General features: G+C 28.8%; 35 protein-coding genes. 11 read left to right on the plus strand and 24 right to left on the minus strand.

Going from position 1 to position 41,271, the window contains the following annotated elements; genetic code table 11:
* Together ACRC28_RS02675 and ACRC28_RS02680 are read right to left on the minus strand one after the other, a co-directional pair.
* Positions 1-1,115 (minus strand): aminotransferase class I/II-fold pyridoxal phosphate-dependent enzyme (locus ACRC28_RS02675; protein ID WP_438541911.1); only part of this gene is annotated, 1,115 nt, incomplete at its 3' end.
* Positions 1,112-1,594, minus strand: a complete 483-nt coding sequence (locus ACRC28_RS02680; protein ID WP_438541912.1) for an Lrp/AsnC family transcriptional regulator — start codon at positions 1,592-1,594, stop codon at positions 1,112-1,114. The genes ACRC28_RS02675 and ACRC28_RS02680, both read right to left, overlap by 4 nt.
* A 137-nt stretch (positions 1,595-1,731) precedes the next feature.
* Between ACRC28_RS02680 and ACRC28_RS02685 the strand changes: the two genes are divergently transcribed.
* Entirely contained in the window at positions 1,732-2,505 is a 774-nt protein-coding gene (locus tag ACRC28_RS02685) for a histidinol-phosphatase (protein ID WP_438541913.1), read from the plus strand.
* Positions 2,506-2,692: 187 nt separating this feature from the next.
* On the opposite strand, the gene ACRC28_RS02690 is transcribed toward ACRC28_RS02685, so the two are convergent.
* From ACRC28_RS02690 to scfA, 11 genes are all read right to left on the minus strand, one after another.
* A complete protein-coding gene (locus ACRC28_RS02690; protein ID WP_438541914.1) occupies positions 2,693-3,145 on the minus strand; it encodes a hypothetical protein in 453 nt (150 codons plus the stop codon).
* Positions 3,138-3,350, minus strand: coding sequence for a hypothetical protein (locus tag ACRC28_RS02695; RefSeq protein ID WP_438541915.1), 213 nt, complete (start codon positions 3,348-3,350; stop codon positions 3,138-3,140). The genes ACRC28_RS02690 and ACRC28_RS02695 overlap by 8 nt, the downstream gene beginning before the upstream one ends.
* Positions 3,325-3,573, minus strand: coding sequence for a hypothetical protein (locus ACRC28_RS02700; RefSeq protein WP_438541916.1), 249 nt, complete (start codon positions 3,571-3,573; stop codon positions 3,325-3,327). Before ACRC28_RS02700 ends, ACRC28_RS02695 begins: the two co-directional genes overlap by 26 nt.
* A gap of 140 nt (positions 3,574-3,713) precedes the next feature.
* Positions 3,714-4,460 (minus strand): GNAT family N-acetyltransferase, encoded by a 747-nt coding sequence (locus ACRC28_RS02705; protein ID WP_438541917.1) that lies wholly within the window; start codon positions 4,458-4,460, stop codon positions 3,714-3,716.
* Positions 4,461-4,707: 247 nt separating this feature from the next.
* Positions 4,708-6,792 carry a hypothetical protein gene (locus tag ACRC28_RS02710; RefSeq protein WP_438541918.1) on the minus strand — a complete coding sequence of 695 codons (2,085 nt, stop codon included), beginning with the start codon at positions 6,790-6,792 and terminating at the stop codon, positions 4,708-4,710.
* A gap of 228 nt (positions 6,793-7,020) precedes the next feature.
* Complete coding sequence (gene hcp / locus ACRC28_RS02715; protein WP_438541919.1) at positions 7,021-8,670, minus strand: hydroxylamine reductase; 1,650 nt, start codon at positions 8,668-8,670, stop codon at positions 7,021-7,023.
* A gap of 126 nt (positions 8,671-8,796) precedes the next feature.
* The gene (locus tag ACRC28_RS02720) at positions 8,797-9,390 is read right to left on the minus strand and encodes a hypothetical protein (RefSeq protein ID WP_438541920.1); all 594 of its coding nucleotides are present in this window, start codon (positions 9,388-9,390) and stop codon (positions 8,797-8,799) included.
* 79 nt (positions 9,391-9,469) lie between these two features.
* Complete coding sequence (locus ACRC28_RS02725; protein ID WP_438541921.1) at positions 9,470-10,891, minus strand: aminotransferase class I/II-fold pyridoxal phosphate-dependent enzyme; 1,422 nt, start codon at positions 10,889-10,891, stop codon at positions 9,470-9,472.
* 15 nt (positions 10,892-10,906) lie between these two features.
* The gene (locus ACRC28_RS02730; protein WP_438541922.1) at positions 10,907-12,127 is read right to left on the minus strand and encodes a M16 family metallopeptidase; all 1,221 of its coding nucleotides are present in this window, start codon (positions 12,125-12,127) and stop codon (positions 10,907-10,909) included.
* Between the two features lie 75 nt (positions 12,128-12,202).
* The gene (gene scfB / locus ACRC28_RS02735) at positions 12,203-13,558 is read right to left on the minus strand and encodes a thioether cross-link-forming SCIFF peptide maturase (RefSeq protein ID WP_438541923.1); all 1,356 of its coding nucleotides are present in this window, start codon (positions 13,556-13,558) and stop codon (positions 12,203-12,205) included.
* 111 nt (positions 13,559-13,669) lie between these two features.
* Complete coding sequence (gene scfA, locus ACRC28_RS02740) at positions 13,670-13,807, minus strand: six-cysteine ranthipeptide SCIFF (RefSeq protein WP_002598118.1); 138 nt, start codon at positions 13,805-13,807, stop codon at positions 13,670-13,672.
* 387 nt (positions 13,808-14,194) lie between these two features.
* On the opposite strand from scfA, the gene ACRC28_RS02745 reads away from it, so the two are divergent.
* Positions 14,195-15,817, plus strand: coding sequence for a tetratricopeptide repeat protein (locus ACRC28_RS02745; RefSeq protein WP_438541924.1), 1,623 nt, complete (start codon positions 14,195-14,197; stop codon positions 15,815-15,817).
* A gap of 285 nt (positions 15,818-16,102) precedes the next feature.
* On the plus strand, positions 16,103-17,725 hold the full coding sequence (gene aspD, locus ACRC28_RS02750) for an aspartate 4-decarboxylase (protein ID WP_438541925.1): 1,623 nt from the start codon (positions 16,103-16,105) through the stop codon (positions 17,723-17,725).
* A gap of 251 nt (positions 17,726-17,976) precedes the next feature.
* Here aspD and ACRC28_RS02755 read toward each other — a convergent pair whose 3' ends face one another.
* On the minus strand, positions 17,977-18,972 hold the full coding sequence (locus ACRC28_RS02755; protein ID WP_438541926.1) for a polysaccharide deacetylase family protein: 996 nt from the start codon (positions 18,970-18,972) through the stop codon (positions 17,977-17,979).
* A 1,038-nt stretch (positions 18,973-20,010) separates the two neighbouring features.
* On the opposite strand from ACRC28_RS02755, the gene ACRC28_RS02760 reads away from it, so the two are divergent.
* The 4 genes from ACRC28_RS02760 (at position 20,011) to ACRC28_RS02775 (ending at position 24,422) form a co-directional block, all read left to right on the plus strand.
* Positions 20,011-21,192 carry a class I SAM-dependent methyltransferase gene (locus ACRC28_RS02760; RefSeq protein WP_438541927.1) on the plus strand — a complete coding sequence of 394 codons (1,182 nt, stop codon included), beginning with the start codon at positions 20,011-20,013 and terminating at the stop codon, positions 21,190-21,192.
* Between the two features lie 179 nt (positions 21,193-21,371).
* Positions 21,372-21,695, plus strand: a complete 324-nt coding sequence (locus tag ACRC28_RS02765; protein WP_438541928.1) for an SdpI family protein — start codon at positions 21,372-21,374, stop codon at positions 21,693-21,695.
* A 450-nt stretch (positions 21,696-22,145) separates the two neighbouring features.
* The gene (gene fba / locus ACRC28_RS02770; RefSeq protein ID WP_438541929.1) at positions 22,146-23,009 is read left to right on the plus strand and encodes a class II fructose-1,6-bisphosphate aldolase; all 864 of its coding nucleotides are present in this window, start codon (positions 22,146-22,148) and stop codon (positions 23,007-23,009) included.
* Positions 23,010-23,276: 267 nt separating this feature from the next.
* Complete coding sequence (locus ACRC28_RS02775; protein ID WP_438541930.1) at positions 23,277-24,422, plus strand: lysozyme inhibitor LprI family protein; 1,146 nt, start codon at positions 23,277-23,279, stop codon at positions 24,420-24,422.
* Positions 24,423-24,487: 65 nt separating this feature from the next.
* On the opposite strand, the gene ACRC28_RS02780 is transcribed toward ACRC28_RS02775, so the two are convergent.
* The 7 genes from ACRC28_RS02780 to ACRC28_RS02810 form a co-directional block, all read right to left on the minus strand.
* Positions 24,488-24,808, minus strand: a complete 321-nt coding sequence (locus tag ACRC28_RS02780; protein WP_438541931.1) for a hypothetical protein — start codon at positions 24,806-24,808, stop codon at positions 24,488-24,490.
* A gap of 61 nt (positions 24,809-24,869) precedes the next feature.
* Positions 24,870-25,265: a hypothetical protein gene (locus ACRC28_RS02785; protein WP_438541932.1), complete on the minus strand. Its 396-nt coding sequence runs from the start codon at positions 25,263-25,265 to the stop codon at positions 24,870-24,872.
* Positions 25,266-25,612: 347 nt separating this feature from the next.
* Positions 25,613-26,368 carry a hypothetical protein gene (locus ACRC28_RS02790; RefSeq protein ID WP_438541933.1) on the minus strand — a complete coding sequence of 252 codons (756 nt, stop codon included), beginning with the start codon at positions 26,366-26,368 and terminating at the stop codon, positions 25,613-25,615.
* A 3-nt stretch (positions 26,369-26,371) separates the two neighbouring features.
* Positions 26,372-28,675, minus strand: coding sequence for a DEAD/DEAH box helicase (locus ACRC28_RS02795; protein ID WP_438541934.1), 2,304 nt, complete (start codon positions 28,673-28,675; stop codon positions 26,372-26,374).
* Between the two features lie 65 nt (positions 28,676-28,740).
* Entirely contained in the window at positions 28,741-30,465 is a 1,725-nt protein-coding gene (locus ACRC28_RS02800) for a UvrD-helicase domain-containing protein (protein ID WP_438541935.1), read from the minus strand.
* Positions 30,466-30,951: 486 nt separating this feature from the next.
* Positions 30,952-31,581: a hypothetical protein gene (locus ACRC28_RS02805; RefSeq protein ID WP_438541936.1), complete on the minus strand. Its 630-nt coding sequence runs from the start codon at positions 31,579-31,581 to the stop codon at positions 30,952-30,954.
* Positions 31,578-34,106: a UvrD-helicase domain-containing protein gene (locus ACRC28_RS02810; RefSeq protein WP_438541937.1), complete on the minus strand. Its 2,529-nt coding sequence runs from the start codon at positions 34,104-34,106 to the stop codon at positions 31,578-31,580. Before ACRC28_RS02810 ends, ACRC28_RS02805 begins: the two co-directional genes overlap by 4 nt.
* Positions 34,107-34,298: 192 nt before the next feature.
* On the opposite strand from ACRC28_RS02810, the gene ACRC28_RS02815 reads away from it, so the two are divergent.
* The 3 genes from ACRC28_RS02815 to ACRC28_RS02825 all read left to right on the plus strand — a co-directional run bounded on the left by ACRC28_RS02815 (position 34,299) and on the right by ACRC28_RS02825 (position 35,982).
* Positions 34,299-34,460 carry a hypothetical protein gene (locus tag ACRC28_RS02815; protein WP_438541938.1) on the plus strand — a complete coding sequence of 54 codons (162 nt, stop codon included), beginning with the start codon at positions 34,299-34,301 and terminating at the stop codon, positions 34,458-34,460.
* A gap of 120 nt (positions 34,461-34,580) precedes the next feature.
* Complete coding sequence (locus ACRC28_RS02820) at positions 34,581-35,351, plus strand: nucleoside phosphorylase (protein ID WP_438541939.1); 771 nt, start codon at positions 34,581-34,583, stop codon at positions 35,349-35,351.
* 127 nt (positions 35,352-35,478) lie between these two features.
* Complete coding sequence (locus ACRC28_RS02825; RefSeq protein ID WP_438541940.1) at positions 35,479-35,982, plus strand: hypothetical protein; 504 nt, start codon at positions 35,479-35,481, stop codon at positions 35,980-35,982.
* Between the two features lie 27 nt (positions 35,983-36,009).
* On the opposite strand, the gene ACRC28_RS02830 is transcribed toward ACRC28_RS02825, so the two are convergent.
* Positions 36,010-36,732, minus strand: a complete 723-nt coding sequence (locus ACRC28_RS02830; protein WP_438541941.1) for a lysozyme inhibitor LprI family protein — start codon at positions 36,730-36,732, stop codon at positions 36,010-36,012.
* A gap of 245 nt (positions 36,733-36,977) precedes the next feature.
* Here ACRC28_RS02830 and ACRC28_RS02835 point away from each other — a divergent pair, with 245 nt between their 5' ends.
* Positions 36,978-37,967, plus strand: coding sequence for a hypothetical protein (locus ACRC28_RS02835; RefSeq protein WP_438541942.1), 990 nt, complete (start codon positions 36,978-36,980; stop codon positions 37,965-37,967).
* 148 nt (positions 37,968-38,115) lie between these two features.
* Here ACRC28_RS02835 and katG read toward each other — a convergent pair whose 3' ends face one another.
* Both katG and ACRC28_RS02845 read right to left on the minus strand, forming a co-directional pair.
* Positions 38,116-40,365: a catalase/peroxidase HPI gene (gene katG / locus ACRC28_RS02840; protein ID WP_438541943.1), complete on the minus strand. Its 2,250-nt coding sequence runs from the start codon at positions 40,363-40,365 to the stop codon at positions 38,116-38,118.
* A gap of 349 nt (positions 40,366-40,714) precedes the next feature.
* Positions 40,715-41,271, minus strand: a 557-nt coding sequence (locus tag ACRC28_RS02845) for a LytR/AlgR family response regulator transcription factor (protein ID WP_438541944.1), incomplete at its 5' end; no start/stop codon positions are given.

The raw sequence follows: 41,271 nt of genomic DNA on the forward strand, positions 1-41,271 counted from the left end.
TCTTCAGTTGAAGCTGCATAACAAGCTCTTATATATCCTTCTCCACAGTCTCCAAAAGCATTTCCTGGCACTGCAAGAACTCTTTCTTCCATTAGAAGTCTTTCACAGAATTCATCTGCTGTAAGACCTGTGGATTTTATACATGGGAATACATAAAGTGCCCCAAGTGGCTCAAAACAACTAAGCCCCATTTCTCTAAATCCATTTACAAGAATTCTTCTTCTTCTGTTGTATTCATGTGCCATTTTTTGAACACTATCATCACCATTTTTAAGTGCTTCTATTGCTGCATATTGTGCTGTTGTTGGTGAACACATTATTCCATATTGATGGATTTTTTTCATTGCATCTATAATAACACTATGACCACAAGCATATCCAAGTCTCCACCCTGTCATTGCATAAGATTTTGAGAATCCATTTATAACTATTGTTTTATCTCTTACTTCTTCAAATTCTGCTATTGATACATGCTTTTTATCATATGAAAGCTCTGCATATATTTCATCAGATAAAATTATTACATTTTTATCTTTTAAAACTTCTACAATTTCTGAAAGCTCTTCCCTTGTCATTATTGCCCCTGTTGGGTTATTTGGAAAAGGAAGTATTACTACCTTTGTTTTTTCATTTATAGCTTCTTCAAGCTGCCAAGGCTTTAACTTAAAATCGTCTTCTTCTTTTAAATTTATAATCTTAGCCTTTGCTCCTGTAAAAGCAGTACATCCTCTATAAGCAACAAAGCTTGGCTCAGGGATTATAACTTCATCCCCTTCTTTAACTAAGGCTCTAAGAGCTAAATCAATCCCTTCACTTCCACCAACAGTTACTAAAATCTCTTCTCTTGGGTTATAGTAAGTATTGAACTTTCTATCTAAATAATTACTTATCTCTTCTCTAAGCTCTATAAATCCTGCATTAGAAGAATAATGAGTATGTCCCTTTTCTAAAGAATAAATTCCAGCCTCTGTAACATTCCAAGGTGTAACAAAGTCAGGCTCTCCAACTCCAAGAGAAATTACATTCTCCATTTCATTTACCATATCAAAATATTTTCTAATACCAGATGGTGGCATTTCACGAACTCTATCAACTATCATATCTTCTAAAATCATATAAATATAGCCTCTCTTTCTTTAGATTGTTTATCTTTGAAAATTCTTCCATGGTCTTTATACTTTTTAAGAACAAAGTGAGTTGCTGTTCCTTGTACATATTCTTGAACAGATAACTTTTCAGATACAAACATAGCAACCTCCTTCATAGTTTTTCCTTCAACTATAACAGTTAAATCAAAACCTCCTGAAGACATTAAATAACAAGCCTTAACTTGAGAGAATTTATAAATTCTTTCGGCAACCTTGTCAAAACCTTGCCCTCTTTGAGGCATAATCTTAACTTCAATTAATGCTGTAACAGTTTCCTTTCCTGTATTTTCCCAATTTATAAGAGTTGTATATCCTGCAATAATATTTTTTTCTTCATAATCCTGTATAGCAGCTCTAACCTCTTCAACTGTTTTTCCTGCCATAATGGCTATCTCTTCATCAGTATATCTACTGTTCTTCTCTAAAATTTCTAAAATCTCTTCCATATCTAACACTCCTTTTTTAATTCTAAATTATATTCTTATAATAAAATAAATTCAATACTTTTCATATCCTTTTGTATAAATATTCAAACTTTTTTGATAATATATAATTAAAGTAATATCTGAAAGGACGTGTTTTTATGATTTTAAAAACAAATTTCCATACTCATACAACTAGATGCCTTCATGCAACTGGTTCTGATGAAGAATACATATTAGAGGCTATAAAGTCTGGATATACAACTTTAGGGTTTAGTGACCATGCACCTTATCCTGATAATAGATTTTTATATAGAATGCAATTTGAAGAATTAGATGAATATTACGATTCAATCTTTAAATTAAAGGAAAAGTATAAAGATAAAATTGAGATTCGTATAGGACTTGAAATTGAATATAATAGTGAAATGAATTTCTACTATGAAGAACTTTTAAAAAAGTTTGATTATCTTGTACTAGGACAACATGTAACACCTCACACTGAAAGATTTATAAACAACTTTGAATTAGATAATACAGAAGACTATATAGCCTATGCACTTTCAATAAAAGAAGCTTTAGAAACAGGCTACTTTGCCTTTTTAGCTCATCCTGATTTAATATTTTTAAACAAATTTTCTTTAGATTCTAATGGAGTTTTAGCTAGAGAAATAATTTTAGATGCCGCAGCTTCAAATGATACTATTTTAGAATTAAATGCAAACGGAATTAGAAAAGGTAAATTCACCTTTTTAGATGGAGAAAGATATGCTTATCCTGACCATAGATTTTGGGAGCTTGCCTCTAAAAGAAATATAAAAGTTCTAATATCAGCAGATGCACATGACCCATCTGAACTATCTGATAAAGCTTTAGATACAGCTTTAGAACTTTCAAAAGAATGGAAACTTAATCTTGTATCTGACTTTTTATAATTAATAATTTAAAATAAAAAATTAAGAATGATAAGAAAGATGTAATTCTCATTTCTCATCATTCTTTTACGTTTTACTTTATTCTTTACTCTTGTACTCTAAACTTACCTTCTCTAATAATTTAAAATTTGCACATTTGCTAGAAAAGAATTCACTATTATAGATAGTAACTTTTTCATACAATTTCTTAGCTTTCAATTGTTTTTGCCTTGTTGATAATTTTAGTTGCTATAGTTAACATTGCTAAATAATGATGTTCTTGTAGTTCTATTATATCTATGTTACTTGGATACCTATTTGTATTATAAATATCCTTTATTGCTGGTATTATAAAATTAAAGTATTTTGCATAATCTTCATTTAAGTTTTTATTTATCAGCTTAAATAATTTAACTATGTCATGACTTTTTAATAACGAATTAAGCCCCATAGCTTTAAGCATTCCTAAATGATTGAATGAAGTTTTTGTTTTAATATCAACCTCATAAAAATTACAAACCTCATTTTTCAAAAACTTTTCTATCATTTCATATCCTAACTGTGCGGTAATCCTACTTATCTCCCCTTCCGCCTCATGTGTTGTGTATAGTTTTATATATGCTTTAGCATCTTGTAACATAAATTTTTCATAACTATTCACTCTCTACACCTCTATATACAAAAGTAATGTTTCCATCATACATAACTGATTTAAAATACTCTTTAATCGCCGACATATAGGATATTTCATACTCTTCTAAATATATAGTTATAACTTCTTCGTCAAATTCATCTAAAGCTTTTTCAATTATGCAATTTATTTTAAATTTTTTATTTATATTATTCTCTAATATTTTTAGATTCATTTAAAAAGCCTCCCATAAAAAACTGTGCTTTCTTAGCTATTATTAACTTTTCTTCTGCACTTACATTTGATTTTAAAATAGTATAATAATCTATTAATGCTGACGAGTCTAGTTTCATATATTCCATCAATTTAATATATTCTTCAATATCTATTAATAAAGGGTTTAATCCTTTCACAATAAAGTTTTCTCCTTTAATTGATATATCACTATTTTTATTCATAATTCACTCATCTCCTTACCTATTAATATCTATTATCTTAATTATATTAAAATATTCATTAACTATCAATTATTCTAATATAAAGTATTATTGCAATTAGCTACATTTAATTTAGAGTTTCTATTTCTTTTAATACTAAATTACTTTTTTCTAGAATATAGCTCTGCAAAAACTGGTATGAATCCTGTTTTAATAGCTATTGTTTGAGAGTATATGTTTGATTCAATTGTACTGTAAAAAGGAATTTTTCCACGCTTTATAATTTCATTTTTTAATAAAGAAACTAAATTTGTTCCTATTCCTTTTCCTCTATGCTCTTTCATTACATCAATTCCAATTTGCCACATTTCTTCTGAATCACGGCTTGCTCCTGCCATTCCAATTATTTCTTCACCCTCTAATGCTCCAACTGCTAGAACGTCTGGATAATCTTCATTAAAGGCAAAAGCTTCATTAAATCTATCATCACCTTTAAATTTCATAATCTCTTCTCTTTCATACCATCTAACTTTTGTTATCTCTTTTACCTCTTCTATTTCTTTAAGTGGCAGATAATAATGATGAATATCAGCTATTTCATGTCCAAATTCTCCAAGCTTTTTATCTATGTTTCTAAGTATAGGAAAGTGGAACAACCAATTAGCATCATAATCCTTTAACTTTTCTTCAAAGAAAGGCATAAGTTCTTTACTTGTAGAAACTACAGCTCTCTCACCAAAGCAAAGAATTTTAAGTAAGTAATTATCCCCACAATTCATTCTTCTTCCTTCTTTTAAATTTTTCAAAACTACAGTATTTTTAGCTTTCTCTAAATCACTAACCTTACACCCATAATCCAAAGCCAATTGCTTCTTTGCAATATCTAATATTTCATTTTTAGTAAACATACACCTTCTCCTATTCTCTAACTATTATTTTATAATTTAATTATATACCATATTTTACAAACATGAAATTTCTAACAAATAAGTCAAGTATAAAAATTCAAGGCTCTTACTCAAGTGTGGGTATAAAAAAATAAGTATACAACAAAAGGGCATTTTCAGATGCCCTTTTCTCTTAGGTTTACTACTAATCTTTGTTTTTAATGTAGCTATTTCATTTCCCTAAAACTTTCCTAAGTAAACCTCTTCTTTAATTTACTAAAACTTGATATATAATAGTTTTTACCTCTCCTGCTAGAATTGTTCCTAGGTTTATATTTGGTGGAACTTCAGTTGATGATGCTCCATTTATTTGCATACTATTTGTTACAAAGGTTGTTCCATTTGGAATTGTATCTTTTAATATAACATTTGTTCCACTTACATTTCCTGTGTTCGGCACTACTATTGTATAAGTTAGCGTGTCTCCTGGTATTGTATATAGCTTGTCTACCATTTTTTTTATATTTGTAAAATTCGCTTCTTTGATGTCTGTTGTTACTGTATTACTATATGAGGTTAATGGAACTGTTGTTGTCCCTGTTACATTATATACGTAAGTTAATTTTGCCATATTTTCTATTGTGTTATTGCTTGGGACTGAAACAACTTGTACTTTAAATGTTACTGTATTTACCTTCCCACCTGTAATTGTTCCTAGGGAATATCCTGTTGGTGGATTTAAATTTCCTCCTGTAATTGTCACTCCATTTACTATTAATGAGTTTGAAACAAAAGTACTTCCTACAGGCGTAGTATCTAACATTATACTTTTTGTTGCTGTAAGAGTTGATGAATTTGTAGCAACTATTGTATAAGTTATAATGTCTCCAATTTTCCCATAAGTTCTATCACGAGTTTTATTTATATCTATAAAAGGTGCAACTACTGTTGTTACTGCATTGTTTGAAATGTAGTCAAATGTATAGTTTTGCTCTGTTGCACCATCATAATAGGTAGTTTCTAAAGATGCAACGTTTGTTAATTCACTATTTGCAATTGTACTTGTAACAAGTACATTGAATGTTACTGTTCTTATAACTCCTATTAAAAGGCTTCCTAAATCTAGATTTAATGGTGTTTTTCCAGTCTGTAACACTCCATCTAAATTTATAGTATCAGTTATAAACTGAGTTCCAGTTGGAATTGTGTCTATAAATGTATCTATTATTCCATCTGTTAAACCAGTATTTACTATTGTTGTTGTATATATCAATGTATCTCCTGGTGATGCAAATGCCTTATCAACTTTTTTTGTAATTATTGGATTAACTGCAAATACTGGCATGTTGGCAGCCCTTGATGCATCCCCAACAGTTCCAAGTGTTGAATTTGCAAGATAGCTTCCTTCTGCTATTGTATCTGTCAATTTTAGTTTATAAATTTTTGAACCTGTAGGACAATAAAAGTTTTTCATATCTGAAAAACAAACTCCACCTGAATTAGTTAATGGTACTCCTGTTATTGTCATTGTAGTTGCTGCTATTGTATCTAAACTAAACCTTTTGACTTCCCCTGATGCAACCCAGATTATTGAATTTATACTTGGTACAAATGCTTGATCTGCAGTAGATGAAAGTGATGGTGAAAATACTGTTCCATATGGGGATACTGTAAGCTCTACATCTGGTGCAAAAATATCCACAGGTCTTAAATATAAAAGGTTTAATGGGTCTATACATATGGCACACATAGTGTTTACTGCACCTAATGCCTCTGGAAAAATAAGAAGACCTCTAAAATCACAATCTCCTACATTTAAATTACTTCCATTTACTAGATTCACTACTGGATGAAGTGTAATATCTGCTCCTGTTCCATCTGTTCTTTTCTGAGCACACTGCCCATATATCATATCATCTTTAATAGAATACCCCATTCCATTATTTACTATTGCAGGAATAGCAACTGTTGCACCTGTTGCAAGGTTTACTCCACCTCCTGTTGTTAAACCATAAGGTGGTGGATTCCCTCCATAAGCTGCACTCCATGGAACTGGTTTATCAAAATCAAAGGTTATTGTTCTTGTGGTAGTTGCCGTTACAATAGTTGTATCTATTCTTCTTGGATAGGTTGTTCCTGTATATCCTCCTGGTGGAAATCCACAAGTTGTTGGTGGATTTTGTCCTGTTGTATCTATTGCAGTATTATATATACTATAACTTCCTATCGGTATACTTGTGAATGAATAACTCCCAGCTCCATTGGTTAAAGCTTGAGTACTTGTATTTAAAGTATGGTCATACAAAACTATATAACTGTTCGGAACTCCCACATTTACATTAATAGTTCCCATACATATCCTCCTCTAATAATCTCTATTTTATCACTTACTATCTTATTCCCATGCTTAGTTAAATGGTACACTCTAGCTCAAATTTTAACCTAATCAAAAGATAATCTTACCTTAAAAGATTTTTTACTCCAACCTAAAATAAAAGACAAACTAGCCATGCTAATTCATCTTTTAAATCTCAAATTCACCTAAGTTTTTCCTAAATTCTAAATTTTAAATTCTTCATTATTAATTTTTTCTCATTAATTCCTGAAGGTCTTTTTCTGGAGTTGTTGTCCCTCCTAAGTTATAGTTTTCTACTAATATTTTAAGTACATTTTCTGATATGAAGGATGGTAAGCTTGGTCCTAGCTTCATATTCTTAACTCCTAGATAAATTAAAGCTAAAAGGTCTGCTACAGCCTTTTGCTCATACCATGAAAGTACTATTGAAAGTGGAAGGCTATTTATATCTGTATTGAAGGCTTCTGCAAGTGCCATGGCAATTCTTACTGCTGAATATGCATCATTACATTGCCCTACATCTAAAAGTCTTGGGATTCCATCTATGTCTCCAAGGTCTAAACTATTTAATCTATATTTACCACAGGCTAGAGTTAATATAATGCAATCCTTTGGCACTCTTTTTGCAAATTCTGTGTAGTAGCTTCTTTTTTCTTTTGTTCCATCACATCCACCAACTAAGAAGAAGTGTTTTATCTTTCCTTCTTTAACCATTTCTACTATTTTGCCTGCATTTTTAAGTGTTGCATCACGTCCAAAGCCTATGATTATTTTCTTTTCTTCTTTTTCTTCTGTAAATCCTCCAAGTTCTAGTGCTTTATTTATAATTGGAGTAAAGTCTTTCATTCCACTCATATTATCTTTTATGTTTATTAAATCTTCATGCCCTACAACACTTGTTGTAAATATTCTATCTTTATATGACTCTAGTGGCTTCATTATGCAGTTTGTTGTCATTAATATACAGCCTGGAATTCCATCAAACTCTTTTCTTTGGTTTTGCCATGCAGTCCCAAAGTTTCCTACTAAGTGTTTATATTTTTTAAGCTCTGGGTAACTGTTTGCAGGAAGCATTTCACCATGAGTATATATGTTTATCCCTTTTCCTTCAGTTTGTTTTAAAAGCTCTTCTAAATCTTTTAAATCATGTCCTGATACTATTATAAATGGACCTTTTTTTATGCTTCTACTTACTTCTGTAACCTCAGGATGACTATATATATTTGTGTTACATTCATCTAGAAGTCTCATAACTTCCACACTCATTTCACCTGTTTTAAGTAAAAGTTCTACAAGTTCTCCTTGACTTATATTTCTATCACTTATATAATCTAATGCTTCTATGTAAAATTTATCAACCATTTCACTTTTATATCCTAAGGCTCTTGCTTGATGTCCATAAGCTGCAATACCCTTAAGACCATATTTTATAGTTTCTTTTAATGAACGAATATCTGCATTTTCTTCTCCATCACATAAGATGCAAGCCTTTTCTTTAGCATCTCTTATTATTTCATCATTTGTTCTGCTTAAAGTATATAAGCACTCTTCTTTATTAGATTCTACTCCTTCATTTCTTAGCATTTCTTTTATTTCTTGTAATCTCTTTAATCTATAAATGTGGTCATCAAAATTAAAGTTTACATTTGTTAATGTCATAAAAAGACTATCTTCTATTTCTTTTATAATATATTCTCCAACCTCTGCACCTTTTTTTAATATTAAATTCCCATAAGATGCTATTCCCTTTAACTGATAAACAATTAAATCTTGAAGGGCTGCAATTTCTGGTGTTTTACCACACACTCCTGACACCGTACATGCCTTCTCATTCATTCTTTGCTCACATTGAAAACAAAACATTTTTTCTTCCATTTATCAAAACTCCTTTATTAAAAGATTAAATCTTCTTGTTAGTTCTTTTTTATTATTTTCAAACCACTTCTTTATTATTCTAAAAGTAAAAAAGTTACTTAGAAAAATCTAAGTAACTTTAATCTTTTAATTATACCAGCATCTATTTTCGTCTTCTCTTTCCATTTCTCTAGGATTCATACCACAATTCATGCTATGTCCTTGTTCATATCTAAATCCGTTATTTCCATATCCTTGTCTATAACAGTCATTTATATGTGAATTTCCGTTGCATCCGCAATTATTTGATGAGCAATATCCACTTTGGCATCCAGTATATCCTCCATTATTGCATCCATAATTGTTTTCTTCTTCATAGCATCCACAATTATTTTCATGATGATGGTGATGATGTCCTTCATTGTGACAACATTCTTCTTTTTCTTCTTCGTAGCCTTCTTTATAACATTCTATAGTTTTAAGCATTAAAAGATTTGCTTTTTTAAGTTGAATTTCTAATTGTTTACTCATTTCTTCTGCTTCTTTCATTAAAGCGTCAGATTGATTTTCTAATACTCTTGCTTTTTTCATTATTTCTTCTGCTTTGCAGTCATAAGCTCTTGCCTCTTCTAATTTTTTAGTTATTGCACATTGCATTTTCATAGTGTATGCTACTAAGTCTACTGCATAATGCTCCATTTTAGAACAGTCTTTTTCATTACAATTTTGTTTTTTATTCATATATCATATCTCCTTTTTTTTCATCCGTATTTATTTAAAGTTCAATATAATATATGAATAATTTTTAATTATGTTTCCTTTATTCCTCTATTATTTTTATTTTACCTTCATTTATTCCTAAAACATCCATTCCCTTTTTCAAATAATCCTTTATTATAACTACTATTTCTTTTGTGATTTTTTCCCCAGGGCAAAGAATTGGAATTCCTGGTGGATATGGTACTATATGCTCCTTTGAAATTTTTGAAATTATATTATCATTTATTTCTTCTTCTACATAATTTTTTTCTAGAACCTCAAAAGGTTCATATACCTTTTCTGGAATTTCAGAAAAAAATCTTCCTTCTAAATAACCTTCATCTTTTAAATCCTCTAAATTTAATTTCTTTAAAGCCTCATACAATTTTTCAAAATCTTCATCAGTATTAAAGGTTGAGAATATTAATACTACACCATGAGTAAAGCTCATTTCACATTGAATTTTTTCTTTTCTTAAATACTTTAAAAGCTTTTCTCCTGAATATCCTTTATCTAAGCAAACTCCATATCTTGTTTCATCTATTTCATAGCCTTCTTTTAAATTTTTTTCAGAATAAATTTTTATTCCATCTATCTTTTCTATTTTTTCTTTATACCTTCTACATCTTTCTATTAATTCCTTGTAATCTTCTTCTCCATAAACTTGCATATAATGTCTTCCATAATCAAGAGATGCTAAAAGAAGATATGATGGTGACGTACTTGTTAATGCACTAAAGTAAAAGTCTACTTTATCATTTTTATCATTAACTATTAAATAGCCTCCTTGTGTTAAAGATGGAATTGTTTTATGTGCACTTAAAATAACATAATCTCCTATGCTAGTTAAGCTTTTAGGAAATTCCTTTGAGCATTTAAAATGTGCTCCATGGGCTGAATCTATTATAGTTTTTACTCCTTTTTCCTTAAGCTCTAATAAAATCTTTTCTATATCTGATGTAATTCCAAAGTAATTTGGGTAAGTTAAAATTACTCCCTTTATATTTTTATTTTTATCTAAAGCATCTCTTATATCTTTTTCAGTAACAGGTAAAAGAACATCATTTTCTTTATCTACTCTTCCTTTTATATAATTAACCTTTAATTTTCTTAAAATAAGAGCATTATAAATTGACCTATGACAGTTTCTTTCAATTAAAACTTCATCACCTTCTTCAAAGGCTGAAAATACAGCTACTAGATTGCCTCCTGTGCTTCCATTTAGGATAAAATAAGCCTTACTACATTCATAATATTCACGTAAAAGCTCTAAGCTTTCCTTTATTATTCCTTCAGGATGATGAAGATTGTCTAATGGTTCTACCTCTGTTATATCTAAGACACCCATCTTTTCTTTAAATTCTCTTCCTATATAATCCTTTGAAAAAGCTAATCCACTTTTATTTCCTGGCATAGAAAGAAGTAAATTTTCTTCCATATTATATTTTATAATTTCTTCTAAAATTGGTATTCTTCCTTCCAATTTAATCATCTCCTATTATTTTTTCTCTATTATTTGTATACTCTTATTTTCAAATATTTTAATTGCTAATTCTTTTAAGTATTCCTTATCTATAAAATCTAAATCTATATTTTCATTTAAATAAGTTTTATAGCTTTCATGCATTGTATCATACGTTGAAATTTCTTTTGCAAGAACTATCCCCTGCTCTTCTCTAAATAACTTTTTTAAACTCATACTTTTTATTAATTCACTTATTTTTTCTTTATCTAAAGAATCTAGTAAGCTATGTATTTCACGTATAGCTTCATTTATAGTTTCTACTGCTAAATTTACATTTTCAGTTCCTGTTCCAAGTATAATTTTATAAAGCTTTATTGATTTTTCATGGGCTATTTTAGGGATAACATCATAAATTATTCCTTTTTCAGTTCTAAGCTTTGTATAAAGAACTGAATTTATTCCATTACTAAAGAATTCATTAAATACTCTAAGCCCCTTCATTTCATCTTCTGTTAAATGGTCAATCTTAAATATTATTTGAATCTTAGCTCCATTTATTCCTTCTCTATAATCTCTATAAAGACCACTTTTAAATTCTCCATATTCAGGTTTTTTTATAGTTACATTTTTAGAAGCTTCCCATTCTTTAAATACCTTCCATATAGCAAACTTTGCTTCATCAAGCTCAATATTACTAACTACTGAAATTGTTGCATTTCCAGGAAGGTAGTAGCTTTTATAAAAGTTTTTTATATCTTTTAGAGTTATTTTTTCTAAATCCTCCATTCTTCCTATTATAGGATATTTTATCCTTCTATCCTCAAAAGTGTTAAAGAATTGTTTGTCTTCTACAAACTGTTCTAAATCTTCATCCCACTCTTTAAGCTCTTCCTTTATTACATTTATTTCTTCAATAAATCCCTTCTCTGGGAAGATTGGATTTATTATTATATCACCTAAAATCTCAATTCCTTTAGAAAAATCTTCTTCTAAAAGAGTTCCATAATATATTACATAAGGATAATTTGTCATTGCATTATTAAATCCAAAAACTTTAGTTAAATCCTCATTTATCTTTATTTCATTTCTATTTTTTGTAGCCTTATAAACCATATGTTCTGTTGCATGAGCCAAGCCGTAAAGATTATCCTCCATGTCAGCTCCTGCATTTATTGAAATACATATTGATGTAAGATTTGTTTCTCTTTTTTTATATACTAATTTTAAACCATTTGAAAAAATATATTCCTTCATTTTCTTTTCTCCTTAAAAAAATAGGTGAAGCAAAATATATTCGCTTCACCTAAATTATATACTATATCAAAATTTTTATTCAACTGCCTTTAATGCAATTGCACATTCAATTCTTTTCTTTTGCATTTGACATCCTATATCATATGGGTTTTTAATATCTCCATTAAATGCAACGTTGTTTGCTTGACATCCACCACTACAGTAGAATCTTGCCCAACATTCTTTACATTTTGGTTTGTTGTAGATATGAGCCATTTTAAACTCTTTACCCATTTCTTTGTCATAAGAATCATCAAAGATGCTTCCAAGTTTAAATTCTTCACGTCCTACGAATTGGTGACATGGGTAAACTTCCCCTTGAGGAGTTATTGCAACATATTCAAATCCTGCACCACATCCTGAAATTCTCTTATAAACACAAGGTCCACCTTGTAAATCTATGTTGAAGTGATAGAAGTTAAATTCATCACCTTCTCTTTTTCTTCTTGCCATTTCATCAAATAACTTATCATAGTTTTCAAAGATTCTCTCTAAATGCTCTTCTTTTAATGCAAGTGGGTGTCCTTTTTCAAGTACAACTGGCTCAATTGAGATTTCTTTAAACCCTTGATCAGCCATATACATAGCATCTTCAAAGAAGTCTAAGTTTTCTGCTGTAAATGTTCCTCTTACACAGTGATGCTTAGATTTATCTCTTTTTTCAACCATTTTCTTTATGTTTGGAAGAATCATGTGATGTGAACCCTTACCATCAAAAGTAATTCTAACTTTATCGTTAACCTCTGGTCTACCATCTAATGAAAGAATGATGTTACCCATTTCTTTATCAATAAAGTCCATCTTTTCTTCATCTAAAAGAGTAGCATTTGTTGTCATTGTAAATCTGATGTTTTTCTTCCATTCAGCTTCTTTAGATCTTGCATATTCTATAATAGAAGTTACTGTATCCCAAATCATAGTTGGCTCTCCACCAAATAGATCTATTTCAATGTTTCTTCTAGGTCCACTTCTTTTAACTATGTACTCTAAAGCAACCTTTGCAGTTTCTAAGTCCATAACACCTTTGTGTCCATTGTACTCACCTTCATCTGCAAAACAATATTTACATCTTAAGTTACATGAGTGGATAATGTTTAAACAAACAGCTTTTAAATAATCTCTGTCATCCATCGAACTATGAGCTATGTCTTCATACATATCCATTGAATAAAGTATTCCCTCTTTAACAAGTTCTTTTACTTCATCATAAGCTTCGCTTATTTCATTTGCATCATACTTTCCACTTAATTTTTCAAGTACAACCTCTTTCTTTTCTAAACCTTTATCTTCAATAATATCGTAAACTAATTCGTCTACAACGTGTACTGCACCAGTATTAACATCTAAAACAAAACATTCTTTGCCTTGTTTAAATTTATGAATTAATCCCATGACTAAATCCTCCTATAATATAAAATATATATTTAAAATTTTTATATAGAGCTTTTTTATAAAAACTATTCTTAAAATAAGCAGTAACCTAAAAGGTTACTGCTAAAAAAACTAAGCTTCACACTCTAAGTTTGCAACTGTGCATGAAGTTTTACAAGCTGATTGACAAGAGTTTGCGCACTCTTTACATCCTGGCTTCTTTAAACTGTTTTTTATGTTTGTTTTGTTTATAGTTTTTATGTGTTTCATAATTAATCCTCCATATATTAAAGAATAACAAAGAGATTATATCATATTTTTTTCATTACTTCTACTTTATTTATATGTATTTAATATTTAAAGGAAATACTTTTATCTTCTTCCATTATTTTTCCCTGTTTCCTATACCTTCTCTTTTCTCTGTTCTTTATTTATTCATATTTTTCTGTTATTATTGAGGCTAAGGTTTATAAATAAAGGCTTTGGTTTATGAAAATGATATATTAATTTTAACTTTTACAGAAAAGGATATTCTCTAATCTCTATCTATTCTGTTTTAAAATTGTTACTTTTTTATTAAGAAATTTTTTCTTTATAATTTCTAAATAAAAAAGGTTTAAAATATTTTCATAAAAGTCTTTAACACAAGGAGGACGTATGGAATTTTCAAATAAAAAATTACAAAAAGCTTTTGATGCTTTTGAAAACGAAAAGTATGATGATGCTTTAAAAATCTGTAATAAGGTACTTGATAAAGATTACAATAATGAAGAAGCACTAACTTTAGAGGGGGAAATTTTATATAAATTAGGAAGAATAGATGATGCTATAATCACTTGGAAAATAAATTCTGAATACAATAACAATGCATTAGCTAAAAGACATTTAGAAAGCTTAGACAACAATGTTCGTAAAATGGCACTTAGCTACACAAGTATTTATTCAGAGAATGAAGAATATAGAAGGCTTGTAATTGACGCTTATAAAGAATCAACTAAAGATGATGAAGTTAAAGACGAAAACTTAGGCGAAGAAATAAAAGCCTCTATAATCGAAAGTCGTGAAAGAGAAGAAGAACCTTCACTTTTTGAACTTGAAGCTCAAAAAATAAAAGCTGAAGAAGAAGCACAAGCTGAAGAGGAAGCTACTAAAGCCAAAAAAGATGCTGAAATTAAAGCTCGTGAGGCTACTTTAGCTAAAGAAGAAGCTAATGCTAAGGCTCTTGAAGAAGAAAAAGCTAAAAGAGATGCTGAAGCTAAAGCTCTTGAAGAAGAAAAAGCTAAAAGAGATGCTGAAGCTAAGGCTCTTGAAGAAGAAAAAGCTAAAAAAGATGCTGAAGCTAAGGCTCTTGAAGAAGAAAAAGCTAAAAAAGATGCCGAAGCTAAAGCTCTTGAAGAAGCAGAAGCTAAAAAAGATGCTGAAGCTAAAGCTCTTGAAGAAGCAGAAGCTAAAAAAATTGCTGAGGCTAAAGCTCGTGAAGCAGCTGAAGCTAAAAAAGCGGCTGAACTTAAAGCTAAAGAAGCAGCTGAAGCTAAAAAGGCAGCTGAACTTAAAGCTAAAGAAGCCGAAGGAAGCACTCATTCAAAAATTGAAGTTGCAAGTTCATCAAAAATAAATAAGAATACAAGCTTTAACAAAAAGATTGTTGCCATTGTTGTTGCAGCTGCTATTGTTGTTGTAGGTGGTATCGCAATATATGCCTCTACTTCTTCAAGCAAAAATGAATCTCAAAAGGTAGAAGCACCAAAAGTAGATTGGACTGGTTTCAATACTTCTATGCAAACTGCTATAAGTGGTAATAACTTTAATGAAGTTTATACACTTTTATCTAAAGCACCAGAAAGTGATGTTCCTGCTGCTGAAAAAGTTGAATATACTGCTGGATTAAAGTTTATGCAAGATACTGGTGTTCAATCATTCTACGATCAAGGTATGACTGATTACACTAATAAAAATTACCAAGCTGCAATAGACAGCTTCCAAAAAGGTTTAAAATTTGCTGGTGATAACTACTTAGCACCACATTTAACATACTTTATTGGAGCATCTTACTCTGCACTTGGGGATCATGATAAGGCTGTTGAGTACTACAAGCTTTACTTAAAGAACTTCCCAAATGCTAATATTTATAATTCAGGATGTCTTTATATTTTAGCTAAGTACTATTATGCTCAGCATAATATACCTGAAGCTCAAACTTATGCTAAGGAATTACAACAGAAATTCCCTAATTCTGAATATAACAATGATGATATGCAAACTATTTTAAATGCAAAATAGTTTCCTAAAAACCCAGTAAGAAAAATTCTTACTGGGTTTATTTTGCATAAAATCTTTTTTCTTCTCTTTCTGGTTTAGATTAATCTAAACTTTTTTAATTTTTTCATAATAAAATAGTCAAAAAAAATTAACACTATTATAAAGCTTTGTTTTATTTTAATAAGGAAATATATAGTATAATCATCTTTGTCTACTTACATATTTTGTAGACTTTAACTTAGACAAAACTTAGTCTTATCTTAAATTTGTTTATATTATAATCAAATTTAATCTTGGAGGTATTTTATGGATATTAATATACAACGTGAAGAAATTGAAAAAATTTATGGGAAAATCAGTCCCTTTGAATTTAAAAATAAACTTATAAGTCTTGCTACTGAAGAAAAAGGTGCTCGTACACTTTTAGATGCTGGTCGTGGTAATCCAAACTGGACATGTGCCACTCCTCGTCAAGCCTTTTTTACCTTTGGACAATTTGCAGTTTTAGAAACTCAAAGAACATGGCAAAACTGGGACCTTGCAGGTATGCCAAGCAAAGAAGGAATTTATGATAGATTCTTAGAATTTTGTAATGAAAATAATGAAGCTCCTGGTATAGAGCTTTTAAAAAATATGATTAATTATGGTGTTCAAACTAAAAAGTTTACTCCTGATGATTGGGTTTTTGAATTAGCTGATGCAATAATTGGAGACAACTACCCTTTCCCAGATAGAATGCTTACTCATATTGAAAGTGTAGTTCATGATTACTTAGTTCAAGAAATGAAATATAGAAATAATGAAGATGATAAATTTAATATATATGCAGTTGAAGGTGCAACTGCTGCTATGTGTTACCTTTTTGATTCACTAAAGGTTAATCATATTTTAAATGAAGGTGATACAATCGCTATAATGACACCTATCTTTACACCATACTTAGAAATTCCAACTCTTCCTAATTACAACTTAAATGTTGTTCCTATTAGTGCAAGTGGAAGCTCTGGTGGAACTCATACATGGCAATATCCAAAGGAAGAATTAGATAAGCTTAAAGATAAGAATATTAAAGCATTATTTATAGTAAATCCAAGTAATCCTCCATCAATTGCTTTAAGTGATAGATGTAGAGAATATATTGTTTCTATTGTAAAGGAACATAATGAGAATCTTATAATCATCTCAGATGATGTTTATGGTACATTTGTGCCTGGCTTCCGTTCTCTTATGAATGATTTACCATATAATACTGTTGGAGTTTATTCTTTCTCTAAATACTTTGGAGTTACAGGTTGGAGACTTGGAACAATAGCTCTTCATCAAAATAATATATTTGATAAACTTATAAAAGAATTACCACTTGAACATAAGAAAACTTTAAATAAAAGATATGGAGATATGTGCAAGGATCCTTCTACTGTTCCATTTATAGATAGAATAGTTGCAGATAGTAGACAGGTTGCCTTAAACCATACAGCAGGTCTTTCAACTCCACAACAAGTTCAAATGGCATTCTTCTGTATGTTTGCAATACTAGACACTAATAACAGATATAAAAATAAAACTATAGATATTTGTCATTACAGACAAAAGCTTTTATTTGAAGGCTTAGATTTAGAATTACCACAAAATAAATATGATGCAGCTTACTATACTCAATTTGACCTTTTAGAATGGGCAAACAAATATTATGGTGCTGAATTCTCAGCATACCTTCAAAAGTATCATAAGCCATCACATATCCTTTACAGACTTGCACAAGAATCATCTATAGTACTTTTAAGCGGAAGTGGATTCCATGGTCCTGAATGGTCTATAAGAATTTCACTTGCAAACCTAGATGATAATGCATACTCTAAAATTGGAAATGTACTTCATAATATTTTAGATGAATTCGTAAAATCATGGAAGAATTCAAACATTAAGTAATTGAGAATTCCAAATTAAGAATTGATGAGAAAACTCGCCTAGAGCGAGTTTTTTTCATTTTTAAAGTTAAAATTCTTTCTAACCTCTAGTTAAATTCACTTCTTTAATCTAACTAATTAATTTTAAACTCTCACTTATCTAGAAGAATATGTTCTATCTCCTCCCTTTTATAGATTATTACTTACATTAGCTAGCTAATAAAATAAAAAAAGTTATCGCAAGAAAAAATATTCCTACGATAACTTTTTTAGTTAATTATTTGTTCCACTATCTGTATTATTTGTTGTATTTGGAAGTGGTGAGTTTTCTATAACCTTGAATGAGTATCCATGGTCTTTGTAGTATTTTATTATGTCTGGCAGTGCAGTTACTGATGTTCCTTTTGCTGCTGCATCGTGCATTAATAAAATTACATGTTCTTCATTTGTTGATTCTTTCATTGCTGTACTTATAAGTTTGCTTGGAGCTATATTGTTTCCTGTTGCATCTCCTGTTTCTGCATCCCAATCAATTGAAACTATATTACAATCTTTATATGCAGTATTTAATGCTTTTAGGTTTGGATCATGATAGTAAGATCTTGACATATATCCACCTGGCATTCTTATAACTCTTGTATTAAAGCCATCTCCTAAGATGTTTCTCATCATTTCATCTGTTTTAGTTATTTCCTTCATAAATACATTCACATTCACACTATTTCCAGGGTATAATTTATGAAAATCATGTGAGTATGTATGATTTCCTATAGCATTTCCACTTTCATAAGCTTCTTTTAAATATTCCTGATTTTGTTTTGATTCTAAATTACTTCCCATTGCAAAGAATGTTGCATGTACATCATTTTCTTTAAGGATTTTTAAAATCTTTGGTGTATTTTCACTTGGTCCATCATCAAAAGTTAAAAATACTTCTTTTTCATTATTCACCTTTTTAGCTGTTTCAACCATGTCAAAAACATCATTTGCAGGTACTGCATAGGCTTTTGCGCTATCTATTATATTATTTCCACTTTGAGGATATCCATATTTATTAGAAACTTCCTCTTTTACTGGCGGCTTTTTCACTTCTTCTTTTTTCACATTGGTACTAGTAGTGTCTGTTTTAGTATCTGTTTGTTTTGTCTGCTCACTCTTTTTATGATTTGCCAAAGCGATGCTAGTCCCTCCAACAACTACTACAACTAACGCTACAATTGCTATAACTAGTTTGTAATTACCTCTTTTTTTTCTTTTTCTGTTCCCCATTAATTTCCCCTCCAGAACATTTTCTTTTGTCTATAATTATTCTACATTATTTTCAAAGTCTAAAAGTTAAAAATTTGATACATTTGTGTATATTTTTATTAATTTTTTGTCATTTTTTAAATTTATTAAACTTTTACAGAATTTTATTTCCATTTCATGCTTTTTTGTATTATAATAAAAAAATTCTAACTGAAAGGAGATTTTTATGCCAAACCCCTCACCTAAAGCTTATAAAAAAGTAATCTTTATAACAATAATTTTTGTTTTTTTTAATATATCCTTCTTTTCTAAAGTAATTTATGCACAAAAATTAAACACAAAAAGCCTATCTACTTCCTCCTTTTTAGACTTTAAAGTAATTAATCTTTATAAATTTAATAAGACACCTTCCTTTCATAATAATTATCCAATCCTTAATTTCTCAAACAGCCATAAATTTAAAAAACACTCTAAATTTACGCTTATCACAAAAATATTTTTATTTCTTTCTCTTTTAATAATTATATCTATAATCTTTTCCTTTATATTTTTATAAAACTCCTAAAAACTTAGGGGTTTTATAACTAATTTTATGTCTTTTTTATAAATAGAACTTTCCTCTTTCCTTAGATTAAATACGGTATTTTTCAAATATTACTTTTCTTTATCACCCTAACTTTCCTCACTCTTTATTAACATACAAGTTACATTTTATCAATCTTCTTAATATTTAAAGGCTTTTTTCTTTCTTTAGACTCTTTATTCATTAAAATTTATTATTTTCCTTTTCATCCTTAGTATTCCTTCTAATCCATTGATTTTATTAGCATTAGTATTCTATAATATTTAACTTTCTTAGTTATTCGAAGTATTTCTATGTTTTTTAGAGTTTTTATGATATTTTATGCATTTTTCAGCTTTTTTCAGTCTTTTTTCCTCTTTTTCTTTATTTTAATTTAAATTTTAGATAAATGTATAATCTTTCTATGTTAAGTTAATAATTTTATATGGGTACATATTAAACAGATTAAACGCAAATTTAAACATGAGGTGAATAAAATGGCAATGGATAAAACGATTGTAAAATCATTCTGTAAAAAATTAAGTGATAAACCTTTTACTCTTAAACTTTGGGATGGAGAAGAAATAAACTATGGTGAAGGAAATCCTGAATTTAAAGTAATAATAAATGAATTCCCTTCAAAAAAAGAACTTTTAGCTGATGCAAGTGTTGTTCTTGGAGAAGCTTATATGGATGGAAAAATCGATTTAGAAGGAAATCTTCAAGAAATATTTGAAAGCATAATGAGACAAAGCGACAGTTTCTTAAACGAAAGTATTCTTTTAAAATTCGTTGGAAAAATAGCTTCAAACTCAAGATCAAAATCAAAAAATGATATTTCTAGTCACTACGATATCGGAAATGACTTCTACTCAATCTGGCTTGATAAAACTATGAGTTATTCATGTGGATATTTTAAAAATGAAGATGATACACTTTATGATGCCCAGATGAATAAAATCCACCACATCTTAAAGAAATTAAACCTTCAAGAAGGTCAATCTCTTTTAGACGTTGGTTGTGGATGGGGTTACTTAGTTATAGAAGCTGCTAAACTTTACAAAGTTAAAGCTACTGGAATAACTTTAAGTGAAGAACAATTCAAAAAAGGTAACGAAAGAATTAAAGAATTAGGACTTGAAGATTTAGTAGAAATCAAATTCATGGACTACAGAGACCTTAAAAAGAGCGGACTTGAGTTCGATAGAGTTGTAAGTGTTGGTATGGCTGAGCACGTTGGACACAACAACTTACCATTATACTTCGAAAACATAAATGCAGTTCTTAAAAAAGGTGGATTATTCTTACTTCACAACATAACAAACCCAATTGAAACAGAAGGAAACCACTGGATTACTAAATACATTTTCCCAGGTGGATACGTTCCAACAGTTAGAGAAGAGCTTCACATAGCTGCTGAATTAGACTTCAGAGTAGTAGATGTTGAATCATTAAGATTACACTACATGAAAACTCTTATGCACTGGTTAGATAACTTTGATGAGAACATCGACCAAGTTAAAACTATGTTCGATGAAAGATTCATAAGAATGTGGAGATTATACTTAGCATCATGTGCTGCTGCTTTCCACTACTGGACTATAGATATTCATCAAATGTTATTTACAAAAGGAACAAACAACGATCTTCCAATGACAAGAAAATACCTTTATAATTAAGAGTTAAAAATTAAAAATGAAGAATTATGGAAGCCAAAATTGCAAAGCAATTTTGGCTTTTTTTATAACAAGTATTCTAGAATTTAAACAAATGACTTTTAAAATTATATATCAAATGTTTATTTTTCTAATTTTTGGTATATAATTGGATATATAACGTTGTTGGAGGTGTATTTAATATGTTACTGGAAATTTCGATTGTATTTTTTATAATAAGTGTTCTTTTTAAAATATTTAGACCCACAAAAAGAAATTTTTTGTACGGATATAGAACCCCGCTCTCTAAATCATCACAACTTAACTGGGATGAAGCACAAAGGTACTCATCTACAATTTTTATTATTGTTAGCATAATATTATTTACTTTTGCAATAATATTTGAATTTACAAAATTGCCTTATGAACAATTATCTACCATAATGCTTATATTTGGAGCTATTATAAGTATTTTTATTTTTACAGAACAACATTTAAAGAAATTTCAAAATAAGATAATAGGATAAATGGAGGGGTATGTTTTAGTATCTCTCCTTTTAAGTCTAAAAAATTTTCCCTCCTCCCTATCAACTCTTCCCTATCAACTCTTCCCTATTAACTAAAAAAGCTCTCCTACGATAAAAATTATCTCTAGATAATTTTTGAGTCCACTATAAAATCCCTTGGATTCCCCCCATCAATTCTCAATTTTCAATTATTAATTCTTAAATTTTCCCCACCTGCCGTTTTTCGTTCCCACTCCCCCTCTAATCCCTTATTTTATCTATCTTCCCGTCCTTTAAACTCCAATCTTTTTTCTGTTTTTTTAACGACTTTTTTTACAAATTTCTGCTTATCCTATTTGCATATTTTTCTTTTTGGGGTATACTACTAATGAGAGTATAAGAAATTTATGAATTATCATACATTTCTTAATATTTCAATTATTTAATTACAAGTATATGGAGGTTTTGTATATGTTAGTTTCAGCAAAAGAAATGTTACAAAAAGCTAGAGAAGGTAAATATGCTGTTGGTCAATTCAACATCAATAACTTAGAGTGGACTAAAGCTATACTTTTAACAGCTCAAGAAAATAACTCACCTGTAATCTTAGGAGTTTCTGAAGGTGCAGGAAAATACATGACAGGATATAAAACAGTGGTTGGTATGACTACTGCTATGATAGAAGAATTAAACATAACTGTTCCTGTTGCATTACACTTAGACCACGGTAGCTACGAAGGATGTTACAAATGTATCGAAGCTGGGTTCTCATCAATCATGTTTGATGGATCACACTACCCAATCGAAGAAAACATCGCTAAAACTACTGAGTTAGTTAAAGTTGCTAACGAAAAAGGTTTATCATTAGAAGCAGAAGTTGGTTCAATCGGTGGAGAAGAAGACGGTGTTGTTGGAGCTGGTGAAATCGCTGACGCTAATGAGTGTAAGCAAATCGCTGACTTAAATGTTACAATGTTAGCTGCTGGTATCGGAAACATCCACGGACAATACCCATCAAACTGGGCTGGATTAGATTTTGAAGCATTAGCTAAAATCAACGATGCTACTGGAAACATGCCATTAGTATTACACGGTGGAACTGGAATTCCTGACGAAATGATAGCTAAAGCTATATCTTTAGGAGTTGCTAAAATCAACGTTAACACTGAGTGTCAATTAGTATTTGCAGCAGCAACTAGAAAATATGTTGAAGCAGGAAAAGATTTAGAAGGAAAAGGATTCGATCCAAGAAAACTTTTAAACCCTGGTTTTGAAGCTATAAAAGATATCGTTAAAGAAAAAATGGTTCTTTTCGGATCAGTTAACAGAGCTTAATTTATTAGCTTAAAAAGAGTGCAATACTGCACTCTTTTTTTATTTTATCAATAAATAAACTGTAATCTTTTCAATTTATCACTATATTCTATCTTTAACTCTAAACTCCATCACTCTTTTATTTCTTTAACTCCTCTATTCATATTTCACCTCTACTCTTCTTCTCCTAAAAGGTTGTATAATACTGTTTGTACTTTAAAGGAGGTTTTTATACATATGTCGCAAACTTTAAATTTAAACAAAGATAACCAGAATGAGAAACCTACAATGTCTTCTCAAAAAAACAAGAATTTCAACAATAATTTTAATGGAAAGAAAAAATCTTCTTCTACAATTAAAATTTTAATCGGTATCATAATCGCTATTTTAATAATTGTAGCCGCTATAATTACTTTTTGTTTTTACAAAAATAGTACTGAAGTAGATGCTTTTAAAACTGCACTTACAAAATTCAATTCTGTAAATGCTGAACTTAACAAAACTGATAGTAATGATATAACTGAAAATAAATTAACTTCATTTGCTACTTCATTAAATGACCTATCAGGAGAATTTGATGTCTTTTCAAAAGAAGTTCTTTTAGGTAAAGACAATAGAATTAAAGCTAAAGATTACAGTGCTTTAGCTAAATATCTTTCTTATAAAGAAAGTTTTCTTGTTTCAGTTTTAAAAATTCAAAATGAATGTCAAAGTATTGTTGGTACTCCTGGACCAGATCAAGTTCAAAATATAATAGATGATTTCCAAAATTTATTATCAAACAATAATTTTATTCAAATGATAAATATCTATAACGGAAATTCATTTGTTCAAAGTAAGTTACCAAACAATCTTACACCACCTGCTATGAAAAACCATATCAATTCTATGGTTAATAAGCTTTCTGCTCTTAAAAATGGGGAGAATTTTGTTAATGGTATTGATAACGCATTTGGACAAGATGCAACTTTCACTGATAGCTCAGTAGCAAATGCTAATACTGACACTGATACTAGCGTTCCTACAGCTTATGCTAGCACGCCTTCAGAAAAAGCTCGTGTAAGTAGTAGTAATTCGTCATCTGAACCTGCTTATGTTCAAAATTTACACGCTTTATCAGGAAAGTACCAAACTTTAATTTCTAATGCATTAAATCAATTTGGTAATGAGGATGGCGGAAACTTAGTTTTACCTAATGATCCTTCATCAGCAGCTTCTGTAACTAAGCAGTATTACAATACATGGAATACTATCTTAAATGATGTTTGGCAAGATTTAGAGGCTAATTTACCTTCAGATCAAATGTCTATTCTTAGATCTCAAGAAACTGATTGGATCAACTCTAAGGATGGAAAAACTCCAGCTGAAGTTGCTCAAATGACTAAAGACCGTACAATGTATCTAATAAACACATATATTACACCAAATAATTAAAAAATTTAAAGGAGCTATTCACTAAATTAATTAGTAGAATAGCTCCTTTTCTCTTTATTTTTAAATTATTGATTTATCCATTCAACAGCTTGTGCTATAGATGATGCACTATCAGTTCCATCAACTTTAGTTATAAGTAATATATCAGTTACTCTTAAATGTTCCATAAGCTTTTCTTTCATTTCTTCTGCACTTAACTCACTTTTAACTAAAAAGCTGTCTGGCATCATATTTGCCCATTTTCCAAAAGTTTTGATAGTTCCTACAACTTCATAATCATCACGTACTTCGTGATTGTGCTCATGTGTGTGCTCTCCACTTTCACATCCACACCCACATCCATGTGATTCTTCTTGTAAATAAAAATTTATGCTATATGTATTCATATAAATCTCCTTTAAATATGTTTTATATTTAAATTATAGCTTATATTAATGGTAAATGCTATTAGTAAATAATTTCTACATCTAAATCTAGCTTTTTATCTTTATCTACATTATGTATTGCGACTCTAACATGTCCACTATACCCTTTTTCTAAATACCCTATAACTATAGTTTCATGAACTTGTCCATTATTATCTTTGTACCTTAAAAGAACAACATTCTCCCCTTCTACATCCTCTGTGTTATGATAATAATCTATACTCTCATAGCTATTAACACTTATATTATCAATCTTATCTCCCTTTGCATAGACCAGTTCTAAATCCTTGACTACTTCATTTGCATTATTTTGAATAGTAATTCTATACTCACTCTTTAAAAACACTCTTGTAACAACAGTCAAAAGAATTAAAAGCCCTATTGAACAACCTACTATAATTTTATTTTTCTTCTTCATCCTCTTCTCCTTAAATTATTCTATATATACTTCTAATTCTATCACTTATTTACATAAAATTCATAATATTATTTTTTTATTCATAATTTAAATATTAATTTATAAAATTTAGTTATAGATATATATCCTTTTCTTAAATTCAAATGTATACATATAATACCTCCTCACATATAGATAACAAATTTTATGAAAATAAAATTCTCCTTATTATTTACCATAAGAAAAAAACTGCCTTAAATGACAGTTTTTATTCTTATAATTCTATTATATTTCTTAAATTTTCTTTTATTTTATCTTCATTTTTTAAGTCTATATATTCAACAATTATAATCTTGTCTTTATTATCTTCAGAAATTAACATTCTTAAACTTTACTTTTCTTATTTTTTTAAATATTTCTTCATACATCATACAATTTTCCTGATTCTCTTGTAATCTACTATATAATGTAGCAATTTCTTCAAAATCCTCAATTTTATTTGTTAGAATTTCTAATTCATCTATTTTTTTATTTTCACTTCCTCGTATCATTATCAATATATTTTCATTTTCTAAACTTAGTATGCATGTATTTTCTTTAATTTCTTCCTTATTTTTAATTTCTATCATCATTTCACCATTTATTGATAAAAATATTTTTTCTTTAATATTATTTATATAAAATATATGTGCTAGAATTTTTTCTTTCTCATCTAATTCCTTTGATAATCCTTCTGTTATATATTGATTTCCTTTTTCCGATAACTCAAATTTTTCTAGCATATCAATTTCTTCTATTTCTTCTATTACTTCTGCAACCTCTAGATCATCATCTATTCCTTCAATATAATCCTCCACCTCTAAAACTTCTATCTCTTCAAAATCTTCTATATCCCCCATATACCAACACGAATTAATTATATACTCCTCTTTTATAAGCTTTCTCAATAACTTCTTTATTATATCCTTGCTATTCTTAATCATAAATTTCTCTTCTAAAACTTCAAACAAATTCATTTTAGAAAATAAGTTTTTATTTTGTATCAGTTTTAATATTGGCCATTCTAACGCCATTGGTTTTCTAGTTTTCCTTGAAAGTTTATATTCTACAGTTACTGTTCTCATTATCTACCTCTCATTTGAATCTATATAACATCCATTATTTTTAAGTTTATTTATTATCTCACCATATATTTTAGTTTTCTTTCCATTATGCTCTATCTCTAAGTTTTTATATACTTCTGCTGAACCGATAATTTTCAAAAATTCTTTTGCTCTTGAAAATGCTACATTTATTCTTCTAAAATCTTTCATATGTTTTGAAACTTTTTTATCTTTTGGATTACTTACCATGCTAACTAACACAACATCTCTTTCTTTTCCTTGAAAACTATCTACTGTATTTACTTCTATTTTCAAATTTTTTAACTTCATTTTATTAATCTCTGAATTTATCGCCTTTATTTGTGCTCCATAAAAACTAATTACTGCAACTTCTAATGGTCTCTTAGCTTTTTTATTTAAATTTTCTAATTCTTTCTTTATTATTCTTACTTCATATAAATTTTTTCTTGATGTATTATCCATATTTTCAAATGCTATACGTCCATCTTCATTCTTATGCGAATCAATCCAGATAACAGAATTCTCCTTTATCTCTGTTAATCTATTTTCTTTTTTCCCGCAAATCAATTTATTGTTATAAAAAACATTAATTATCTCTTGAATTTCTTTTCTCATTCTATATTGAGTATTTAATGTTATTTTTAATGAATCACTAGCTCGTTCAAAATACTCTCCAAATAAACTTTTGCTAACTAATCTTTTAGTTTCTTTATATTTTTCTTTTGCCTCCTCTCTATCTTCATCATCATATACTTTTAAATATTCTTTTTCACTTAACTTCCATATAGGCATTAATTGATTTTGATCTCCTACTAATATAACTTTCTTTCCTTTTTCCATACTCATTATAGCTTCTGCTAATAATGCCTTACTAACCTCATCTATAATTACTGCATCAAACTCTGCTAAATTATACCTCATAAGTTCTTCACTTCTTGCTGTGCAAGATATTCCTACTACATTACAATTATTCAAATATTCTTGAATAAAATTATCTTTTTCTACATCATCTTTTATTTTTTCTTCTAAAACCTCTAACCATTCAGTTAGAATTTTAAATATTTCATACTCTAACTCCTTTTCTTTTTGTATATTTTTAGATTGATTCTTTATTCTTTCAATAGATTTTTCAATACCAATACAAATTTTTTCTTCATCTAATTCCTCAATCTCTAATAAATATTCTTCAATTTCCTGTAATCTTTTTTCTTTATCATTAAAAATTTCTTCTATATTGCCTTCTAAAACTAATTTTTTTACTCCATCTAAAATAGATTTATAATATTCTCTTATTATATTTTCTTTTGTAAACTTCTTTGCTCCCTCTGAAATTTTTTCTAATCTTCCAAATCTAATCATTCTAATAGCTGAATCCACTTCTAACTTTTCTAATACATTATCAACTGCTAAATTAGTTTGGGATGCTATTAAAACTCGCTTTCCTCTTTTCACCAATTGATATATACCTTCTGCTATCACTGTAGTTTTTCCTGTACCTGGTGGTCCTTGTATCAAATATAGTTCTCTTGAATTTACAATTCCATTAATCGCCTCTTTTTGACTAGTATTTAATTCATTTTCACTTAAATAACTATCTACTTTAATATTATCTAGTTCATCATCCGCATAGCTTGAATCTAATATCCACCTTCCTAATGATCTATTTGTCATTTCTTTACCTTTTATTATTTTATCTAATACTTCTATCTGCCTTTTATATAAATCTAGAAAACCACCTATCCCCTTAGATAAAAAACCTTGTTCTGGTATATTATCTATATTCAATTCTTCATTTGAAAACTCTATTAAATAATTTTTACTCTGCTCTATTTTTATTATTTTTCCATTAAATGTTCCTGCTATAACCCCTCTCACTCTCTTATGTTCATTAAATTTAAATTTTTCTCTATCTTCTCCATAAACTGAATATTCGCAATCAAATATCATTATTTCATTGCCTGTCAGAAACTCATTATATTCACCATATTTTTCCTCATCAAAATCAACTTGAAATATTATTTTATTTTTTGCCACCTTAAACTCTGAATAAAATATTCCAATTAATGTGTTCTTTTCATACTTCTCACACCAATTAATATACTCTTTCCATTTTTCTAGTTTATTTTTTTCTTCTACAATTTCATCATCTATAATTTCCTCTTCTTCGCTACATACTTTTCTCACCCTTTTTTTTCTTCTTTTTTTCTGCTCTTCAGTTAATATTTTCCTAGGTTTCTTTATAATCCATTCCTCATTTTCATCAATCTCTTCCAAATTTAGATATTCATCTAATTCTATAACTTTCATTAGCACCATCCTCCTATATTTTAGTTTTATAAAAAGATGATACTTTTAAATATCATCTTTTTTGCCTACCTTAAAATATTTTCAATTTCTCTCATATATTCTCCAACTTTATCCTTTATTATATAAAGCCTTTCTGATGCTCTAGTTATTCCAACATAAATAAGCTTTCTTCCCATTCTATCTCCTTTTCCTGACCATTCATCAATTCCTGTTAATAAAACTACCTTCGCTTCTAATCCTTTTGATGATTGATATGTTGTCAATATTATTTTATCTTCATTGTCTTCTACATCTGAAATATATCGTACATGAGTTTTAATACTATAATCTAAACTTGAAAGTAATTCATTTTTTGCTTTACCACCTCTTATAAGTATTAAAATATCCTTGTTTCTGTACCCTTCCTTTTTTAGGTTTCTAATTATATTATTTATCTCATATTCAGCTTCTATTTTTATCTCGCCTATTTCTTTTGCTTTTATTTCTAATTTTTCACCTTCATCTTTATAAAACTTATTAACTTCCTTTTTTAAACTTTCATTTCTTGATAAAAAGTTTATCGCAAGTCTCATATGCTCTGTTGAACCTCTATAAGATGTTTTTAAAAGTTTCGATCTCCCTTGCATATTAATCCCCATTGATGCCCAACTTACTTCTTTTTCATTATAGATCCCTTGTAATCTATCTCCTGCTAAGAATATATTTTTTAGAACCTTACCTTTATATTCATGGCTCTTCGCTAACATTAAGCATAATTCAATCCAACTATTTCTAAAATCTTGATATTCATCAATTAAAACAGCATCATATATCTCATTTGCATTTACTTTAGCTAATCTTGGCATTTCTTCATCAAACCATTCATCTGATGCCATATCAAATGGTTTTTTAGAATTTGCAAATCTATAAGCAATTTTATGAAAATTAGTGATTTCTATATTTTCTAAACTAATGTTTATACTCTCATTCTCAGAAAATTTCTCATCAAGCTTGTCTATTTTTTCTTTTAGCTTATATGCCAAAGATTTATTGTATGTCACAATTAAAATTTTCCATTCTGGATTTTCTCTAATCAAATGTACCGCTCTAGAAATTAACATAACTGTTTTCCCACTTCCTGGAACACCTGTCACTAAATAATGCCCCATTGGAAGTCTCTTAACAAATTCTTCTTGTTCAGAATCTAATACACTCACATCCTCTACTCCCTCTATTTTCTCTAAGGACTCAGTAGTCTTTATTACTTCTAACTCTGGAAATAATGCTAATCTTATTTCCTTTAAGTTTGCTTCTGTATAATTTACTTTTCCTCCTGTAAATATTTTATCTAATGATATTTTTTCTAAATCTCCTTTGAAGCAATATTTTATATCCTTTCTAAATAATAACTCCAACTTTTTATTATCTTTATTTTCTATATTCGTAAACCAAACAACTCTTTCTATATTATCTCCATCTATGTCAAAATCATTATTATATAATGCACTTTCTAATGTACTTTTATATCCTTTAACTTGACTTATAGGGTTTTCTACAGTACGTTCTTTTAATTCTACATTTCTATTAGTTACTTTATTAATATAACTTTCTCCCCAGTCTTTTACTTCAATTATGCTTATCCCCCTCTTGTTATCTATAATAATAAAATCTGGTCTTTTACTCCCTAATTTTGATTGACTATAAACATAAACTTCATTTTCAGTATCTTTATATACCTCTTTAATAGCTTTTAATACTCGTGTTTCTCCACTAGTTAATTCAACGCTTTTATTAACTAAAATTCTTACCATTTCGTTAGCCCCTTTTTTATTAATTCATTCAAAATATATGCCTAAATAACTTATTTATTAGCAAATATCCTCTACTTAACTCAATTTTTCTTGATTTTTTTAAAATTCTGCGTCATATAAGAACTTATATCAACTCTTTTATATTTTTTTATTTTCAAAAAACCTAGTAGATTTCATTTTCTACTAGGTTTATTCCTTAACTTTTTTCATTTAAAAATACTCTTGAAACTCAACATATATTCTTTTATTTTCTCTAACTTTCCATCTTTTAAAGGCTGTAAATGCTGATTTTCCTTTTAAATTTCTTATTATTTCTTTTTTCAATTTCTTCCCTTCTCTTTGATCCCATCAAAATTTATATAATTAAATTCATTTGCTTCTAAACTCTTATTTTCATTATGTCTATTATAGTAAAACTTTATCCTTTCACTATTTTTCTTTTACAATTTCAAAAGAGCTACCTCATTTATAAACAGTTTTTAGTTCCTACTTGTCTATTTCTAATATTGATTTATTTGCTTTTTTATAATCTTTCATTGCCTTTTCTATATTTCCAAGAGATTCACTTGCCTTCCCTCTATTATAATAATCTTGTCTTTCTGGAATTTTTCCATTTTTTATTTTTTCTAATATATGTTTATTGAAATACTCGAAGCTAGCCTCATATTCTTCATTTTCATAATACAAGCTACCCAATGCCTTTTTATCTTCCACTTCTGCATTTTTTGAAGTTTTAACTATTTCCTCACTTATAAATTTTCTTAAGCTTTCTATCTCTCTATTGGTTTTCTCAATCTCTTTATTAACTATATCTATAGAATACTTACTCATTTTATTTTCGATAAAATCTTTTATTTCCTCTATTTCTTCTAACCTTTTCTCCTTATTTTTGTCATTTAACCAATCTAATGTTTTATTTAATTCCTTTAAGCTTTTTATTGTTCCATCTGCATTTTCTTCTATCTTTGATATGCTTTGATTTTCTATTAATTTTAATAAGGTTTCATTTAATCCATTAATAGTTTTTCCAAATTCATTTATATTTTTTGCTACTCCATTAACTTTTTCAATACTCTCTACTAACATATTCATATTATTTTTTGAATTTAAACTCATCTCTTCTTACCTCCCATCAACTCATTTATTATTCCTATCTCTTCCCCTATTCCTTTAATTCTTTCATTTATCTCGTTTAAGCTTTTATTTAATTCTAGTGCTAAAGCTTCTAGCCTATCCCTATATAACTCTTTTAATCCTATAGTCCATTCTACATCCTCATTATTCTCTACAATCTTAAATATATTTACCCCCATCTTCACTCCTTCTTCTTTTATATAATCAAAGGATTTTTCTTGATACACTAAGGTTTCTATAATTTTTAATTTATTTTTTGTTTTTCTAAATTGTTCTTCTGCAAGCTTATATTCTCTAGCCTCTAAAAATGACTTTCCTGCACTCTCGTAGTATCCTTCTTCTGCTTGGATATATCCTTTGCATCTATAAATATCATGTTCTCCCATGTTAGATAATTCATATTGTACTATCGCCTTTTTATACTCCCCTTCGTTTTCTAATGTTCTTCCTAACTCATAATAATCTTCCATTGTTGATTTTTTTGATAAATTTAATTTTTCTACATTAAACTTTTCTATATACTTTCCATACTTCTTTATTAATCTATATATTTCATTGTCTGTATCACTTTCTATAAAGCATATTGTTTCTGTAGCTCTTGTTATTCCCACATATAATGCATTAAAGGCAATCCTATATTTTTCTTTTTCTTCTATACTATTATCTTCAAATATCTTTTTCCATGCTTCCTTATATTTAGATATTAGATTTATACAAACAACATATTTTCTTTCAATTCCTTTTATAGAATTTATAGTAAATAATGTATCCTTTAGCTTTAAGCTTTCTTCTATCGCCTTCTTCTCTTCTTCTGTACTAGCAATTATCCCTACATAATGTCTTTTTGCTGCTATTTGGAGTATTTCCTTTCTATTTTCGTCACTATCTTTCAATATAAATATATTCCCATTTTCCACTTTTGCATTTTTCTCAAATTCTCTATCCGTCTTATGCTTCATATACTTTTGTCTTATCCTTGTTATCTCATTCGTCATCTCTACAACATTTTTACTATTTCTATAGTTTTTTGATAGATATTTCTTAGTAAAATTACTTAATCCATTATTCATTTTATATAAATATTCAATTCTTCCTGGCTCAAAATAAGTTGGATTTATAGTTTGATTATAGTCTCCACAAAACAATATATTTTCTATATTTCTTGTATATTTGAGTAATGCATATATTTGTATTTCCGTTAAATCTTGAATTTCATCACATATTAAAAAATCAAACTTTCTTAAACTCCCTCTACTATTTTTTAAAGCCTTTCTTCCTATATCATTTTCATCAAATAGATTATTTTTCTTAAGCCAATCATTATATTTTTTTGCTATCTTATAAATCTCTGTTCTTTCCTCTTTTTCATATACTGTATATTTACTTGTTAATTTAAGATATGTCTCTTCCGAAATCATTTCTTTTTTACTAATACATTTATCTAGATAGTTATATATATTTTTCATTGATTTTTTAAGTGATTTATAATTTTTATTCTTTTTTATTTTTTCATAAGTCTCTCCAAGCATTTCTGTGTTTAAAATAAGCTTGTCTTCAACTTTAATTAAATTGCATTCTATCAAACATTCCTTTGTATCTTCTATTAAAAGTTCTTCATCTATCTCAATTTTTTCCCACTCAATACTGACTAGCCCTTTTATTATTCCACGAATTTCTTTCCAAATTTCATAAGAATTTTCTTTATTATATTGTTCTTTATACCACCTTTCAAACTTCCCATACTTTACATAAAAGTCATTTTTACTTTGCTTAAGTAAAAACTTATTTACCTCAATAAATTCAGCATTATCTAAAACTTCCTCTTCATTTCTTTTACAAATTTCTTTAAATACCTCCTTTGAAAAATCCACTAAATTTTTCGAATAGGTCATATATTTTAACTTTACATTCTTATTTTTGCAGATTGTAAATGCCTTATTTATAGAAATTATAGTTTTACCACTTCCTGCACTTCCAAATAAAAATAATGGCTTTATATCTCTGCTTATTATTTCGTATTGTTCCTCTGTTAAATAATAATTAGGCTTTAACTCATTTTCATTTATTCTTCCTTCATCTATTATTATGGAAATTTCTCTTTCAGGATTATATTCATACTGTTTATAATCCTTTTCTAATCTTTTCTCTAGCTTTTCCTCTAGCTTCTCCTCTAGTAAATTTCCAGTTATTCTAGTTTTCTTAATTTTAAACTGATCATCATGCCTACAATATCTTATAAATATAAGTGAATCTTTAAACTCACTTCTAATATTTTCTATATCTTTAGCATAAGCAAAAACTATTCTATCTCCTCTATTCACTCTAAATTTATATAATTTATTTTTAACATTCTTTATCGGTCCCACTTTAAATCCTTTTTGAAAATTTTTTATATTTCCATCACATCTTTTATATTCTTCAACAAACTCTTTAATCGCTTCAATAGCTATTTTCTTCTCAGCTCTAGGTACCCTTTTACAAAAATCCGATACTAATATATTTTTCATTTTTCTTCCCCTATTTTCTTATTCTTTTATACATCCTTCTTATATATATATTCTTATTATTGAATTCTCAATTTTATTAACATATTAATAGGCTTTCTTTTCTTTAACTAAATAAGTCTAATCTTTTCTCCTTTGAATGATTTATATTTTTTTGCTACTATTTATTTATTATAGATAAAAGGAGACTTTCTTATGTCAATGCAAGATATAATTTGCCCTCATTGTGGCAAAAGTACTGGTAAACGTGCTATAAATGATAATTTAGTTACTGGTTCTAACCATGTAGTTTGTTCTAAGTGTCATAAATCATTTACTTGGCAAAGTAACCATGGAAAAGTTAAAACTTCAAAATAAATTTTTCTAAAAAACCATCATTCATTGATGGCTTTTTTCACATTAAATAAAAATAGTACTACATCGTATCTCTTATAATATACATATTGTAAGAGATTTTTAAATATAAGAGGTGATTCTATGATACTTGAAGAATTTGATGATAGTAAATCTGCAGTGATTAATGCTTTTGATGTTGTTGCTCCAATTGATGGATTTCCAAAGATTGCAGTGTCTTGTTTTTCACAAGTTACTCTTGATAGATTGGTTGATGAACTTAATGGAATTAAAATAGCTTCAATAAATACAGCTAATATGGAGATTCCTGTTTATAAGGTAATTTATAAAGGATTAGATGTTTGTTTGTTTATGTCTTGTGTTGGTGCGGCTGCTTGTGTTTCTGTAATTGAGGATGTCTTTGCTATGGGTGCTTCAAAACTGATTATTTTTGGAACTTGTGGTGTGTTAGATTCATCTATAGATGATTGTTCTATAATTATTCCTAATATGGCTATTAGAGATGAAGGGACTAGCTTTCATTATGCACCACCTTCTGATGAGATAGTTGTTAATTTAAAGTATTCTGATGTATTTATAGATATTTTAGAAAGGCATAAATTAAAATATACTATAGGAAAAGTATGGACTACAGATGGAATATATAGAGAGACTAGAAAAAAAGTTAATATTAGAAAATCTCAAGGATGTATTTGTGTTGATATGGAGTGTTCAGCAGTTTCTGCTCTTTCACAGTTTAGAGAAAAAGATGTGTTTCACTTCTTTTATGCAGCTGATAATTTAGATAGTGAAGTATGGGACTCACGTAGTTTAGCAAATGATTCTAATCCATTAGCTAAAGATAAAATTGCAACTGCTTCTATGGAATTAGCCTTATCTATCGGATTCAAATAGAACATCTCCTAGTAAAGTTTTCTCTTACTAGGAGATGTTTTTCTACAAAATTCATATTTCTTCCATATCCGATCTATTTTAAATACATATTTCTCCATTACAATTTATATAAAAAGGAGGTTTTACTATGTTACTTAAAATAATACTCTCATTAATATCCCTAGCAATTTTTCTAATTACCTTTAAATTTGATTTGCAAATTAGAAAAATAAAACTAGACCCTACAAAAAAACTTATTTATAGCCATTCACCTATAATATCAGGAATGCCTAAAGTGGTTGTCTCTTTCTTATCTCTTCTAACCATTTTAAACCTTTTTACAGATAACTATACTACAATAAGAGCACTCCTTAGCATGTGGTGGATTATTCTTGTTCCATCTCTTATTAAACTCATGAGAGACAACTATATAGTCCTTGGTGAAAATTCTATTGAAATAAATTTAAAAGATACAGTGCTTTTTAATGATATTAAAGAAGTATCTTATACAAATTTAACTACAGAAACCTCTCCAAACACGAAAATTAAAATAGACCTTCATCTTATAAATGATACCTCTAAATCAATAACCTTTAGAGATGAATATGAAGCAAGTAACCTATACAAAAAGCTACAAGCCCTTTCTAATTAAAGAGCTTATAGCTTGTTTTCTTTTCCTTTAATCTAAGTAATTATCAATTAAGTATCTTATTCTTTTACACGTTTCTCTTCCTTGCTTGTCTATATATACCACATCTCCTGGCTTACCTACAGTGCTTGCAATTCTATCTCTCTCTTTTATCCACTCTACTTGATTTTGCTGTAATCTTTTGTATACGTCTGGCTTTAATATTTTTCTTAAATCTCCCCAAAGTTCATTTAAAGTAGTATCAACTTCACCATAAAACATTTTAGCTCCTTCTAATTCACGTCCTGTTTCATATATTGGTCCACCACCATTTTCCGAAAAAGCAGTGCCATATATATATCTAAAGTTTGATTTTTCCTCATATTTATCTTTTAAAGCTTCAACTTCTCCCTCAGTTACTCCTTTTTTATAAATTCCAATTGTATCATCATCATTATCTTCTACTTTATTGTTAACTACTGGCTTATTGTTATTTGTTGGTTTATTATTTGTTGCTGGTTTGTTATTTACTACAGGCTTTTTATTTTCCTCTACTCTATCATCATTGTCTTCTACTTCAAAATCATCATCCTTTTCATCTTCTAAATCCTCTAATTTTTCATCATTTTTATCATTCCTATCATTTTCTACCACACTACTTGAAATTTCATTCTTCTTTTTATCTTCTCTTTTTTCAATTGTCTTATATCCTGCAAATAATACTGTTCCTCCTAATATTACTGATAACATTATTCCTATACTCTTTTTATTCATCTTAATTCCTCCACTTGTCCATCTTTTCATTCTTTATCCATTTAAATAATTATCTAACATCTTATTCTATTGCAGACTTCTGCTCACATTAAATTTTCATCTTTTATTTACATTTATTAATTTATTTTAACATAATTTTAATATAATTAAAATATTTTTAAAATAATTTTTAATTCTAAATTTCTCATTTTTAATTCTAATCTCACATATATATACACATAACTATTTATATGGGGGAATAAATTTTGAAAATTGAATCTATTAATATGAAAAACTCAAAATCTGAAATGATTGAAAAATATAATAAGCTTGTAGAAGAGTATAAATCTCTTTCTTCTACTAATATTGATGTTAAAAAGATTGAAAAGGAAAAGAAAACTACACAAGTTATAGAGTCTGCTGATTCTATTGTTTCTATGAATATTCTAAATGAGGATATTGTAAAGAAATATACTGACCTTAATGAAGCAATTTCTTTAAAGAAGGAAGAGTTAAAGGAACTTTTTGATTTAGAAGTAGAGGCTCATTCTTTTATCTCTTTAATTAATGCACATAATGAAAAAATGATTGATTTAAAAGAAGAATATGAAAAAGAATTTAAAGACCTACAAACAGAACTTTCTGACAGAAAGGCTCTTCAAAAAAAGGAGCTTGAAAAGCTTGAAGCTGAGAAAAAAGAGGCTTTATTAGAGCTTGATAATAAGCATAAGGAAAGAAAAATTGAACTTGATAAAATTAGAAAAAGAGATGAAGAAGAATACGCATACTCTTTTGAAAGAAAAAAGAAGGAAGATGAAGATTCCTTCAATGACTTAAAATTGCAAAGTGAAAAAGCTTTAAAAGAAAAAGAAGAAGATTTTGAAAAGCGTAATAAAGAATTAAAAGAAAAAGAAAAGGAATTTGAAGACTTTAAAAAGAAAGTAGATGAAATCCCTGAAAAGTTAGAAGAAGCTAAAAAAGAAGGGGCTGAAGCTAAGGAAAAAGAGCTTGGACGTGAATATGGCTATAAAAAGCATATGTACGAAAAAGAAAAAGAATTCTTAGTTAAATCTCTTGAAGACAAGCTTGAACGTTTAGAAAAAGAACTTCAAAAATCTCTTGAAGAAAAACTTGAGCTTACTCGTAAGTTAGATAATTCATACCTTGAAATAAAAGCTTTAGCAACAGAAACAGTAAAATCTACTGGAGGGGTTAAAATCTTAGGAAATCCTAATGTTAGCGACTCTAAAAAATAATTTACATCCTAGTGAGGAAATGCCCTTACTAGGATTCTTTTCTTTACATTTTAACTAACTATGAAATTGCTTTTTTTCTTAAGGATAAAGCCACAACCTTAGAGAAAAAAACTACAAGCCATTTCTAAAGCTTGTAGTCTTATAATACTTATTCTTTTTTACTGCACTTTACTATGTCGAATCTGTCTGCATTCATTACTTTATTCCATGCCTTAACAAAGTCTTTTAAAAACTTATCCTTTGAATCACTGCTTGCATAAATTTCTGCAATTGCTCTTAACTGAGAATTTGAACCAAAGATTAAGTCAACCCTAGTTCCAGTCCATTTCTTTTCATTTGTTTCTCTATCATATCCTATAAATAAATCTTCATTATCATTATCTTTTTCCCATCTTATTTTCATATCTAAGATATTTATAAAGAAGTCATTTGATAACACACCTGGATTTTCTGTTAATACACCATGCTTTTCTTTTTTATAGTTTATATCTAAACTTCTAAGCCCTCCTAGTAAAACTGTAAGTTCTGGTGCTGTTAGTTTTAAAAGTTGTGCTTTATCAACCATTAATTTTTCTGCCTTTACCTCAAACTTTTGCTTTAGATAATTTCTAAATGGGTCATGGAATGGTTCTAAAACTTTAAATGAGTTTACATCTGTCTGCTCCTGTACTGCATCAAGTCTTCCTCTTTCAAAAGGTATTTCTAAATCTATGTTAGCCTTTTTAGCCGCTCTTTCTATTCCTAAATTCCCACCTAAAACTATCATATCTGCAAGGCTTACCTTGCATTCATTTTTACTGTTAAAGCTTTCTTTAACTTCTTCTAAGCTTTTTAAAACCTTTTTAAGTCTTTCAGGTTCATTTACTTCCCACTCAATTTGTGGCATTAATCTTATTCTAGCACCATTTGCACCACCACGACTGTCACTTCCTCTAAAGGTTGAAGCCGAGCCCCAGGCTACATATATTAAATCTGAATTTTCTATATTTTTTTCTTCAATCATCTTTTTTAAGATAGGAATATCTTTTTCTTCTATAATTTTATGAGTAGCCTTTGGAAGAGGGTCTTGCCATATAAAGTCTTCCTCTGGAACCTCTGGTCCATAATACTTTGTCTTCGGCCCCATATCTCTGTGAGTAAGCTTAAACCAAGCATTTGCAAAAGCCTTTTCAAACTTTTCTTTATTTTTATGAAAATCCCTTGCTATAGGCTCATAGATCTGGTCCATTCTAAGAGATAAATCAGCAGTTGTCATCATAGGTGCATGAGTTTCAGCATTTCCCTTTTCAGCATCAGGAACAGTTTCCTTTGCTTTAGGGTCAGTTGGCCTCCACTGAAAAGCTCCACCAGGCCCCTTATGTAAATCCCACTCATAGCGGAAAAGTGTATCAAAATAATTCATGTCCCATGCTGTAGGAGTGCTATTCCAAGCCCCTTCAATTCCATTAGATATAGTATCTCTTCCCTTTCCACTTTTAAAAGAACTTTTCCAACCAAGCCCCATTTCTTCAATTGCTGCCCCTTCAGGCTCTTTTCCTACATACTCCTTAGCCTTTGCTGCTCCATGAGATTTTCCAAAGGTGTGACCTCCTGCAACTAATGCAACAGTTTCCTCATCATTCATTCCCATTCTTCTAAAGGTTTCACGCACATCTTTCCCAGATTCAATTGCACTTGGCTCACCATCTGGGCCTTCTGGATTTACATAAATAAGTCCCATTTGAACTGCAGCTAAAGGGTCTTCAAGCTTTAAAGCTTCATACCTTTCATTATCAAGCCACTTTTTTTCCTTTCCCCAATATGTGTCTTCCTCTGGTTCAAAAACATCTTTTCTTCCTCCACCAAAGCCTACCATTTTAAGCCCCATAGATTCAAAGGCACAGTTTCCTGTTAATATGATCAAATCTGCCCAAGATATTTTATTTCCATACTTTTGTTTTATAGGCCAAAGAAGCCTTCTTGCCTTATCTAAATTAATATTATCAGGCCAACTGTTTAAAGGTGCAAACCTTTGATATGCACTATTAGAACCACCTCTACCATCACCAATTCTATAAGTACCTGCACTATGCCAAGCCATTCTTATAAAAAATGGACCATAATGACCATAATCTGCTGGCCACCAATCCTTAGAATCAGTCATAAGAGCCTTAATATCCTCTTTAAGAGCTTCATAATTAAGTGAATTAAATTCATCTACGTAATCAAAATCCTTATCCATAGGTGAAACCTTCTCAGAATTTTGGCTTAAAATCTTTAAATTTAAACTATCAGGCCACCACTCTTTATTAGAAGTTCCATCAGAAACCATCTCTTTATTCTTATCCTGTCCACCACCTAAACCTTCCCTATCCTTAGCTCTTGTTTTTCCTGTAACAGGACATCTCATTTCAGACATTAAAATTCCTCCTTAATTTTTAAGTTACAATAATAATATCTCCTAAACCCTTTTTTATAATTCACCTATTTTTTATATACGAAAAAAGCCTTCTTATTTGAGGACCAATTCAAATAAGAAGACTTTCTCTAAAAAATAATTGATAAAAAAATCACTACCCTTAGTCTAACATTCTCTGCTTTTTATTCAATCCCTTTGGTCTAACATGTATGTATTCTTTACTAAGATGTATTCTAGATTTACATTTTCATCATTTTATTGTCGGTTTTTTCATATTATTTTAATTATTTAATAATATTTATCCTTTAAAAATAACTCTTTACTAATTATGTATATGCATAATTTAATTTTAAACTATATCTCTATTATTAAAAAATTCATCTAAAGTATGTTTTACATCTTTTAATCTTAATCTACTAATAGGAATTATTTCTCCCTCATTAAGTTCTAAGTCTGTTTTTTCTAATTTTAATATATATCTTGCATTTACTAAATATGATTTATGACATCTTATAAAATATAAATTTCCTAATCTATTTTCTAAATCTCCCATTCTCTCATGTACATCTACAAAGGTTTTATCATAATGAATTCTAACTAATTTACCAACTGTTTCTATATATGAAATTCTAGCTATTGGAATTCTTATCCCACCTGTACTTTCCTTTATTGTTAAAAAGTCTCCTCTATTCATATAATACTTAATAAGAAGTCTTCTAAACTGAGCTACAAGCCTCTCCTTATTTTTCCCTTCTATTGGTTTTAACATATAATTAAAAGCTCCTATATCGAAACAATCTAATGTATATTTAGTCACATATGAAAGAAATATTAAGTCTATTTTCTTATCAAAAGCTTTAATATGTTTTCCAAGAATCACACCATACTCATCCTCAATGTGAGTTT

The organism is Clostridium sp., from assembly GCF_051650885.1.
Classification (GTDB): domain Bacteria; phylum Bacillota; class Clostridia; order Clostridiales; family Clostridiaceae; genus Clostridium.

Coding starts and splice junctions, on each gene's coding strand:
- ACRC28_RS02680 (WP_438541912.1), bottom strand. CDS start 1,594: ATGGAAGAGATTTTAGAAATTTTAGAGAAGAACAGTAGATATACTGAT.
- ACRC28_RS02685 (WP_438541913.1), top strand. CDS start 1,732: ATGATTTTAAAAACAAATTTCCATACTCATACAACTAGATGCCTTCAT.
- ACRC28_RS02695 (WP_438541915.1), bottom strand. CDS start 3,350: ATGAATCTAAAAATATTAGAGAATAATATAAATAAAAAATTTAAAATA.
- ACRC28_RS02700 (WP_438541916.1), bottom strand. CDS start 3,573: ATGAATAAAAATAGTGATATATCAATTAAAGGAGAAAACTTTATTGTG.
- ACRC28_RS02705 (WP_438541917.1), bottom strand. CDS start 4,460: ATGTTTACTAAAAATGAAATATTAGATATTGCAAAGAAGCAATTGGCT.
- ACRC28_RS02710 (WP_438541918.1), bottom strand. CDS start 6,792: ATGGGAACTATTAATGTAAATGTGGGAGTTCCGAACAGTTATATAGTT.
- hcp (WP_438541919.1), bottom strand. CDS start 8,670: ATGGAAGAAAAAATGTTTTGTTTTCAATGTGAGCAAAGAATGAATGAG.
- ACRC28_RS02720 (WP_438541920.1), bottom strand. CDS start 9,390: ATGAATAAAAAACAAAATTGTAATGAAAAAGACTGTTCTAAAATGGAG.
- ACRC28_RS02730 (WP_438541922.1), bottom strand. CDS start 12,127: ATGAAGGAATATATTTTTTCAAATGGTTTAAAATTAGTATATAAAAAA.
- scfB (WP_438541923.1), bottom strand. CDS start 13,558: ATGGGATTAATTCATAAATTTAAACAAGGCAAAGAATGTTTTGTTTTA.
- scfA (WP_002598118.1), bottom strand. CDS start 13,807: ATGAAACACATAAAAACTATAAACAAAACAAACATAAAAAACAGTTTA.
- ACRC28_RS02745 (WP_438541924.1), top strand. CDS start 14,195: ATGGAATTTTCAAATAAAAAATTACAAAAAGCTTTTGATGCTTTTGAA.
- aspD (WP_438541925.1), top strand. CDS start 16,103: ATGGATATTAATATACAACGTGAAGAAATTGAAAAAATTTATGGGAAA.
- ACRC28_RS02755 (WP_438541926.1), bottom strand. CDS start 18,972: ATGGGGAACAGAAAAAGAAAAAAAAGAGGTAATTACAAACTAGTTATA.
- ACRC28_RS02760 (WP_438541927.1), top strand. CDS start 20,011: ATGGCAATGGATAAAACGATTGTAAAATCATTCTGTAAAAAATTAAGT.
- ACRC28_RS02765 (WP_438541928.1), top strand. CDS start 21,372: ATGTTACTGGAAATTTCGATTGTATTTTTTATAATAAGTGTTCTTTTT.
- fba (WP_438541929.1), top strand. CDS start 22,146: ATGTTAGTTTCAGCAAAAGAAATGTTACAAAAAGCTAGAGAAGGTAAA.
- ACRC28_RS02775 (WP_438541930.1), top strand. CDS start 23,277: ATGTCTTCTCAAAAAAACAAGAATTTCAACAATAATTTTAATGGAAAG.
- ACRC28_RS02780 (WP_438541931.1), bottom strand. CDS start 24,808: ATGAATACATATAGCATAAATTTTTATTTACAAGAAGAATCACATGGA.
- ACRC28_RS02785 (WP_438541932.1), bottom strand. CDS start 25,265: ATGAAGAAGAAAAATAAAATTATAGTAGGTTGTTCAATAGGGCTTTTA.
- ACRC28_RS02790 (WP_438541933.1), bottom strand. CDS start 26,368: ATGAGAACAGTAACTGTAGAATATAAACTTTCAAGGAAAACTAGAAAA.
- ACRC28_RS02795 (WP_438541934.1), bottom strand. CDS start 28,675: ATGAAAGTTATAGAATTAGATGAATATCTAAATTTGGAAGAGATTGAT.
- ACRC28_RS02800 (WP_438541935.1), bottom strand. CDS start 30,465: ATGGTAAGAATTTTAGTTAATAAAAGCGTTGAATTAACTAGTGGAGAA.
- ACRC28_RS02805 (WP_438541936.1), bottom strand. CDS start 31,581: ATGAGTTTAAATTCAAAAAATAATATGAATATGTTAGTAGAGAGTATT.
- ACRC28_RS02810 (WP_438541937.1), bottom strand. CDS start 34,106: ATGAAAAATATATTAGTATCGGATTTTTGTAAAAGGGTACCTAGAGCT.
- ACRC28_RS02815 (WP_438541938.1), top strand. CDS start 34,299: ATGTCAATGCAAGATATAATTTGCCCTCATTGTGGCAAAAGTACTGGT.
- ACRC28_RS02820 (WP_438541939.1), top strand. CDS start 34,581: ATGATACTTGAAGAATTTGATGATAGTAAATCTGCAGTGATTAATGCT.
- ACRC28_RS02825 (WP_438541940.1), top strand. CDS start 35,479: ATGTTACTTAAAATAATACTCTCATTAATATCCCTAGCAATTTTTCTA.
- ACRC28_RS02830 (WP_438541941.1), bottom strand. CDS start 36,732: ATGAATAAAAAGAGTATAGGAATAATGTTATCAGTAATATTAGGAGGA.
- katG (WP_438541943.1), bottom strand. CDS start 40,365: ATGTCTGAAATGAGATGTCCTGTTACAGGAAAAACAAGAGCTAAGGAT.